The 57,671-nt window shown below is 40.7% G+C and carries 44 protein-coding genes and 1 pseudogene (1 of these 45 only partly in view); 19 read left to right on the plus strand and 26 right to left on the minus strand.

The features are described from left to right. Positions 1-239 precede the first annotated feature (239 nt). From CXF88_RS18575 to CXF88_RS18585, 3 genes are all read right to left on the minus strand, one after another. Positions 240-779: an N-acetyltransferase gene (locus CXF88_RS18575; RefSeq protein ID WP_101088288.1), complete on the minus strand. Its 540-nt coding sequence runs from the start codon at positions 777-779 to the stop codon at positions 240-242. A 396-nt stretch (positions 780-1,175) separates the two neighbouring features. Then, positions 1,176-1,445 carry a hypothetical protein gene (locus CXF88_RS18580; protein WP_011637465.1) on the minus strand — a complete coding sequence of 90 codons (270 nt, stop codon included), beginning with the start codon at positions 1,443-1,445 and terminating at the stop codon, positions 1,176-1,178. Positions 1,446-1,797: 352 nt separating this feature from the next. After that, a complete protein-coding gene (locus tag CXF88_RS18585; RefSeq protein ID WP_101088289.1) occupies positions 1,798-3,492 on the minus strand; it encodes a thiamine pyrophosphate-dependent enzyme in 1,695 nt (564 codons plus the stop codon). Positions 3,493-3,949: 457 nt separating this feature from the next. On the opposite strand from CXF88_RS18585, the gene CXF88_RS18590 reads away from it, so the two are divergent. Next, entirely contained in the window at positions 3,950-4,144 is a 195-nt protein-coding gene (locus CXF88_RS18590) for a DUF2892 domain-containing protein (RefSeq protein ID WP_101088290.1), read from the plus strand. A 230-nt stretch (positions 4,145-4,374) separates the two neighbouring features. Further along, entirely contained in the window at positions 4,375-5,346 is a 972-nt protein-coding gene (locus CXF88_RS18595) for a patatin family protein (RefSeq protein WP_101088291.1), read from the plus strand. Positions 5,347-5,404: 58 nt separating this feature from the next. On the opposite strand, the gene CXF88_RS18600 is transcribed toward CXF88_RS18595, so the two are convergent. The 8 genes from CXF88_RS18600 to CXF88_RS18635 form a co-directional block, all read right to left on the minus strand. Beyond that, positions 5,405-5,623, minus strand: a complete 219-nt coding sequence (locus tag CXF88_RS18600) for a hypothetical protein (RefSeq protein WP_101088292.1) — start codon at positions 5,621-5,623, stop codon at positions 5,405-5,407. 4 nt (positions 5,624-5,627) lie between these two features. Continuing rightward, the gene (gene nhaA, locus CXF88_RS18605) at positions 5,628-6,974 is read right to left on the minus strand and encodes a Na+/H+ antiporter NhaA (protein WP_101088293.1); all 1,347 of its coding nucleotides are present in this window, start codon (positions 6,972-6,974) and stop codon (positions 5,628-5,630) included. Positions 6,975-7,545: 571 nt separating this feature from the next. Further along, on the minus strand, positions 7,546-7,794 hold the full coding sequence (locus tag CXF88_RS18610) for a DUF2171 domain-containing protein (RefSeq protein WP_101088294.1): 249 nt from the start codon (positions 7,792-7,794) through the stop codon (positions 7,546-7,548). A gap of 310 nt (positions 7,795-8,104) precedes the next feature. Then, entirely contained in the window at positions 8,105-11,176 is a 3,072-nt protein-coding gene (locus CXF88_RS18615) for an efflux RND transporter permease subunit (RefSeq protein ID WP_101088295.1), read from the minus strand. Between the two features lie 2 nt (positions 11,177-11,178). Beyond that, on the minus strand, positions 11,179-12,381 hold the full coding sequence (locus CXF88_RS18620) for an efflux RND transporter periplasmic adaptor subunit (RefSeq protein ID WP_242445203.1): 1,203 nt from the start codon (positions 12,379-12,381) through the stop codon (positions 11,179-11,181). A 1-nt stretch (position 12,382) separates the two neighbouring features. Further along, entirely contained in the window at positions 12,383-12,853 is a 471-nt protein-coding gene (locus CXF88_RS18625; protein WP_101088297.1) for a Dps family protein, read from the minus strand. A gap of 675 nt (positions 12,854-13,528) precedes the next feature. Continuing rightward, positions 13,529-17,362 carry a bifunctional proline dehydrogenase/L-glutamate gamma-semialdehyde dehydrogenase PutA gene (gene putA, locus CXF88_RS18630; protein ID WP_101088298.1) on the minus strand — a complete coding sequence of 1,278 codons (3,834 nt, stop codon included), beginning with the start codon at positions 17,360-17,362 and terminating at the stop codon, positions 13,529-13,531. Between the two features lie 514 nt (positions 17,363-17,876). Next, on the minus strand, positions 17,877-18,290 hold the full coding sequence (locus tag CXF88_RS18635; protein ID WP_242445204.1) for a hypothetical protein: 414 nt from the start codon (positions 18,288-18,290) through the stop codon (positions 17,877-17,879). Between the two features lie 352 nt (positions 18,291-18,642). Between CXF88_RS18635 and CXF88_RS22010 the strand changes: the two genes are divergently transcribed. After that, positions 18,643-18,786, plus strand: coding sequence for a hypothetical protein (locus CXF88_RS22010; RefSeq protein WP_197708475.1), 144 nt, complete (start codon positions 18,643-18,645; stop codon positions 18,784-18,786). Beyond that, positions 18,766-19,191: pseudogene (locus tag CXF88_RS18640) on the plus strand (integrase core domain-containing protein); the annotation flags it as partial. The gene CXF88_RS22010 and the pseudogene CXF88_RS18640, both read left to right, overlap by 21 nt. A gap of 299 nt (positions 19,192-19,490) precedes the next feature. Here CXF88_RS18640 and rnk read toward each other — a convergent pair. The 6 genes from rnk to CXF88_RS18670 all read right to left on the minus strand — a co-directional run bounded on the left by rnk (position 19,491) and on the right by CXF88_RS18670 (position 27,572). Further along, complete coding sequence (rnk, locus tag CXF88_RS18645; protein ID WP_101088300.1) at positions 19,491-19,904, minus strand: nucleoside diphosphate kinase regulator; 414 nt, start codon at positions 19,902-19,904, stop codon at positions 19,491-19,493. A 420-nt stretch (positions 19,905-20,324) separates the two neighbouring features. Then, positions 20,325-20,585: a hypothetical protein gene (locus CXF88_RS18650; RefSeq protein WP_101088301.1), complete on the minus strand. Its 261-nt coding sequence runs from the start codon at positions 20,583-20,585 to the stop codon at positions 20,325-20,327. A gap of 1,052 nt (positions 20,586-21,637) precedes the next feature. Then, positions 21,638-22,579, minus strand: coding sequence for an NrfD/PsrC family molybdoenzyme membrane anchor subunit (gene nrfD, locus CXF88_RS18655; protein ID WP_101088302.1), 942 nt, complete (start codon positions 22,577-22,579; stop codon positions 21,638-21,640). After that, a complete protein-coding gene (locus tag CXF88_RS18660) occupies positions 22,576-23,148 on the minus strand; it encodes a 4Fe-4S dicluster domain-containing protein (RefSeq protein ID WP_101088303.1) in 573 nt (190 codons plus the stop codon). The genes nrfD and CXF88_RS18660 overlap by 4 nt, the downstream gene beginning before the upstream one ends. Before the next feature lie 28 nt (positions 23,149-23,176). Further along, positions 23,177-25,459 carry a thiosulfate reductase PhsA gene (gene phsA / locus CXF88_RS18665; RefSeq protein WP_101088304.1) on the minus strand — a complete coding sequence of 761 codons (2,283 nt, stop codon included), beginning with the start codon at positions 25,457-25,459 and terminating at the stop codon, positions 23,177-23,179. A 253-nt stretch (positions 25,460-25,712) separates the two neighbouring features. Continuing rightward, the gene (locus CXF88_RS18670; protein WP_101088305.1) at positions 25,713-27,572 is read right to left on the minus strand and encodes a sensor histidine kinase; all 1,860 of its coding nucleotides are present in this window, start codon (positions 27,570-27,572) and stop codon (positions 25,713-25,715) included. A gap of 202 nt (positions 27,573-27,774) precedes the next feature. On the opposite strand from CXF88_RS18670, the gene CXF88_RS18675 reads away from it, so the two are divergent. Further along, a complete protein-coding gene (locus tag CXF88_RS18675) occupies positions 27,775-28,362 on the plus strand; it encodes a response regulator (RefSeq protein ID WP_101088306.1) in 588 nt (195 codons plus the stop codon). 20 nt (positions 28,363-28,382) lie between these two features. Here the strand turns inward: CXF88_RS18675 and CXF88_RS18680 are convergent, their stop codons facing one another. Both CXF88_RS18680 and CXF88_RS18685 read right to left on the minus strand, forming a co-directional pair. Next, the gene (locus CXF88_RS18680; protein ID WP_101088307.1) at positions 28,383-30,788 is read right to left on the minus strand and encodes an EAL domain-containing protein; all 2,406 of its coding nucleotides are present in this window, start codon (positions 30,786-30,788) and stop codon (positions 28,383-28,385) included. Between the two features lie 3 nt (positions 30,789-30,791). Continuing rightward, positions 30,792-31,835 (minus strand): spermidine/putrescine ABC transporter substrate-binding protein, encoded by a 1,044-nt coding sequence (locus CXF88_RS18685; RefSeq protein ID WP_101088308.1) that lies wholly within the window; start codon positions 31,833-31,835, stop codon positions 30,792-30,794. 506 nt (positions 31,836-32,341) lie between these two features. Here CXF88_RS18685 and CXF88_RS18690 point away from each other — a divergent pair. The 4 genes from CXF88_RS18690 (at position 32,342) to torD (ending at position 36,980) form a co-directional block, all read left to right on the plus strand. Beyond that, on the plus strand, positions 32,342-32,512 hold the full coding sequence (locus CXF88_RS18690; RefSeq protein WP_101088486.1) for a nitrate reductase: 171 nt from the start codon (positions 32,342-32,344) through the stop codon (positions 32,510-32,512). Positions 32,513-32,554: 42 nt separating this feature from the next. Beyond that, complete coding sequence (gene torC / locus CXF88_RS18695) at positions 32,555-33,733, plus strand: pentaheme c-type cytochrome TorC (RefSeq protein WP_101088309.1); 1,179 nt, start codon at positions 32,555-32,557, stop codon at positions 33,731-33,733. A 12-nt stretch (positions 33,734-33,745) separates the two neighbouring features. Continuing rightward, complete coding sequence (gene torA / locus CXF88_RS18700) at positions 33,746-36,238, plus strand: trimethylamine-N-oxide reductase TorA (protein ID WP_101088310.1); 2,493 nt, start codon at positions 33,746-33,748, stop codon at positions 36,236-36,238. An 85-nt stretch (positions 36,239-36,323) separates the two neighbouring features. Then, positions 36,324-36,980, plus strand: coding sequence for a molecular chaperone TorD (gene torD / locus CXF88_RS18705; RefSeq protein ID WP_101088311.1), 657 nt, complete (start codon positions 36,324-36,326; stop codon positions 36,978-36,980). 129 nt (positions 36,981-37,109) lie between these two features. On the opposite strand, the gene torS is transcribed toward torD, so the two are convergent. Then, complete coding sequence (torS, locus tag CXF88_RS18710; RefSeq protein WP_277949096.1) at positions 37,110-40,163, minus strand: TMAO reductase system sensor histidine kinase/response regulator TorS; 3,054 nt, start codon at positions 40,161-40,163, stop codon at positions 37,110-37,112. A gap of 74 nt (positions 40,164-40,237) precedes the next feature. Between torS and torT the strand changes: the two genes are divergently transcribed. Then, positions 40,238-41,311, plus strand: coding sequence for a TMAO reductase system periplasmic protein TorT (gene torT / locus CXF88_RS18715; protein ID WP_101088313.1), 1,074 nt, complete (start codon positions 40,238-40,240; stop codon positions 41,309-41,311). On the opposite strand, the gene torR is transcribed toward torT, so the two are convergent. The 3 genes from torR to CXF88_RS18730 all read right to left on the minus strand — a co-directional run bounded on the left by torR (position 41,301) and on the right by CXF88_RS18730 (position 44,697). Continuing rightward, a complete protein-coding gene (gene torR, locus CXF88_RS18720) occupies positions 41,301-42,026 on the minus strand; it encodes a two-component system response regulator TorR (RefSeq protein ID WP_101088314.1) in 726 nt (241 codons plus the stop codon). The two genes, torT and torR, sit on opposite strands and share 11 nt — an antisense overlap. A 181-nt stretch (positions 42,027-42,207) precedes the next feature. Beyond that, the gene (locus CXF88_RS18725; RefSeq protein ID WP_101088315.1) at positions 42,208-42,957 is read right to left on the minus strand and encodes a TorF family putative porin; all 750 of its coding nucleotides are present in this window, start codon (positions 42,955-42,957) and stop codon (positions 42,208-42,210) included. Between the two features lie 315 nt (positions 42,958-43,272). Beyond that, positions 43,273-44,697 (minus strand): LysM peptidoglycan-binding domain-containing protein, encoded by a 1,425-nt coding sequence (locus tag CXF88_RS18730; protein WP_101088316.1) that lies wholly within the window; start codon positions 44,695-44,697, stop codon positions 43,273-43,275. Between the two features lie 492 nt (positions 44,698-45,189). Here CXF88_RS18730 and CXF88_RS18735 point away from each other — a divergent pair, with 492 nt between their 5' ends. The 4 genes from CXF88_RS18735 to CXF88_RS18750 all read left to right on the plus strand — a co-directional run bounded on the left by CXF88_RS18735 (position 45,190) and on the right by CXF88_RS18750 (position 49,813). After that, positions 45,190-45,996: an alpha/beta hydrolase gene (locus tag CXF88_RS18735; RefSeq protein WP_101088317.1), complete on the plus strand. Its 807-nt coding sequence runs from the start codon at positions 45,190-45,192 to the stop codon at positions 45,994-45,996. After that, on the plus strand, positions 45,993-46,916 hold the full coding sequence (locus tag CXF88_RS18740; RefSeq protein WP_101088318.1) for a sensor domain-containing diguanylate cyclase: 924 nt from the start codon (positions 45,993-45,995) through the stop codon (positions 46,914-46,916). The genes CXF88_RS18735 and CXF88_RS18740 overlap by 4 nt, the downstream gene beginning before the upstream one ends. A 343-nt stretch (positions 46,917-47,259) precedes the next feature. Further along, a complete protein-coding gene (locus CXF88_RS18745; RefSeq protein WP_101088319.1) occupies positions 47,260-48,846 on the plus strand; it encodes a YjjI family glycine radical enzyme in 1,587 nt (528 codons plus the stop codon). Beyond that, complete coding sequence (locus CXF88_RS18750) at positions 48,839-49,813, plus strand: YjjW family glycine radical enzyme activase (RefSeq protein WP_101088320.1); 975 nt, start codon at positions 48,839-48,841, stop codon at positions 49,811-49,813. Before CXF88_RS18745 ends, CXF88_RS18750 begins: the two co-directional genes overlap by 8 nt. Before the next feature lie 184 nt (positions 49,814-49,997). On the opposite strand, the gene CXF88_RS18755 is transcribed toward CXF88_RS18750, so the two are convergent. After that, positions 49,998-50,918 (minus strand): LysR family transcriptional regulator, encoded by a 921-nt coding sequence (locus tag CXF88_RS18755; protein WP_101088321.1) that lies wholly within the window; start codon positions 50,916-50,918, stop codon positions 49,998-50,000. A 508-nt stretch (positions 50,919-51,426) separates the two neighbouring features. Here CXF88_RS18755 and CXF88_RS18760 point away from each other — a divergent pair. Genes CXF88_RS18760 through CXF88_RS18775 form a run of 4 tightly spaced genes read left to right on the plus strand, consistent with a single transcriptional unit; the run spans position 51,427 to position 54,181 of the window. Beyond that, the gene (locus tag CXF88_RS18760; protein WP_101088322.1) at positions 51,427-52,068 is read left to right on the plus strand and encodes a peroxiredoxin; all 642 of its coding nucleotides are present in this window, start codon (positions 51,427-51,429) and stop codon (positions 52,066-52,068) included. A gap of 56 nt (positions 52,069-52,124) precedes the next feature. Continuing rightward, positions 52,125-52,994, plus strand: a complete 870-nt coding sequence (locus tag CXF88_RS18765) for an MBL fold metallo-hydrolase (protein ID WP_101088323.1) — start codon at positions 52,125-52,127, stop codon at positions 52,992-52,994. 14 nt (positions 52,995-53,008) lie between these two features. After that, entirely contained in the window at positions 53,009-53,761 is a 753-nt protein-coding gene (locus tag CXF88_RS18770; RefSeq protein ID WP_101088324.1) for a sulfite exporter TauE/SafE family protein, read from the plus strand. A 15-nt stretch (positions 53,762-53,776) separates the two neighbouring features. Next, a complete protein-coding gene (locus CXF88_RS18775) occupies positions 53,777-54,181 on the plus strand; it encodes a rhodanese-like domain-containing protein (protein ID WP_101088325.1) in 405 nt (134 codons plus the stop codon). A 121-nt stretch (positions 54,182-54,302) separates the two neighbouring features. Here CXF88_RS18775 and CXF88_RS18780 read toward each other — a convergent pair whose 3' ends face one another. Beyond that, a complete protein-coding gene (locus CXF88_RS18780) occupies positions 54,303-55,169 on the minus strand; it encodes an MBL fold metallo-hydrolase (RefSeq protein ID WP_101088326.1) in 867 nt (288 codons plus the stop codon). A 276-nt stretch (positions 55,170-55,445) separates the two neighbouring features. Continuing rightward, a complete protein-coding gene (locus tag CXF88_RS18785; protein ID WP_242445205.1) occupies positions 55,446-56,090 on the minus strand; it encodes a DUF3365 domain-containing protein in 645 nt (214 codons plus the stop codon). Positions 56,091-56,401: 311 nt separating this feature from the next. Here CXF88_RS18785 and CXF88_RS18790 point away from each other — a divergent pair, with 311 nt between their 5' ends. After that, on the plus strand, positions 56,402-57,671 hold the 5' portion of the coding sequence (locus tag CXF88_RS18790; protein WP_101088327.1) for a sigma-54-dependent Fis family transcriptional regulator. 47 nt of this gene lie beyond the right edge of the window; 1,270 of the gene's 1,317 nt are visible here — the first part of the coding sequence; it begins with the start codon at positions 56,402-56,404; the stop codon falls past the right edge of the window.

Here is a 57,671-nt window from a genome sequence, read left to right on the forward strand (position 1 = left end):
CTTAAAAATGTTAAAACGTGATTTTGCGTAAACATTGCGATTGTTTGATGTTGATGAAGAATCTTAAATCGATTAGCCTTACTTTACCGCCCAAACTGATCATGTTTTTCGAGGTTTGGTGCATTTTATTTCGTATAGACAAAGCGTATCTAGACCAAATCGTGTTAGCGCATACGCTCTAACACTCACTATTCGCATTATGATAAGTATGCTTTATATTAACTTGTTAGCTGTTTATTTTAAATTTCACAAGTAACTGCATTCAATGCATTTTGTTCTTGTTTTCTTAGGTAATTTACTACTTTCTCTTCAAACGATATATCGGAATAGAATTGCTTGATTAGGTATATTGAAGGGATATCAGTCCGTTCCATTAATGGGACCGCTCGACCCGTCGCAATGACGTAAACATGAAAATCTTTATAACGTGCCAACATAGGTTCAATAATATTTTTATGCAACGCATTAGCCAACAACGTAGCATAACCTTTATTACGATGCTCTATGACTGTTACAAAATGAATAATACCCAATTCTTTATAGTTCACACCTTGATGACAAGTGACTTTGTCTGCACGGGCTTCAAAGTTTTCAAAAAGACTGTACCCTACCAATTCATCATTTACATAAAGTTTAATTATTTCTGCTTGAGTCCCGTTTTGTAATTCCTCGTGCTTATCTAACCACTCAAAAATGTACCACATTTTCATGTCGGCCTGACCCAAGGCGAGTAATTCATGAGTACACGTTTTGGCATTACAGTGTTCGAATCTAAGCATTAATAACCCATTTGAATCTTCGTAAATTAGTTAACATTGACCTGTGAACTTACTTTTATATAAATAGAGAACAAAATCAGCATAATAAAGACTAAGCTTGCCACTCCTTGTTAAATAGCCGCCCCCAGTGTGAGGATAGTTGTAGTGATCAAACGAATGACGCGGCAAGCTAATATCGCACTAAGCGTATTAACACAGTTGGCTGTACTTTTGATGCACGAACAAAACCAACTGACTTAATCCGTTTAAGGCTCGTTCGTTGTGATTAGGAGATCTAAACAGGCTCCAACACTACTCATCGAAGATGCAAATCCAACATCTTTCTTTAGACTTTTCAATTAGCTCACGATAATGTCACTTATCGGGATTAACAAAACACGAATTTATGAGCTGCTATTAATCTTCCATCCAATCCATATTCGGTAGTGCATTCAAATGCTGGCCATAACGTATTTCATTAAAAGAGCAACCATTTTTCATGACATCGAAAACTTCGATAGCCAACGCGCAAGCCATCATTTGAATAGCTTCGTCACGCGGTGTACCTGTCATGACTAAGCGCATCAAGGTTTCTTTTACCTTTTTGGGCTCACCGTCGGCGATTTGATTTTCGACTACTTCAATCAGTGTTTCTTCGGTCATGTAACTGTCTTGCTGCTTATCCATTATAACGACTCTGTTAAATATTTAACGCCATTATGCCGCAAGCATGGTGCAAGCCATAGAGTAAACTCAGAATTATTCGAGTGTTGCAGGCAATAACGTAACGTTAAGGTAGAGTAAGATTTATCTGTGTTGATAATCTGATTGGATGTTGTACGCTGAAACGAATTTTTTTGAGCTGACAATATCATCGACTAACCCATTTGTGCTCATAAACGTTTTAGCGTTATTCTTAACCATTTCAAGATTGACCTATTTCGGCATATTCACCTTGAGGATGATATATTTCTACTAGCCTGCACCACTCATAAACTGAGGTAATAGCATTTCGGAATCGTTCCCACATGTTTTTAAATCAGTCATTTGAATTTAAAAACTCCTTAGCTTTAGCAATCGAATAATTTACCGCTTGAGCCAATTCGAGCTTTGGCGGCATGACGAGTTCATTAGGATCGATATGGACATCGATCAGACAGGCATTTTTGCTAGCAAATGCTTCTCCCAACGCTTTTACTAGCAGCTCAGGGCGATCTACACTCCAACCTTCACCACCGCATAAGCGAGCAAACTCTGAAAAGTCTGGATTTTTTAATGCTGTTTTATAATTAGGGTAACCGCTGCTTTCTTGCTCTAGTTGAATTAACCCTAGCTTGGCGTTGTTAAAAATAATAACCTTTATGGGTAATGTTAGATTGACTGCAGTAATAAACTCTTGCATTAACATGCTAAAACCACCGTCACCAATAAGGACGACCACCTGCCGCTCAGGAAATTTTAATTGCGCGCCTATCGCACCAGCCATGCTAAATGCCATTGTGGCCAAGTTGCCTGAGAGGGTAAATAATTGTTGTTCAGTAACGGGTAGATGTCGTGCGACCCATGCGGTCACTGTACCCGTGTCACAGAGAAAAATGGCATCTTTGTTCGCAAGCTCGCCGACGGTTCGAGCCAGGCACTGGGGTTTTATTGGCATATCTTGCGAGTTTTCTGCTTCGCTTTGCTCTTCTGACCAACTCCTTTTCTGACGCCGACATTCAGTAAGAAAGTTGTCGTTTTCTTTTTGAGGTAAATCAACGATTAATTGGTCTAGTACTTCACTTACATCTCCGACTATCGATACATCCACAGGGCAACGTCGACCAATATGTCGAATTTCTTTATCCACCTGAATAACTTTGGCTTTTCCTGGATAATATTCTTTGTAGGGAAAATCAGTCCCCAGCATCACAAGTAAATCACAATTATTCATCGCATCAACAGATGGCCGCGTACCAAGTAGGCCAAGCCCTCCTAAGGAATATTCATGCTCATCCGGAAGTAGTACTTTGGCTTTTAGTGTTCTGATAAGTGGGGAGTTGCATTTTTTCAACAAAGTAAGTAACTGTTGACGTGCTGGTATAGCCCCAACACCCGCTAGAACAACAATTTTTTCAGCTTGCTCAATTAAGCTAATTGCACTGTTTAATGTTGATGCTAAAGGTTTAGTTGGTCCCGTTTCAGCGCCCGCTATTGGATGACCCGTAATGTCAGCTTCAACTTGCTCAGTGGCAACATCAGCAGGCAGAGCAATATGAGCAACCCCTTTTTCAATCAGCGCGCTATTACACGCTTGCTGAATAATCTCGGGAACACGATCTGAGGCAAATAAGGTTTGATTAAACACAGCCACATCAGAAAACAGAGCTGATGAATTAATTTCTTGATGCGAGTGATTACCGATTTCACTGCGTGGTAACTGTCCAGTTATTGCAAGAACGGGGGCATGGTCGAGCTTAGCGTCATACAGACCATTGAGCAAATGTATGGCCCCACCTCCAGCAGTACCAACACAAACGGCAAGTTTACCGGTTAATTTTGCTTGGGCTGATGCGGCGAATGCCCCGCTTTCTTCATGGCGAACTTGTATAAATTCGATTTCTCCATGGCGACGTATGGCGTCCATCAAATCATTAATAGCATCTCCTGGAATGCCAAAGACATGACGGACACCATATTGATAAATCGTCTCTACGATATGATCGACAACTTTGCGTTTTTTTATTGCAGCCATAAATATCTCTCTCCGTTTAAAATAAGCTTCACGAAATAAACTTAATCAAGCAAAATTAATAGGTTACTGAATTTAATAGCATTTTATTAATGGTTAACTATTTATTTAAGATCCAATAACACATCATACTGTGCTACGAACTTTGACTCTGTGCGTCACCGTACCCTCTGGCTTTTGCTTTCTCACGAATGTTGACCAGTTAAATACAATTGACCGTTTTTTAAAGTAACGTTATCTCAAATGATAAACCCTAGCAGAAAATAATTTAGCCTATTCGCCATGTCGCTCGATTTAACCATTCTTGAAAATTATCTCGCGTGCGCTGGCGAACAGACGCCGGGAACAGTTACGATTTATGCTTAGAGACATCTAATCGATTCGCGTAAGGCTGGAACGATATTCGATCTTATCTGTAACTTAGCAGAGTGGCCCAGTGACTCGACAAAGGAGAAATACGATGAAGACGAATGAAGGTATGCTCGATCGCTCGCTCCGTGTTACCGCCGGGCTAGTTCTTATTGGACTTGCTGCCACCGACACAATTGGCATATGGGGCTATATTGGCGTTGTGCCGCTGCTTACAGGAGCGGTAGGCTTGTGTCCTCTATATTCGCTCCTAGGCATAAACTCCTGTTCGGTGAGTAAGCGCTGAATCTAATCCACAGCGAATGCCCTGCTATCGTGAAACACTATAGTTAAACACCATGTCAAGATCCTAACAGGACTCGCGTTCATGGTACGACTCTTCTGTTCGCGCGGTTAAGTTAGCGATCTCGGAATTGTACTGCTTAAACACCCGAGCTCATTGTTACTGCCAACAGATATCTAATCGCAAGTTCTACGATGTTATTTTATTCAGCATTTTTTATAAAAAGGCCTGCTATGAAAGTCATTGCATCACCCCCCCCAATTAATCCTTGTGAAGAGTCATGTGTTAAAATGGCACTTATTGCAGAAGGTGGTGGGCAACGAGGAATATTCACAGCCGGTGTATTAGATGCGTGGTTAGAGAATGATTTTGATCCTTTCGATTTATTTATAGGGGCGTCTGCAGGCTCACAAAATATTACAAGCTTTTTATCTCGTCAGAAAGGTTATGCCAAGAGATTAATTGGTGAATTAACACGTCGTAATAATTTTTACAAACTAGGCCGTGGATTAGCAGGTGGCAATGCTATTGATTTGGATTGGTACTTTGATAAAACTATTCAAGGTAATTTTGCATTAGACTTTACGACAGCAACTAAATCATTGGGTCAACGAGAATTATTGTTCAGCGCAACGAATTCACGCGATAGACAAGGCTATTTCTTAAGCCCAAACGGTCATACAAGTCACTGGCGCCAATTACTTAAAGCCTCGAGTGCATTTCCTTTTTTGTATAAACAAGGGGTTAAACTCACACCTAGGCAGGCCTTTAGCTCAACAAATAAGGCCAAAGCAAACGTTGATGACCATAAAACAGACATCTACCTTGACGGTGGACTTGCTGAGCCTTTACCTGTGCGAGAATCCTATCGCCGTGGTGCTAAAAAAATTGTGGTTATTCGAACGGTGAATGCCGACTGTCATACTCAGGCTGCTTGGGTACGTAAACTTAAGTCATGGATTTACGTGTCTGGGTATTGCCCAAAAATGATTGATTATTTGGTACAGCATGAGCAAGCTTATCAAAAAGAACTCGCCTTTATCACTAACCCTCCTGAAGATGTCGAAATTATTCAAATTTTTGCGGAAGACAATCTTCAAAGTAAATTGTTAGGGAGTACTGATATGGATTTACAACATGATTATCTTGCCGGTATCACTGCGGGTAATGCTTTTTTGGAGACTCAAAAACGTTTTATGCTGTAAACACTTTACATAATCTAAGCATAATCTAAGCATAATCTAAGCATAATCTAAGCATAATCTAAGCATAATCTAAGCATAATAAAATTAATTTATACCTGTTTTGTAAACCAGTAGAATGAATATTACTAGGCAATAAAAAACATTTTTTAATGCCATAACCCCGATGCATTAAACTAAAAGTATTAACCCGCTCAAGTACCACATAATACTCTTCTATTAACGTAAACGATGCTGCAATATCGGTAACATTCATGTTAACCGACTTATGATGTCTCATTGAGTCATTCTTTTCGTTTGTTTGAACCAATGAATCTAAGATATAACGCACCCAAAAATGCAGACATAACCGATGCGACCAAGATGGATGTTTTTGCGTTATGGAGATGTTCGGGTTGCCCGTCAAACCCCAGTGTCGCAATAAATGTGGACATGGTGAAGCCTATCCCGGCTATCAGTGAAGCACCAATAATGTGTTGAATATTAACTCCCTTGGGTAATTTACCTATTTTGTAGTGCAGGCCCAACCAGCACGCGCCGGAAATGCCAATAAATTTACCGACTACAAGGCCAAAAATAATCCCTAATCCAACTGGGTATTGGAGGCTGTCGATAAACGAACTAAAACTAAACACTACGCCAGCATTAGTCAACGCAAACAGCGGTAAGATGAAGAGTGCTACAGGTAGATGCAGTACATCTTCCCAACGACGCAGGGGAGTGCCAGCATGTTCTGCTAAATCGCGCACTTCCAGTACCTGTTTATGGTCCTCCTGACTACCAAGAACGTCCACCTCTTCTATTTCTTGCTGAAGAGAGCTGATTGTTGTTTTAGCCTTATCAAGCGACTTTGCCGACGCCAACTTCGGCCGTGCTGGCACCGTCAATGCGATTGCAACGCCAGCAACAGTGGCATGAACACCAGACATGAGCATCATCCACCAGGTTGCAATACCGATGATAATATAGAAAATTGGCTGTCTTACGCCCGCGTAGTTAGCTACTGCCAAAAAAGTAATAAGTAAACATGCGCTAAACAGATAGATTACGGATATTTCCTGGGTATAAAATAGTGCAATAACGAGTATCGCCCCAACATCATCAACGATGGCGAGCCCAACTATGAAAGCCAAAAGACTGGCTGGTATGTATTTTCGCACTATGGTAAGTACACCTAGCGCAAACGCGGTGTCGGTTGCCATTGGGATACCCCAACCGATCTGTGAATCAAGTCCCCAATTGAACAAGGTATAGATCGTAGCCGGTAAAATCATTCCGCCTATGGCACAAATAATCAACATGCGCCGATTTTCAGGTTTAGCGAGGTCTCCGGCTAGCACCTCGCGTTTGATTTCAAGTCCAATCAATAAGAAAAATATCACCATTAAACCATCATTAATAATGTGTTTAAGTGAAGATCGTAACTCAACATCACCCAAAAATATTCCAATCGGGGTGTGCACAAGATCTAAGTAGGTAGAAGAATAGGCTGAATTTGCCCACCATAGGGCCAAGATTGTCGATAACAGAAGAAACAGACTGGAGGTAGTCTGCGCTCGAATAAAACCCGAAAATGGTTCGTGCATATATTCCAAACCACGCTGCAATATATTTTTAGATTCGTTTGCCATATTAATCACCTGTCATCATCTCGCCTAAGAAGTATGTTTATCTTCTGAGTAGAAAATATTTTTAGGCTTTAGGAGTTCGAACAAATACTATAAATTGCGTTTGTTCGATTGTTTTATAACTACTTTATTGAACAAAAACGCTTTACGGAAAAAACTGCATGACCCTGAACTCATAGAGCCTGCATACATGAAAACGCGTTATGGAGCCTTAGCTACATTGCTGTAAACGTAGGGCTGCGCCTATCAATGTTGTTAAGCAGTATATTGAGCAGCAAAATAGACCACATTAAACCGTGTTGCTGTTTTCGCCATACTTATTGGCCATAGCGGGGAATGTTGTCGCGGAGATCAGCCATTATCATGTTAGTTGCTGAATGCGAAACTCATTACGCAAGTCTCCTGCCATTTTGAACGGCGCGAAAGCTAAAACTTGAACACTGTTTTTGATGTCTATCATTTTCGCGTGAATTGTTGGGGAAAAGTAAAGGCGGGATATAAAACCGTGGTTCCCGCTCAAGTATTAAGATGGCATGAGTACAATGCCACCTTTGTTTTGCGCTACAACACGACTTTAGTGTCCTGTACCTGTTGGCGGAGTTTGAGACCATTCCTGCATAGCCTGGTCTCCTGGACGATCAACTTTCACTTTATCGCCCTCAGTTGAGGTTACCCAGCTTAATGGAATGTAATGGTGTTGACCGCCCTTGTCTTTTTTAAGCTTGAGGGTATCAGTGCCCTCCATATGATCTACAGTAGCAAATTGACCATCTTCGGAGCAGACAACAGGCATATCAGGTTTAATTTGGTTGGTTTGAATCATAGTTTCCCCTCAGAGCTCAGTACAAGCCCTTCTATTTATAAATGAGCAATCAGTCATCTGACAAGCTTCAGAAAGCGGAATTGTCTTGGACTTTAACTGAAGTTATTGGTTACTTAATGTTCCCAATCGCACAGTAAAATCATACCCATAAAACTAAATGCAGTCTGTTCGGCAACGAACAGACTGCATTTCCAAGTCCTCTTTTACAATGTTTTCAATCAATAAGATTAGCCAAATCTTGGGTGACTGCGACAATCAATCAAAACTGAATGCTACGAAAATATGAGTACGACAATCACATGTTCGTTGTTTAAGTCGGAGTTTGATCAGCGGTATTACCCTGCCCCTCAAGATCTGAAGTATCAATCTTCTTTGCCAGGACGATATAGAAAGCAGGCAACACATACATAGTTAACAAAGTACCGATACCGAGTCCTGTAGCAATGGTTATACCAATCGCAAAGCGCGACTCTGCTCCGGGGCCCGCTGCAATTAACAGCGGGATCATGGCGACGATAAGCGCCAGCGAAGTCATGATAATAGGGCGAAGTCGAATCGCTGCGGCTTCGATTACCGCGTCGCGCTTGTTGCGTCCCCTTTCCTGAAGTGTGTTGGCAAATTCCACGATAAGAATACCGTTCTTCGCGACCACGCCAATCAATGTTATCAGACCAACCTGTGTGTAGATGTTCATCGACGCAAAACCAAGCATAATGAAGGCCATTGCCCCTGCAATTGACATCGGCACCGATATTAAAATGATAAGAGGATCACGCCAGCTCTCAAATTGCGCAGCAAGCACCAGATAGATAACGAGTAGCGATAAAAAGATAGTCACGATTAACGCACTGCCAGAATTTTCGAACTGTCTAGACTCGCCCTTAAAATCATAGCTGAAACCCCGAGGTAGGATATCGACCGCCTTGGTTTTCATGAAACTGATGGCATCTCCCATCGACACTGATGGCGCTGGAATGCCTTCGATCGTGACCGAATTCAGCTGATTGAATTGTGTTCTGGATGAGGGTTCTACATCATGCTCGAAGCTAACGACCGAGCCGAGCGGAACTAAATCGCCAGAGTCGGCGCGGATGAAATAATCGTTGAGCGCCGTTGCTGTTTGGCGCGCGTAGCGCTCAACCTGGGGAATAACCTCATACGAGCGCCCCTCCATGTTGAAACGACTGATAAACCCGCCGCCAAGCATCCCGCCAAGCGCCTGACCAATTTCCTGCATCGACAAACCGAGATCGGCTACGCGTTCGCGGTCGACCTTTACTCGGGTGACGGGCTTATCGATGTCGATCGATTTCTGCACGAATGTGAAGTTGCCACTCTGCATGGCAGCCCCTACGAATTCATCTGCTATTTGATCGAGTTGAGTAAAATCACTGCCCGAAGTTAGCACAAACTGAAAGGGTAGACCGCCACTCGAGCCAGGCAAGGATGGAATTGGGAATAAAGCTGTTTTCAAACCAGTAATCCCTGCCACAGAAGCCTGCAGTTGAGGCATGATATCAAACTGCGATATATCTCGTTCGCTCCAAGGCTTCATTTTGAAACCGCCAAACACCGCATTGGGACTCGTCATACCAACCAGCATGAACGTCTCGTCGTAGCCTGGTACCTGCTCGAAGGCTGTCTGCATTTCTGTGCCATACTTCTGCAGGTATTCGAGTGTGGCTGTCTGCGGTCCTTTACCCTGAAACAAAATGATGCCACGGTCCTCAGTCGGTGCAAGCTCTTTCTGGCTTAGCATCATCATAAAAAAGATCGACACTAGTACGACTACCGCAAACATAATTACAGGTGAGACGGCCTTGACCATGATAGCCAGCGAGCGCTGATAAGTATTGGCGAGTCGGTCGAACAAACTTTCAATTGCACTCTCGAAGCGGGTCGACTGTCCATGTGGTTTGAGAACCTTACTGGCCAGCATAGGCGATAACGTCAAGGCAATGATGCCTGAAATGACGACGGCACCAGCAAGCGTGAAAGCAAACTCGGTAAAAAGCGAACCAACCAGCCCACCCATGAAACCAATAGGCGCGTAGACTGCAACCAAAGTTATCGTCATGGCGATAACTGGATTAGCCATTTCTCGAGCACCGATCAACGCCGCTTCCTTCTTTGATTTACCATCAACGATATGCCGGTGTATGTTCTCGACTATGATAATAGCATCGTCGACGACCAAGCCTATTGCCAGCACAAGTGAGAGCAGCGTAAGCAAATTGAGCGAGAAACCCAGCACCAGCATGATGAAGGCTCCACCGATGAGCGAGAGCGGTACCGCTATTGAGGGAATGATTGCCGCTCGCAGAGATCCTAGGCATAGAAATACGATGACAAGAACGATACCCACAGCCTCGATAAGCGTCTTGATTACCTCATTAATTGAATCATCAATAAATTCTGATGCATCATAGGGGAGTTCGACCTGCAGATCCGAGGGCAGCTGAGACTTTATATCCGGCAGGAGTTCTTTAACACGTTCTGCCACAGACAGTGGATTAGAACCCGGAGATAGATTAATGGCTACGTAAGTTGAAGGTTTACCCTTATAGAGTGCTATGTTCTCGTAGGTCTGTGATCCGAGCTCTACCCTGGCGATATCCTTGAGACGAACGATACTATCTTCGGTCGATTTAATTATCAGATTCTCGAACTGTTTGGTGTTTGCAACGTCAGTATTCGTAGTGAGATTGATCTTGATGAATTCATCTTTGGTTTGTCCAACTGCAGAAATATAGTTGTTCTGACGCAGGGTTTGAGCAATATCTGTCGAGGTGAGATTAACCGCTGCAAGTCTTTGAGGATCGAGCCAGACTCTCAGCGCAAAGCGACGCCCCAGCAGTTCGGCCTTGGCTACACCGGATAGGGCTTGTAGTTTTGGCTGTACTTCTCGGGCTAGATAATCTGAGATCTGTGGGACTTTCATGGTATCGCTAAAGAAAGCGATGTACATGAGCGCACGACCTTCTCCCGTCGTCGAGTTGATAACAGGGTCCTGAGCCTCGTCAGGTAACTCGTTACGCTGACTGGCAACTTTAGATTGAATCTCCGCAAGTGCGTCATTAGCATCGTAGTTGAGTTCCATCTGTGCTTCGATGGTTGAAAAACCTTGTATGCTCGATGAACTCAGAAAGTCTATGCCCTTTGCTTCGGCAATAGCCTGCTGCAAAGGTTGGGTAATGAATCCCTGGATCAATTCACTGCTGGCACCTGGATATGCAGTAGTAACGGTGACTTTAGTGTTTTCCAATACAGGGTATTCGCGGATCTCCATCTCCATAATAGAGCGAATCCCAACCAGTAATATTAGTAGACTAACAACAATGGACAGCACTGGCCGTTGTATAAAAATGTCTGTAAAACGCATGTTTATTTAACTCCTGTACTGTCTGCAATCTTGTCATCTTGCTTTATTTTCACTCGCTGACCAGCCCTCAAGCGCAGCAAACCAGAGGCAATGATACGTTCACCGGGTTCTAACCCTTTGTTAATTTCAGTCATGCCATCCCGTGTAACGCCGGTTTCCAATGTCCGCTGCTCAGTGACCAGCTGGCCTTTTTCATTTTTAGTTAATGCATAGGCGAAATCTCCGTAGGTGTTGAAAGACAGTGCTATGTTTGGAATTGCAATGACCTGCCTTTCACCCTCTGCCATGGTTCTAATGGTAGCGAACATACCCGGTTTGAGGCTTTGTTGGGGGTTTAGAAGTTGGGCGCGCAGCTTAACGGTGCGTGTCTCTGGCGTGATAGAGCTATTAATTGCGGTAATTGTTCCCTTGAATACCTCTGAGCCAGTTGCCGCCACAGTGACTTCAACGAGATCACCAATATCAACGCTGGCCAGTTCCTGTTCAGACAGAGTATATTCGACCAGAATTGGATTAAGCATATTGATTTCAACGACAGGTGTACCCACAGATAAATATTCACCTATATCCGCTAGACGTAGCCCTACTATGCCGTCGAAGGGAGCCGTGAGTATTTTTTTACCAAACTGAGCCTCGGCTTCTTTTACTCGTGCTCTGGCTACATCTAGCGCAGCCTTTGTTTCATCTAAGGCGAACTGTGACACAGCCCGTTTGGAAATCAAGTCTGAGTTATGTTGAAATGCTTTCGAAGCAAGCTGTGCCTCAGCTAGACGTGTTGTAAGAGCGGCTTGCTCTATATCGCTGTTTAGGCGGATCAGGATATCGCCTTTTTTGACGAATTGACCCGATTTGAACAAAACTTTTGTCACTACACCGGGCAATTCATTGGCTATCATGACGCCGTTGATAGCTCTGATGCCACCGATTGATTGGATACTCGGTTGCCAAGATACTCTAGCGACCTCTGTAGTTTCAACGACGGTTGCGGGGCGTTGCTGAGAGAATTTGGCCTGCATTTGGTTAATTTGATAGAACTTATAGCCGAAGATGCTGCCGATGACGACAAGGAGCAGAACGATAGCAATTGCGAAGCGTGAGAAAGTGCCCATCCAATCTGTATCCTTTTTAGTTAATATATAATAAGTAAATAACGTTAATAAATTCGCCCATTTAATTTCAAAAGCTCGGAAGTTTGAAACGCTCAACCTACTTATTGGAAGCTCTCAACATCCACGATGTTTTTTCATGTACTCGCATTCGATCGGAGACAAGAGATACCGTTGATTCATCGTCTAATTGATGAGCCACTTTTAAAACATCACGAGCGGTCTGTATAATTTTTTCGTGACCAACGAGTAATACTTCAATCATTTCAGTTGCATGCGGAACACCGTCTACCTCATCGATTGAGCTTAACTTGGAAAATTCTTTATAAGTGCCTGGCGCAGCAACATCGAGAGTTCGAACACGTTCGGCTATATCGTCTACAGCAATGGCCAATTCCATATACTGCTCTTCAAACATCAAGTGCAGCTCCCTAAACCTCACCCCAGTCACATTCCAGTGAAAGTTATGCGTCTGTAAATAAAGCGTATAAGTATCGGCTAATAACTTCTTTAACCCTTCAGCGATTTCGCTTCTTTCTTTTTTATCAATGCCAATATTAATGTTGCTCATATTAAATTTCCTTTTAGTTTATTAATGGATATATTCATACTGATTTTTCTGCATGCTGAATTAAAAAATTTAAAATCCAGCTAGCACTTATTCCTTACATGTATTAATTTTTATATTGTATAGCGTAGGTGATTGATCGTTGTCCCAGTAATAAAGCTCAACGTCGTTCCTTAAACCAAGACGAAATGACATGGTCGAGTATTAATATTCTTTACTGAAATAAAAGCAGAGTAAGAAAAGTATTTTCCCGTAACACCAAGCAACACTTTACTCCATTACGGACTTAAGCTCTGTGCGATATCGAACCAACAATAATGGCTAGTGGATTAACATGAGGAATGGAGATATTGAATAAAGATTTATTAATCGCAATAAGAATAGATTCATCACCGTAACCTACTGCGAATAGACCTTAGCTGGGTGGTCGCTTAATCCTGTTGGCTTGGTCGTTCACTCATTTAATCAGGCTTAATTTTTTGCCAAAATGAAATGTAAAAAACAATATAAACCCCATCAAGTTAGCTTCGCACCGAAAGTATTATCTGTTGTCACTCATTAGCACTTTTATCAGTTATGACAAATAAACCGAAACATTAGGGGAATAAATCATCAACTTTTCAGTTGATGATTTATAAATATTTTGAATTTTTGTTTAAACATAACATTCAAAAATAGTTAGTTCTCTTCATCTAAAGTCATCAGCGACGTGTTACCACCAGATGCGGTAGTATCAATGCTAACGGCTTTTTCTGTTAATAAACGTTGAATGAGATTATCAAAATATTCTGAACTGATCATTGGTAAAATTGCCCCTTGACGTTCGGCTAATCTGTCACTGATATAATTTTTTCGGCCGCAGTGACTATCAACAACGACTCCTGATAACGCAGGATGCGCCAACAAAGTGGTTAAATGACATAAGCGGGTAATTTGAAACACATTCTCATCTGCGCTTGTTGTAACGAACTTATCTCTAATGGCTAACGCTTGATCATAAAATAAATCAGAAACGACCGAGATAACGGTATTTCCGGTTGTCAAAGCCGTTACAATTGAGAGTATCCAAAAGTGAAAAGTCACATTTTCATCAGCAAAGCAGATGATATTACCGCGATTTTCCAAATAGAGTATATTAGACTCACCTGTTGGACCTGGAAGCGTTGTTGGCTTTTGCAGATGCTTTTCAACACACACTAATTGTGAATTAGCCGCTGTCAAAGTACTATTTAAGTCATCGGCTAAATCATCAACAATATCGATATCAGCCATTTCGGCTAACATTTGACTCACAAAAGAAATACGCTGATCTAACTCGGTCAAGCGCCAGGTTTTTTCTGCTATATCCGCCCTATCCATCATTAATTCTGCTTCTGCTTTCGATCTCGAATCGCTCACTAAAGCATCAACTTGCGATGGTAATAAGTTAAATTTATCGGCATCGGGAGTGGCTTTCTCTTTCACTAGACGTGTTAAATAATATGGCCCACCCGCTTTTGGCCCTGTACCTGAAAGACCACGCCCCCCAAAAGGTTGCACCCCCACAATAGCGCCAATCATATTGCGATTTACATATACATTACCTGCACGCGATAGTGTCGCCAAATGAAAAGCTCGCTGTTCAATCCGCGTATGAATACCCATCGTTAAACCGAAACCGGTGCCATTAATATCATCAATGACTTTTTCTATTTCATCGCCTTTAAAACGAATAATATGGACACAGGGACCAAATACTTCATGCTTGAGCACACTAATATTGTCTATTTCATAAAGTCGCGGCGCAAAAAAGAAATGTTCGTTTTGTGCTATTTCATTTGTCTCGTTCGATATCGCGCATTGGTACAATAATTGACCATGAGTTTTCATATAGTCACTGTGAGCATTGAGTGAATCTAGCGCTTTTTGATCAATGACGGGACCTACATCAGTGCTGAGTTTTTCTGGATTACCCACATGTAATTCTGCTAATGCGCCTTTAAGCATTGTAATAACAGTATCGGCAATATCTTCTTGCAAAAATAATACCCTGAGCGCAGAACAACGCTGACCTGCAGACTGAAATCCTGAAGAAATAACATCATCAACCACTTGCTCAGGCAAAGCTGTGGAGTCAACTATCATACAGTTTTGACCGCCTGTTTCAGCAATAAAAGGGACTTTTGCGCCGTCTCTATCAGCCAACGTTTGCGAAATAATAGTCGCTGTTTTAATCGAACCCGTAAAAATAACCGTTTGAATATGTGCATTAGGAATAATAATACTGCCCACTTCACTGCCCTTGGCAATAACCGCTTGTACAACGCCATGAGGTAATCCAGCAGACGTCATTAGTTCAATAGCGCGCAATGCAATTAAACTTGTTTGCTCGGCTGGTTTTGCCAGCACCGTATTACCCGTAGAAATGGCAGCTGTCACTTGCCCTATAAATATCGCTAACGGGAAGTTCCAAGGGCTGATACATAACACCACACCACGGGCTTCTAAACGATCATCTTCTGCAAGCTCAATCGCTTGTTGTGCATAATAACGACAAAAATCAACAGCCTCTCTGACTTCATCTATACCATCTTGAGTCGTTTTTCCCGCTTCTTTGATGCATAAGGCAATGAGCTCGTCCCTATGATGTTCAAGAATATCGGCGATACTGCATAATAAGGCTGCGCGTTCAGATACAGGCTTTTGTGACCATGAGGCAAATGCAGTTTGAGCCGTATCGATCATCGCGAGCATGTCATCTTTGCTATGATGGCGCTGGAAACCAATGATTTCACTTTGCTTTGCTGGGTTTCTAATGGCTACAGCCCCTTCTGGCGTATCACTTTCAGAAAACTGGTTATTTTTAACCCAATTATCTAGTGATGTTTTTAGCGGGGTTACCATATTTATGTCGGTTAAATCTAAGCCCTTGGAATTATCTCGACCAACACCATTTTCATCATGGTACAAGGCAATAGGTTTGATAATCTGGCCGTTATATTTGTCTGTTAAGCGATGCATTTTTTTAACCGGGTCTTCAAGTAAAGATTCGACCGGTTGAGACTCATCAATAATGGCATTAACAAAAGAAGAATTAGCGCCATTTTCTAACAAACGACGGACTAAATAGGCTAGTAGCTCTTTATGAGGACCAACCGGTGCATAGACCCGACATTGAACATTTTCACTGGCAACAACTTGATCATATAAAGAACCACCCATGCCATATAGACATTGAAATTCAAAACTTGTTTTGTCATTGCCCGCCAGTTCAAGAATAGTCGTCACTGTGTAAGCATTATGTGTCGCAAACTGTGGATAGAGAGTATCTCTATATTCTAATAATTTTTTTGCACAGGCGAGGTAAGAAACGTCAGTGGAAGCCTTGCGAGTGAATACCGGAAAATGCTCATAGCCACCTTTTTGAGTGTTTTTAATCTGAGTATCCCAATAAGCACCTTTAACTAAACGCACCATCATTTTTCGGCCAACACGAACGGTTAACTCATGTAACCAATCAATGATAAAAATAGCCCGTTTTTGATAAGCTTGCAGAGCCATCGAAAAGCCATTCCAACCCGCTAATTCGTCATCACTAAATACCGCCTCAATAACATCAAGGGATAAATCTAATCGCTCAGATTCTTCCGCATCAACCGTTAAACCAATATTGTATTTTTTAGCTTGCAAACAAAGCGCTGTAAGTTTGGGAACAGCTTCAGTCATTACCCGTTGTCTTTGCGCAAATTCGTAACGAGGATGAATAGCAGAAAGCTTAACTGAGATACCAGGAACTCTACGAGGATCGTTCTTACCTGACGCGAGTGAAACCGCGCCAATAGCATCTATGGCAACTTGATAAGCTTTAAAATATTTATCAGCATCACCCATGGTGCGCGCACCCTCACCTAGCATATCGTAAGAATATACGAAGCCTTGCCGATCTTGTTTGGTAGCATGCTCTGTTGCAGCTTGAATCGTTTCGCCCATAACAAACTGCTCACCCATAATTTGCATGGCATAGTTCATTGCTTTACGAATGACAGGCTCACCTAAACGACCAATAATCTTTTTCAATAAATCAAAACTATCTTTTTCGCGTTCATCAGCATAATCAACCATAGTGCCGGTAACTAATAACCCCCACGATGAGGCATTAACAAACAGTGAATCACTGCTGCCCAAATGACTTCGCCACTCACCTTGAGAAATTTTGTCGCTAATGAGGGCATCTTGAGTGTGCTTATCTGGTACACGTAATAAGGCCTCAGCCAAACACATCAACACCACACCTTCTTCACTGGATAATGTGTATTCTGCGAGTAAGGCATCTACAGCACCGTTACCTGATTCGTCTCTACGTATTTTTAATGATATTTTACGTGCCTTTTCCCACGCTCTGCTGGCAGCTTCACCGTTAACGTCTGCTAACGGTAAAATATGCTCTACCGCAACACTTTCATCAATACGATAGAACTCGCGAATTTTCTGACGAATAGGAGAGTCCGTAATGTTCGAATTATTAAAAAGCATGTGCTTCACCTCAGCATGAATAAATTGTATTTTGCAATGACTGGAGACATTTGATATCTAAGAGATACCTAAGATTTGATAACTAACGAGTAAATTATACTGCTCTTTAGTTTTAGACTCTGTGCGTTAGCGTACTTTCTATAAAACACGGTTAACAGTGGTTCCAACTCTTAACATTAACTCATACTTTCAAAGACTTATCAGGATATATGCCGTTGATAAACTATCGTTTGGTTTTGCCAATATCGCTGAGTTTAAGTGGAGTGTTACCTACGTTGAGGTAATACAACCCATAAATTCGGCCTAGATTTGTTGAAAGGTTGCATTATCTGTATATGGCTTGATATGAATTGGCCGTTGTCACCAACTTTAACGTTATTTTGGTAGTTAAAATAACGCATAAAGTTAGTCATTAAAAAGGCTCTGCTTACCACAGGAGTGCATTCTGAAAAGTTTCTAGAACTAAATCACTCAGTATGACGTTATGTGATTTTTTGTTTGTGAGACATTTATGCTACAAATCGTCAATTTGTTTCATGTTACGTGCCAGTAATCGCCCCTCGGCCTCTTGAACCGACAATATATTATCAAGAAATTCCGTCACCGAAGGTGCACAGCTGCATTTTTGCAGATACTCAAATAGTCCGACGATATTTTTATGATATTCAAGAGTGACAATTGCTATTTCATCCGTATCCATCTTCTCAAACGGATGCTCACCTTCAGTGTGAATAGAAATAGTGAATTTTTCGTAGTAATGCCGACTATACGTGTTGAGTGCACTGCTATTACCATTGTCTTCAAACTTTTTCATTACCTGCGCCATTTTTTTTTCGTGCTCTGAAATGTACTTAAGCAGCAAACCAACTCTTACACTATCGCTTTTTTGTGCACAATTGGCGGCAAAATAATGCAGTTCTTGGTGCATGTTTTTAGTCCATTGCATAACATCGTGAAGTGTTTCTATTTGCATATTATCCTCAAAATTAAAGCTTTTAGGTCACTCTGGGTGGAAAGTGAATCGCCTGCCTAGCATAAAAATAAAAAAATGGTAAAAAAATATCACCATCTGCGGCTTGAATTTCAATCGCTTTTAACTCATCTAGTCTATGCAACACTATGTATTTACTACATAATTAAAAATTAGCAACCACGATTTAACTCATGATGTTGATGGTCATAATACGTGTATTTTACTTTTCACTCTGTTCGTTGCCGCACTGAACTTGACATAAATATCTGTCTAATCAAGATATTTACAAACCTTACTGAGAAGAAGTATGACCAATATAGGGCAATTAGAATTATCGGCTCATCGTGGCGATATCCTCAAAGAGGTCAACAGGCTCATTGAAAATATCGTGCTATTTTTTAGATGGAACGTATCTGAAATAGATAAACGCTGGGCAGAAAAATGCTTATAGAAAGACGTTGTGTTGCACTCTGATAATGGTGATCCCATGAAAAACCTGACGATGCGAGCGAGGATGTAAAATTTAGTGGGTGTGACCAAATGAAGTCGTCCAAGGATGAATAATGATAATCCGTACTCAGAATCTACTGTTTAGAACGGTAAAGTATCATCCGCGTTGGCCTAGTGAAGTTTTTATATCGTTAGATGAAGCGCGTACATGAGTAAATGAATTTGTTTATGGGTAAGACAACGGAACATCGCCATAGCAGGATTAAGTTTGTGACACCAAATCAGAGACATGATGGTCTTGATGTAGGGATACTGGCGAAGCGAAAAGTGTGCTATCAGACAATAGAAATGAACATCTAGAGCAATGAACAAAAAGAACAGAAAGAACAGAAACTATCAGCCATAGGCTGTGGAGTTAATTTAAGAGTAACACAAAGAAGCTGTTTAACCATTTAAGCGACAACTGACATGAAAAAAACCGCTTAGATAAACCTGTACACCAGTATTCTACGACGCAGTACCAGTATGTTGATTCTAGGTGCCATCTATAATTATCGTTGAATCAAACCGCTAGCGAAGTTAGTTATTTAGTTATTGTTTAATAACCTTAAACCAGATGTAACGAGGATTTACTACATTCTTTTATATAGAGTGTCTTCATTGATCTGGTGTAATTTATTTTCAAGCTATTGAATAAATGATGTATCAACGATGGTATTCACCAGCCCTTTCTGGTTGATAAAAAATTTCATTAATGGTTATTTTTATTAACCCACCACCGGGCTTTGGCCATTCAATTTGATCTCCCTGAGCCAACCCAAGTAACGCGCTCCCAACTGGCGCCAGAATAGAGATTTTATCGCCATTCAAATCAAGATCTCTGGGATAAACAAGCGTCATTAAAAACTCATCTCGAGACGACTCGACAGTAAATTTAACCGTTGAGTTCATGGTGACAATTGTAGTGGGTATTTCTGTTGGATCCACGATTGTTGCTCGAGCGAGTTCCTCTTCAAGCTCACTTATACCTACCATTTTCTTTGTAGGTAAGGACTCGATGAGTTTAAATAGTCTCTGCGCATCAAGTGATGAGATCGTTATTTCAGGTCTGTTATTCATTTTTTCCTCAAAAATTCTAATAATTCATGCTTTAAGTATTTTACCTAACGATCAAACTTTGAATAATAGAAGGTTTAATGAGGTAAAATAACATTATTAATGTAGTGATATTAATTTTAAAAATCACACACGCGATTACAAATATTATCTCTAGTTTATTAAAAATAACTTAATATCTGAGTATCTGTGCCTAAAAACAGGTGAAATACAAGCCATTACAAAGTGAATATCCACGACTATATTTACAACCAATAAATATATTACTCTAAAGGTGAATTTATAAGACAAAAACACATAAAATTAACAAAAAACTAATAAGATGTACAGTGCCTTAAACGACGAAAGTATTACAGCGAACATTAATTTTTTAATCTGATATTTTTATTATATTCAAAGTTTAATGAATGCTTATGATCAAGCCTATTTAGATATTAATGCATTAAACATGATCTCTTGAGCCTTCTCTTGTATAGAATTGAGTAACAATTTCTCTGATTTCACCTGAACTTTTTGCCCATTAATTATTATAAATTCATCCAAATAGTTAACTAACTGTTTAACAATACCAATATAATTTTCAGGTATCCTTATAGCCACTTTTTTGGGTCGCTTAGCTGTTTGTGCTCTAGTGCCACCTACTCCAACTTGATGTGACTTAATCTCACCATTATTTGCTGTCATTTCTAGACTCCTTCACTATCTTTTTATAGAGAAAGTTAACATCATTATCCATTTTAAAAATCACTACTATAAAATAAATTAATGAACAATAACAAATAGTTACCAAAACCTAACTGTCTATAACGTTAATGTAAAAAGATTCTGTATGTTAAAAAAATAAAATAGGCTGAACATAAAAATCATCTTCAGCCTATTTATAAAAACATTCTACGTTATTGTTCCTCGCCCCCCAAAAAGCTGTTATTACTGACATTTATGTACAAAGTGTTCAGTTAATTAAAGGAGGTAAAGTATTTCGTATCCAGTTTACTAGCCTTTTTTCTTTCTAATCTTGGCTACCTCTGTAACATTTGATTCTTTTTTTAACTTACGCTTTTCTTTTAGCGACAACAATGGTTTTTTCATTTCATGCTTAGACATATCATTACCTTATAAATAAAAAATTAATAACGTTTATTTAATGCAATAAACTCATTTTTGAATAAATAATCCACCGCCCTCCGCTTAGAACTTTTTGGGTTTATTTTTATAGTATTAAAATTAAATTAATTGCAGAATTTTAAAAAAAATAATTATTTACATATAGATAAAGCAAAGATTGGGTTACTCCTATTGATTAAAAATAGTTTAACGAAATCTAAGCCTCAACATATAAATGCAAGCTGTTTTTTAAATGTTAATTTTAATTGTATATTCTGTAAAAACAGATGGGCGCAATGATACGCCCGCTTAATCGGGGAATTTTAGGGCGAAGCTCCCTAAAAAAATAATTGAATAAAATGTGAATATTGATGTTTTCATAAAGCCAATATAGCAGCTTAAATAATAACTTCAAGTATACGTTAGCGGTAAATCTGAATAATCTACGATTATCGTTTCTAATTTATGGATTTAATTGTGAATACGGTCGACTTTAGTGTTTTGTCTAAAGTTAATTGACCAATATTGACTGTTGTTACAACCTAATACTGCAGCCTATTGCGTAGTTTTTGCCCTCCAATCAACCTATGTCTACTGGAGGGCAAAAGATGACTTATCTACTTATTTCTTGGTTAACTTATATAACTTTGTCCAGCATAGATGATGAAGTGTCGTAATGCTAAAACACCCGTCAAACTGCAGCAGGCAACTGATATCATGATGGCTTTAGTGTGACGAGCATTGGCAGGTAAAAACATCGACAGAATGGGAACGATAAACCCGATTCCGACTACGCCTATCCAAAACACGCTAGCCCAAATGTCGGTACTTAATGATGCTAATGCTTCAGCAGCTGCGCCTCCTGTGAAATAAAGAGTACTAAACAGCATCACTAAAAACATCATTTCTGACACGATTACCGGTAAATCCAGGCTGTGCATTTTTGCCACATCGTTATCATGGGGGCTGCTATTAAAACAGGTTAACGCAACGATTAAGTTACCCGCCGCTCCCGCTGATAAACCAGATGCTAAAAACAATGCCGGTAATACTGCAGTATTGAGCATTGGGTAGGCATTCATGGCCGAGATTAAAAAGCCAGTATACGCACCAACACCGATAGCAAGTACAAACAGTAGGATTTCGATGACTTTACGCATTGGTAATAGCATGCGCCCTATTGGGGCTAAAAATCCTAACTTCCACTTTGGTAAATCATCTCGCAATACAATCAATGCATAAGCAATACCTAACGGTGAATAAGCCAATAAGGCCAACACACCAATCGCCATTACAGATGTAAAATTATAATTGACTAAGATGAGCCAGAAATGAAATGGCTTGGTTAAATCAAACACTAAACAGGCCAAGCCTAAGCTTATGGCTACTGGCCCGATAATGGCAGAGGCTTTTAATATCGAAGTTTCAATATTGCCCCCTTTACTATACCAACGCATACCAATACCAATGAGTACGCTACCTGCCGATAAACCGGCCATAAATAAATAAACGGCGATAACCCAGTTCCATGTCACTGGATCATATTGCGCCATGTCGCCCCATATATTGTTCATGACTCTATCCCTCCTCGTTTAGTCGGAACACGGTACACTCGTGGTTTGGTACCTAAATGCGTTTTGTCTTGATAGGTTATTTTTGTATTCAGTAATTGAGCAACCTCACTTTTACTGTCGTTAACATCGCCAAAATACAATGCATCTGTTGGGCATGCTGTAACACAAGCGGGTTGTTCACCTCTGGCTAGGCGCGTGTCTTTACAGAAATTACATTTGTCTGCTGCCTTGGTTATGGGATTCATAAAGCGCACTTTGTATGGACATGCCGCGACACAATACATACAGCCAACGCACTTATCGTTATGAATAGACACTAAGCCATTTTCGTCTATGTAAGCGGCACCTGTAGGGCAAACACTGACACAAGGTGCGTCTTCACATTGCTGACAGGACACACGGTGATATTTAAAATGTAAGTTTGGTGCTTCACCAAAAGGACCTTCCACTCTAACTTGTAGGCGTGTTACCCCTTCAGGGACTTCGTTTTCACTACGACAAGCTATATTGCAAGCTTGGCAGCCGATGCATTTGTTTTCATCATGCACCATGACATATCGTTTGCTCATAGGAGACTCCAAATCAATTAGTTACCGGCTAAATTTTTACCAACTTTACACCTGTGGTGTGTAAATTCATGCCACAGATGGGGGCGATGACATTAGGAAGTAGGTTGCCGCAATGGATACCTTTTCCTGTGGCTCGCACCAGTTCTTTATTTTTGGAGCCAAAGCCCATGTATGCAAACACAGTATCTTGACGAATCCCCGGGGTGACTAAGGCGGTTCCTTCCTCACTGCCCACACTGCTGGTTAATCTAATCGCATCACCGCTATGGATATCGAGTCGCCCAGCCGTTATTGGATGGATCCAAATCGCATTTTTCGACATAAGATTGGCTAGCATTGGAATATTATGGGTGGCGCCATTGGTGTGTACCGCGACCTTCCCTTGTATAAAGTACAACTCATCGGCTTGCTTTAGTTGTACATCGCGATGCTTAATCACACCTCGTCCTGGTGCCATGCCTTCTATTTTGGGTGAGGTTAACTCAATCTTGCCGCTGGGTGTTTTAAAGCTCATTGAGCTGGCATAAGTACCGTCTGCATCAACACTTTTGGCATTGGGATAAGCCTTAACGAATTCGGTAACCATTTCTGGTTCACGCAACATCAATGGCTTACCGTAGCTGACGTAACCCATTTTTTTGATGTGTTCCAACAAGCTGTGATCGCGATTCAACTGCATTAATTGCAACGTTTCTATATTGTCCCAAGGGTAAAATTGTTCAAGCCCCAAAGCTTGGCCTAATTCTTTAAATATTTGCCAGCTTGGGCGAGTATTACCAATGGTTTCAACCACACGTTGACGAACATAATAGGCCGGATTTTTACCTGATTTATCTTGTATCTCTTCATCGCGTTCAAGATAAGTCGATTCTGGCAAAATATAATCTGCGTATGCTGCGGTTTCACTGATATACAGGTCACATGACACCACTAAATCTAGCTTTTTAAGCGATTGTTCTACTTTGGCTCGGTCTGTAAGGGTTTGCATTGGGTTAGTACGACTCATTACCCATGCTTTTAATTGATAAGGTTTGGCGTCTAATGTTGCATCTAAAATGGTTTGATAAATGCCACCATTTGACCACATCATTGCATACTGCTTTTCAACCTGGTCAATGCGGATTGCCGTTGGCTTAGGCATGCCTTTAACACCCGGTTTGGCTAGCGCTGGGGCCACATTTTCACCGGCAAGTTTATTATAGCCAGGTGCTTTCTGGCCCATGTAAATGCCCCCTTTTCGTTCGATGTTGCCAATCAATATGTTGGCTGCATATAACGCACGGCGCATATCGAACTCTTCAGGGGTAAATGTAGCGCGATGGCCAAAATCAACAACGGCGTGTGGAGCGTGGCTTGCGTATTCATGTGCAATACGTCGAATGGCACTGGCAGACACGTCTGAAATAGTTTCGGCCCATTCTGGGGTATATTTTTGTACTTCAGCGGCGAACTCATCAAAACCAACAACATATTTTTCAATGAAGTCATGGTCATATAAATTGTCATTAATCAACACATGACATAACGCTAACGCGACCGCGACGTCGGTACCCGGACGTATTGCATGCCACTCATCAGCCTTATCTGCCACAATCGAGAATCTAGGTTCAAATACAACTAACTTGGCTCCTCTATCCATTTGAGCTTGCATCAAGCCTCTTGTTTCAGACATGTTGATGCCTTCATACAAGTTATGCCCAAAGTTGATGATGTATTTGGCATTGCTCAAATCACGCTTCATTTTGGTGCCAAATATTGCCTTAGCAGCAACTACATAACTGCCCGGGCACGTTGAGGCATGAGTAAATGTATTGGGCGATCCAAAAGCCTCAGCAAGATGAAATATATGATCTGAAAGTGAACCAGACTTTGATGAGAACGCTATGGTTTCGGCACCATATTGTTGTTTTATTTGGTTCATTTTAGCGGCAATTTCTTTATAAGCATCAGCCCATGAAATCTCTGCCCATTCACCTGCGCCGCGTTCACCCACACGCTTTAGTGGATTAACGATACGCTGTGGATCGTAAAGTAAGCTATGGCCAGCTCCACCTCGAGCGCAGACTTTGCCACCAAACGATTTAGCTTCTTTATTACCCGTAATAAATACGTTTTTGCCATCTACAATGCGCGCCTTAATAGGACACCGCGTTGAACACATTTCACAAATACTGGCAACTTCAGAAGCAACACCTTTTAAGGGTGATTTTTCTAATGCAGCTAGCGAACCAGGAAGCATGCTTGCTAAAGCACATGTGGCGCCACTGGCACCCGCTCCCTTTAAAAAATGACGTCGATTTAACTCAATCATGATTGCCCCCCTTCATCTTCAACGAAGCACGAAGTTTTTCTCTGTTTACTTATTGTTAATGGTACTAACCAAACCCAAACTGTAGTCAGCATCATCGCTAACACCATTGTTATTCCATAAGTAAACTAAGGGTATTGTGGTAAACCACATTGAGGGGCGTGATTTGATTGATGTCACGGTTTAACATCTCAATAAAATGAGATAAACCGAAAAAGACAGGTTGGAATAAAAGTTACCAGGGGTATTTGATTGATTAATCGGGCATAGCATTTAATGGGATAACAATGAGAACCCGACATCCATATCGCCAAGGTGAGCTCGGGTCATCTTTACATTTTGATAAGTTAATCTGGCCACCAAAAAGAGCAATAACATCACTGCAAATGGCCAACCCTAGCCCTAATCCATTGGCTTTGGTAGAAAAGAAACTTGTTTTAAAATCATCGTTGGCACAGGTTAACCCAATACCATTATCATAAATTTTCAGCTGTAAACTTTGATCAACAATGTGTAAATCTATCAGTATTCGTTTGCGGCTATGAAGCGGGAATTCTTTTTCAGACACCGCATCAATGGCGTTTTTCAACACATTAATCAACACCTGACAAAAACCAACTTTATCGCCTTGCAGCTTAATTTCAGTGGTAGTCAATTGAGTTTTGATGTTGATTTTTTCTTTTTCGAATTCATGTTCGAGTAAGTCTAGGCAAACCATTAATTGTTCTTGTGCATCAAACTCAGTACTTGCAGTACCTTTTCGTTGCAACAATTCTCTGATCCTATGAACAATTTCTCCGGCACGCATTGACTGCTGGTGTATTTTTTCAAGTAATTGGTATTGTACTGAGTTTGTACCAATATTTTTTGCCTGCTCAATCATCCCGCCTTCACTATATTGCGTGATGGCCGCAATGGGTTGGTTGAGCTCGTGAGCTAAACCTGCTCCTATTTCACCTAATATTGCTGCGCTTTGCATGCGCTCAAGCTGCAATGCTTTATTTTTCAATTGGCGCTCTGTATTGATTAAGAACTCGCTCTTTTGTCTAAATTTATATTCCAGCCAAAGATGGTAAATGGTCGCGATAACAAATAGACCCAATAAACTAAAGCCCCATTTTTGATTGAGCTTTATCCATTGCCACACTTGAAGATGCACAGGGCTATCATCCGCATTTAAGTTTAGGTCATTAAACAATTTAACCACTTGAAACTGGCTAATGGGGGCAGCCCATCCCCGGTTCTGTCCTATAATTGACGCCGGGTCATCCATACTTATCGACAGTAATGCTCGGGTTATCCCCGTTCTCACCATTAACGGCACCGCATCCGACGATGCAAACGACCAATTAGGGTATAAAGGGGTGCTGACGGCACATTCATAATCGGCAGGAGTGACATCATTTATTACCCGATAATCGCTAGCCTTGATATAACCCTCAGCTACCATTTGTTCTAAAGTACAAAATGGCGTAATGGCTATATCTGCTGTGCCATCGCGGACTTGATAAATAAGCGGTTCAAGCGGAAAACCGAGAAACGTCACTTTGGAAAAGAAGTTACTGGTCGAATAATCCATCGAATGGATAAGCCCTATCGCGGCTTGGTACCCTCCTAATGCATTAGGATCACTGGCCACCACGGAATGGCCAGCAAGATCGTCTACGCTGAGCAAATGACTGTCTTTACGGACGATAATAGTCGCACCTATCGCAAAAGTGCTGCCATTATGTTGATTGCTCTTCATGGTGGCTAACCAGGAAATGGGATAGTCGCCACTCATATTAAAGTAGTGGCCAGGATTGGTGACAACAAACTGTATGTCGCCGCTGATTAGCTTTTTATTCATGTTGTTGAAGTCTAACGGCACAACCTCAAAGCTGGCATTGGCAACATTTTGGCTTAAATAGTCCATTAATGGCTGCCAGCGTTCAATACTTTTAGCCACACCATAATTGGCAAGCACTGCAACTCGGTAATGTACTTCAGCATGAGCTTGAGTCGTAATGGGTTTTTCAATGACCGCATCTGGTGTGACAGGCTGCGCACTTGCTTGAGTTAAATATCCAGCAAGAATTAATGAAAGTGCTCCAATCAGCAAAGTTTCAATTCGCATCCGTAACCTTTTAGCCATCTGACAACATTTAGTTAATCGGTACTTAGTTAATAAACAAAGTAATCCGTTTTTATGCAACAAACTCAGTGTAGTGCAACTTAATTAACAAAACAGATACGCACAGCACAAAAGCAACCGAACAACTTGATCCACAACCAACAATGATTACACTGTATTAACATTTAATAAATCGATACTACATATGATTAAAGATATTTATATGGTGGATGATGACCTAGCAATTCTTGATTCTATGCAATTTATGCTATTGCAATATGAATACAACTTACAGGTTTTCAATAGTGCCATTTCGTTTATTAACACCATTGATACTACCCAACCAGGTTGTCTTATCGTGGACAGCAAAATGCCAGAAATTACTGGCCAAGAACTACAACAAAAATTAATTGCCGCTAACAGTCCACTAGGTATCATCTTTTTAACGGGTCACGGTGATCTGCCGATGGCGGTAAATGCATTTAGACAAGGTGCTTGTGATTTTTTTCAAAAACCCGTTAACGGGAAAGAACTGGTTGTTGCTATAGAAAAAGCTTTTACGTGTAGCCATAAAATGTTTGAATCTATTCTGCTAAAACAACGATATAACACCTTAACAGAACGTGAAATCCAAGTATTACATCTATTAATAGAAGGCAAAACCAACAAACAAATGGCCGACAAATTATACCTTTCTCTGCGCACGATTGAGGTACATCGTTCTAAAATCATTAAGAAACTAGCCGTACATAATGCTGCTGAATTGGCTAAATTTAGCCCTTTATTAGCCTAGTTTTCAATCACAAAAAATAGTTAGCGACTTTTATTCGTGGTTAAATAACTTACATTTGTTTTATTCACTAAGGCTTGAGCTTGGCTCCAATCTAATGGTTTTGACAAATAAAAACCTTGGACAGTATTGCAGCCTAAATTTTTGACATGATTTAATTCTTGTTCGCTTTGCACCCCTTCTATGACAACATCTAACCCATGGATATTGGCAAGGTCGTAAATAATATCAATCAGCGGTTTATTGCCCATTTGAACATCTCTCATTTGCAGTAGGAATGAGCGATCTATTTTTAATGAGTCCAATCTAAAATGATTTAAATGGCTAAAGGCTGAATAATTTATCCCAAAGTTATCAATGGCAATTTTTATCCCCAATGCTTTTAGCCTAGTGAGATTAACTAATACTTTTTTATCTTTCGTAAGCAGCGGAGCTTCTGCTATTTCGAATATAATTTTATAAGGCGGTGTTTCATATTGATCCATTAAAGACGAAACTTCGGCTACGAAACCATCATTAAACAGCTCTCGAGATGAAATGTTGATAGCAAGTGTACCGTCAAACCCTTGCATACTTCGCAGATTTGCTAACTTACTCAATGCTTCATTGATGACCCATAAATCAATTTTTGTAATCAGATCACTTTGCTCTGCTATCGAAATAAACTTATCAGGGCCAATGCCTTTCTTCTCTAACTCTGGGGCCCTTAGCAACACCTCAAAACCTTTCACTTCAAGTGTTTCAGTATCGTAGTATGGTAAATAAACCAGATACAAGGAATTTTCACGTAACGCTTTTGATACCTCAGAATCAATATATTTCTGCTCTTTTAATTGATTATCTAACGAGTCGTCATAAGTACAATAACTATTTTTCCCTGCTTTTTTTGCAGCATACATGGCACTATCAGCTTGCTGTAAAAATGTATCCGCTTTAAGTTTGTTACCAAACTGGAATGCTATGCCAATACTGGCATGGACATCATAAGTTTTACCGTCAACCTCAAATTCCAAATCAAAAAGCCCTACAATGCGTTGAGCTATCGCTTCTAGCTCTTCCACATTAGGCAGTCCTTCAAGCAATACCACAAACTCGTCACCACCTAAACGCGCGATACATTGATATTGTTGTTGTTTTAATGCACGGCTAGTTTTTCTTAATGAGTTTGTCAACCTGTTAGCAAAGTTGACCAAAACACGATCGCCGGCCTCGTGGCCAAAATTATCATTAACGTATTTAAAATTATCTAAATCGATAAACAACAAACCTAACGTGCTAGTCTCAGCCTCAGACGAGTCGAGTTTATGATCTAGTTCTCGGTTGAAGTATGCTCTATTAGCAAGGCTGGTTAACTCATCATTGTTGGCTAACTGCTGAATACGTTCAATTAATGCAAGATAACTATTATTGAGTTCTGCAACTTCATCGTTAGTATTTAACAGAATAAGTGAATCACTATTACCTTTCTTAACGCCATTAACACCTTCTGCCAATTCAGTGATTGGGCGAATGATTTGTTTATAGATCAACAAATGTAGAATAAAGTAACAAAATAAAGATAATGCCAGGGCGCCTAATCCAATTTTGATTTTTAGATTCATTAATGATGAGTTAAAAAATGCTTTTTTTAGACTGATGTTCACAATTCCATCAAATACTTTTACCGTAAAATGATATGAATCTACGCCTTCAATCTGTTGCACAACAATATCATTATTAAGCGCTTTCTCTGTTAAAGGAAGTGTAAACATTTTAACCGAAAGGTATTCCTGATACTGACTAATCTCTTGATTAAAAATACTTTTAAGATAATTCGGTTTTAACCTAGTTTGAATGACGACTAAATCGTTGGTGTAATTATATAAAGGTTGTGACACTAAAAGATAAGGAGAAAAAATACGAAATAACTGGATCTCATCATGCTCAGTGTCTGTGGCGGTAATTTGGTAGTAGTGAGCATATATCCGTTGACGATTTTTTTTTGCTATAGCGTCATTGATTTTGTTTATCAAAAAATGAGTTGAATCTGTCACTGAAGCATCCACAAAAGGATCTTCAAAATTGATGTAACTGATAGGCTTTTCACGTAAGTTAAAAATAGCAATGTCTTGAATAATCTTACTGTCACTCGATTTAATCAACCGGTCTAAAAACTGCGCACTTACTCTAATATCAATTTCATCTGCTTTAGCATTGTGAAATAAATCAGCCGCTTCTTTACTTTGCAGTTGAGAATTAATCATGCTCTCAACCGCAATAACCTCTGCAGCACCACGGCTTGCTATGCGCTCAAATTGATATGAGAAAGCACTCAGAGCAGCATCAACAATATTATTTTTAGCTGATTGATAAAAGAAAAAAGAAAATGTAAAAAATACTACCGCGATAGCGGGCAGTAAAATCAAATTAATCCGTTTTCTTAGCTTCATGAGTTATTTATCTTTTAGCAAGTTATTCATCCGCTGACGCAATAACATTGATTCATTACTAATAGGCTGATAAAAACTACTCCGCGCTTGGATCTCTGGAGAAATAAACAAATCAGGATTCGATAAGTAGCTTTCACTTCCTAACGCAACAGCAGCATCATTGGTCGTAGAAAATAAAATTTCTTCTACCACCCTAATCGCTACTTGTGGATCATTAATATAATTCAAAAACGATAAGGTTGCTTGTGTCGCATTTTTTTCAAACGGGATAGCTAAGCAATCAACCCAAAACAGTGTACCTTCATCTGGAACAACATACTTCCAATCATCTTGACCACTATTTTTAGTTATTATTGCAATATCGCCACCATAAACCATAGCCAAACTGGCTTGGCTTTTTTCTTGATGAATGGCTGTGTGCGTTAATAGATATTGATATCCTAATAAATAAGGCTCTTGTTGCTTTAATGTGTCGAACGCAACTTTTAAGTCGTCTTTATTTTCAGAAAACGGAGGTAAATTATTGGCAATCAAAGCAATGGCGGCGGTATCAAGATTATCTTTTATCATTAATACCCTATTTTGGTGCTCTACGGGTGGTTTAAAAAGCTGAGTCCAGGAAGTAATAGGTGTTTTGCTGACACTTTCCCGATAGGCAATGCCAATAGTTCCTTTCGCGTAAGGCACACCAACATCGCCACATGCCTGACGCCATTTAGGATTATGGTTCACTATGGTTGGCAGAGATTTTTCGGAAAACCGATACATAGGTTGTTTTTTTGAATTAATGCCCAGCATTAAACTATCAATCAACACAATATTAAAATTTTTAGCTTTCTCACTGAGTAGCAATGCATCTCGATCTGGTTCGCTGTCATAATAGGTCAAGGTTACTTTGTGACCCGTTTTTTGTTCAAATTCAGCGAGAACATCATCAGAAAAATAATCTTCCCAAGTATAAATATTAATATTCTCAGCGCATACTGCACTAGAGAAAATCATAAATATTGATGTTATGAGTAGTTTACTAATACTTGATAGACTCATTTATTTCTCTTTAGTCCGTTTATCTAAGTGTTTAAGTTCAGCTGTTTATTGCATAGAGAGGGTATTAAATGCTAACAGCATCATCTTACTTAATACCGATTAAATTAATACTGCACATTTAACAATATAAGACCATGATCATATATTGATGATTACAAAAACATTAACTTTCATATTGTAGCGAAAATGTATCAGAATTGCTCTGTTAATCCCTGAAAAATGTTGATGATACATAGTATTCATAAACATAAAGCTGAGTAAATAATAATCGATTTATGAATCAACGCTACTGAAACAACGATATGTGCCCCTCGATTGATAACCCTCTTAAGTTGATTTTATAAAGCCGTTCACTGTTAATCCTCACAGCAAGCTACCCCTCAATCAGTCTGTTCATAATCTTTCATATATTGTCTACGTTCATTCATCCACGGTCTGAGTGCCATTAACAATTGTTATCTAATATAGCTGTCATCAGCAAAGGTAATTTTTTAAGTGAGCAAGCTATGACAACAAAAAACGTAGTAGACCCCAAAAGTAATGTTAAGTCTAAGGAGCTGAAAGCTCTTGGATTTATCATTTTTTTATTTTTTCCCATTATCACCGTAACCAGCATTAGTGCGTACGGTTTTGTCATTTGGATGATCCAAGCATTTGGTGGCGTTGTTGCGCACTAATCCTCAAACAAATTATGAGTCAATCTTATAAAGGATGCTGTTATGAAATGGTTTATTAATACCTGGCGGACGCTAAATCAGCCTGCCAAATATCTTACTTTAGGCACAATTAGCCTATCAGCTTTTTTAATGGGGATTATATTCTGGGGTGGTTTCAATACCGCACTGGAAATGACCAACACTGAAGAGTTCTGTATTAGCTGTCACAGTATGGAAAGCAAGCCCTACCAAGAGCTACAGCAAACTGTGCATTGGTCTAATCACTCTGGCGTTCGGGCCACTTGCCCTGATTGTCACGTGCCGCATAACTGGAGTCGTAAAATTGGTCGCAAGATTGAAGCATCACATGATATGTGGGGCTGGTTGATGCAAACCGTTAATACTGAGGAAAAATTTGAATCAAAACGTCTAGAGATGGCTAGCCGTGAGTGGAAACGCTTCGACCGTGATAACTCTTTAGCGTGTAAAAACTGCCATAACTATGACTCGATGAAATGGGATGACATGTCAAAGTTGGCGCAAAAACAAATGAAGCGTGCAGCAGAGATAGACCAGAGCTGTGTTGATTGCCATAAAGGTATTGCTCACAATCTTCCTGACATGGGCACTTCCCGTGCACCAGAACTCATTGCACAAGTCGGATCTGGCGAAACCGGTCTTGTGGTTGGTGCTCAGTATTTTACCGCCTTGACTAAACCCCTTTATTTTAATCAAAAAACAGATGTTGAAGCTGGCACGTTAAACATTGCCACTAAAGTGACGGTACTTGAAATCAATGGCAGTCGTGTACTAGTTGGTATTAATGGTTGGCGTAAAAAAATTGGTGCTGGTCGTGTTATCTATTTCGATTTTGGTCTTAACATTCTGTCAGCTCAGTTATCAAAAGATGCTGCGTTAGAAGAAGGCGTAATGAATGTTTTTGAACAGAAAGAAGACCCTATGACCGGATTAACATGGCAGCGTGTTGAAGCCAAAATTTGGACAGATGCTGACTACCTAATTAACGATTTACAGCCACTTTGGGATTATGCCCGCACCACTTATACCAGCAGTTGTAGCGTGTGTCATACCCAACCAGCAGAAGCACACTTTGACGCTAACAGTTGGCCTGGAATGTTTAAAGGCATGATTGCATTCGTCAACATGGACCAAGACACTCAAGCGCTTGTACAAAAGTACTTACAAGAGCATTCATCTACTTTCAATAAGTCGGCGCATTAATAGGACATCATCATGAACAGAAGACATTTTCTTAAAGGCTTAGTGGCGACTTCTTATGTTGGACTAAGCAGTACATCAGTGTTAGCGCCATTCAATGCCCTTGCAGCTGCAAGCACTAAAGCAAGTGACGACTGGTTAACTACCGGTTCGCACTTTGGTGCATTCAAAATGAAACGTAAGAATGGCGTGATTGACCAGGTGATTCCATTTGAGTTGGACAAATACCCTACCGATATGATCAATGGCGTTAAAGGCTTAGTCTACAACCCATCACGGGTTCGCTACCCTATGGTACGCTTAGACTTTTTATTGAAAGGTCATAAAAGCGACACCAGTCAACGCGGTGATTTTCGCTTTGTCCGTGTCACTTGGGACAAAGCATTGACCCTGTTTAAAGATTCACTTGATGAGGTGCAAACTCAATATGGCCCATCAGGACTGCACGCGGGTCAAACTGGCTGGCGCGCCACTGGACAACTGCATTCAAGTACCAGTCACATGCAACGCGCTGTTGGTATGCACGGTAATTTTGTCAAAAAAATTGGTGACTACTCAACGGGTGCTGGCCAGACTATTTTGCCTTATATTTTAGGTTCTACTGAAGTTTATGCCCAAGGTACTTCATGGCCGTTAATCCTTGAGCAATCTAAAACCATCATTTTGTGGTCAAATGATCCCTATAAAAACCTGCAAGTGGGTTGGAATGCCGAAACCCATGAATCGTTCGCTTATCTAGCGGAGCTTAAAGAAAAAGTAAAACAAGGTAAGATCCGAGTGATCAGTATCGACCCTGTAGTCACTAAAACCCAAAAATACTTAGGCTGTGAGCAACTTTACGTCAACCCACAAACTGACGTTGCGTTAATGCTGGGTATTGCCCATGAAATGATCACCAGTAAGTTACACGATGAAAAATTTATTGAGGGCTACAGCTTAGGGTTTGACAGATTCGTGCCTTATATTTTAGGCGAGTCAGATAGCGTAGCTAAAACACCAGAGTGGGCCAGTAAAATTACTGGTGTTAGCCCTGAAATTATACGTGATTTAGCTAAAGTGATGACCAAAGGTCGTACTCAAATCATGATGGGTTGGTGTATTCAACGTCAACAACACGGTGAACAACCTTATTGGATGGCAGCTGTACTTGCTACTATGATTGGCCAAATTGGTTTACCTGGTGGTGGTATCAGCTATGGCCATCATTACTCAAGTATTGGCGTTCCTTCATCGGGCGCAGCTGCACCGGGCGCGTTTCCTCGTAATCTTGATGAAGGCCAAAAGCCATTATTCGACAGTAATGATTTTAAAGGCGCGAGTAGCACCATTCCGATTGCACGTTGGATTGATGCCATTTTAGAACCGGGTAAAACCATCGATGCCAACGGGGCTAAGGTCACTTATCCTGATATTAAGATGATGGTATTTTCAGGTAATAATCCATGGAGTCATCACCAAGATAGAAATAAGATGAAGCAAGCATTTCAAAAGCTTGAATGTGTGGTCACTGTCGACATTAACTGGACAGCAACGTGCCGTTTCTCTGACATCGTTTTACCCGCTTGTACTACATTTGAACGTAATGACATTGACGTTTATGGCAGCTACGCTAACCGTGGTGTTTTAGCGATGCAAAAAATGGTTGAACCATTATTTGATAGCTTGTCTGATTTTGATATCTTTACCCGCTTTGCCAAAATAATGGGTAAAGAGACAGAATATACCCGTGGCATGTCTGAATTTGACTGGATTAAGAAACTTTATAACGACTGTAAAGCCGATAATGCCGGTAAGTTCGATATGCCAAATTTCGACACGTTCTGGAAACAAGGTTATGTACATTTTGGTGAAGGCCAACCATGGACTCGCCATGCCGACTTTAGGGATGATCCTGAAATGAATCCATTGGGTACACCATCGGGCTTGATTGAAATTTTCAGCCGTAAAATCGCCCAATTCAATTACGATGACTGTCCTGGCCATCCTACTTGGATAGAAAAGTCAGAGCGCAGCCATGGTGGTCCTGGTTCAGATAAATACCCAATGTGGATGCAATCTTGCCACCCAGATAAACGCTTACATTCACAAATGTGTGAGTCGCAGCAATATCGGGAAACCTATACGGTACAAGGTCGTGAACCCGTGTACTTGAATCCTACCGATGCAAAACAGCGCGGCATTAAAGATGGCGATGTTGTTCGTGTGTTTAACGACCGAGGTCAACTGTTAGCGGGTGCAGTGGTATCCGACAGCTTCCCTAGTGGGGTTATCCGAATTCATGAAGGGGCTTGGTATGGCCCAGTCGGTAAAGATGGGTCTAAAGAAGGCGGTAGTGAAATTGGGGCGTTGTGCAGCTATGGTGACCCAAATACGTTAACGCAAGATATTGGTACATCAAAGCTTGCCCAGGCTTGCTCCGCATACACTTGCTTGGTCGATTTCGAAAAGTATCAAGGTAAGTTACCTGACGTCAGTTCTTTTAGTGGCCCAATAGAAACGCAGCTATAACGTGTAAGCATTATCACTGTGCGCCAAGCGATTTAATTCTTGGCGCTTAAGTTAACGGCCATAATAGGCTCAGGAGATAACATAGATGAATGACAAGATATTGTATAACACGCCAATGAACCAGGGTCGTTCGATGGTGTATAAGCTGCTCTCATCACTGTTTGCAAAAGAGCTAGATCAACAGCTATTACAAGAGCTCACAGCAAGTCAGGCTCAGGCATTCTTTGCTCAATTGGCCAGTGACCCGTTATTGAGTCAAGACATTGAAACCATAAACTCAGTGCTTAATTCAACCCTTAACAGCGTCAATACTGATCATGCTTTATTAGAGCTTGCTGCCGATTATTGTGGCCTATTTTTAGTAGGTACAAAGCATAGCGCCAGCCCTTATGCCAGTTTATATCTTAACGATAATGCAGTTGCCAAGGACGATGTACTCTTATTTGGTGAACAGCATCAGCAAATGCAAACATATCTAAAACAAAGCCAATTAACGGTTCAAAGTGAATTTTCTGAACCGTCTGATCATATTGCCGTTATTTTGGCTTATGTCGCTCACCAAGCGTGTGCTTGTGACGATAGCACTCAGCTCAGCTTTATTAGACAATATCTCCACGCTTGGTTACCCCATTTTGTAGATAGGCTTACCTCTGTGGATACCGGTAAGTTTTATTCAGCCATTGCTCACCTCACTCTGGCTTGGGTTGAAAGCGATTGTGAAGGACTAAAAGGTGCTCAGTAACAGGATATCTATATAATTAACCCCCATATAAAAACACCGAGTAAGCTCGGTGTTTTTATATGTAATGTTTGAGATCAGGATAAATAGAGTGAGGGTTATACACACTCAACTATATTTTATATCACTAATTTACAACAACTTAGATAGAAATTTCAACTCAAGTGCGTTAATTGATGCTTGCAATACTTGCTTAAGCAACAAATATGAATCATCACTAATGCCATCTTTTTCTAATTGTTTGCACAACTGACTCAACTGAATAAAGCCAATACTGGCACTACTGCCTTTAAGTGCGTGTAACGCTTTTGGCCTATCTGTAGGTAAAGCTGCCAGTGCATTGATGTGTTGTGTACTACTGACTTTAAATAACGCTAACATCTCTTTAACAGCTTCTGTACCAAGATATTGTAAGTCTTCATTAATTTGCTTTTCATCGAGTAAAGGCTGATTGTCTTCATTACAAACTGAAAATTTTTGATCTATGGTCGTTTGTGTAAAGCCTTCGTGTTTATCCATCTTGATTAACTTATTCGTGTTGTCGCTGTTGATTGCTGACTTGTCACTCGCATCACCAATCCAATTGGCTAAAAACTTCATATTAAGCGGTTTGGCTAATACGTCATCGAAGCCTGCTGTTTGATACTCGTTTATGTCATCATGTTGAATTTGTGCCGTAAATGCGGCTATGCTGATGTCTTTTTGGGCTGCGTTAGCAATACGCTTCAACTCAAGTAATAACTCAATACCAGAGCCATCGCCTAATTGAATATCAAGCATAATGCCGTCAAACTTCAACGCACTATCGACGTTAAACAACGCTCTTGCTTGAGCACAACTATCAGCCAGTACGGAATGATGTCCAAGATGTGCTAAAAACCCTTGGGCCACCATGGAATTGACTTTGTTGTCTTCGATAACGAGTACACATTTAGAATCAACTTTAGGTAACTCTGTACTGATAACCTCATACGTTTGTTCACAAATGTGTAATGGTAAACTAAAACCAAAGCTGGAACCCTCACCCACTTTACTACTCACCCGAATAGAATCATTGGCAGTGTTAGCCTCATTCATTAACGAGACTAATTCTTTACAAATAGCGAGCCCGAGTCCTGTGCCTCTCGTTCTGCCTTGATTAGGCTGTACACCATAGGCGATAAACAATTGATCCATGGCCTTTTCACTGATACCAACGCCAGTATCTGCCACTTCAAAGGTTAATCGTTTCTCGACCACATTTACCCGTAATGTAACCTCTCCTGCTGGAGTGAATTTAATGGCATTGCCGAGCAAATTAAACAACACTTGGCGCAATTTTGGGCTATCTACCATTATCCATTTAGGTAAATCACCGCAAACTAAATATAACGAGATACCTGACAATCCCGCACCAGCCAACATGATTGCCATCACTTCATCGAGCAGCTCATTAAGCGCAACAGCCCGTGGTTCGTTAGTTAATTTACCTTGCTCCAAACGGGAAAAGTCCAAAATATCATTAAGTACATTTTGCAGTAAGGTGCCGCTGTATTGCGATAATGCCAACATTTGTTTTTGTGCTGGAGGTAATGGCGAGTGACTCAGTAAAGTCAGGGTGCCTAAAAGACCATTTAGCGGAGTACGGATCTCATGGCTCATGGTCGCTAAAAATAGCGATTTTGCCTTGTTAGCTTGTTCTGCCATCACTCTAGCCGTCGAATGCCCTTTTGCTTCAGCGTCTAGTTGACGGTTGGTTTCAGCCAGTTCGAGTGTACGTGCCTGCACGGTACTTTCAAGTGAGGCTTTATGGGCAAATAATTCTGATGCCGTTTGTTGTAATTCAGATTGCAGAGCTTGATTGTGCGCGGTTTTTTGTTTAAAAGCTTCAATGGCAGAAGCCATCGCGGTGAGTTCATCGTCTCCGTGAGGATCCAGAAGCACTTCGGTATTGCCCTGACTTAATTGAGATAATGCAGCAGTTGCTTCACTTAGGCGTAAAGCGATGCCTTTATAAATAACCCGATAAACCACCAACAGCATAATGATTAACATCAAAATACCTGTCGCCCACAGCCCTGACTTAGCCCACAGTAATTGCTGTAAAAAATTACTTCGGGCATGTTCTGCCTGTAGCTGTTGTGCTTTCATTGCACTATCGACTGACTTATTCAGTTGGCCTAATTTATCCGTCAGCGTTAACAGTTGCGCATTTTGTTTTGTTAGCAATTGCGCATATTGCTGCTGCAAACTTAAGCCAACATTCACCTCCCTTAACATTATCAATTGGTGCTCAAGCTCTGTTGCCCTAACCGGATCTCGAATTAAGCCTTTAAGTAATTCTAGAGGCATTAAATCAATTTGCCCACTCGTTCCTGAACCTGTGTAAGGGCTCGGTATTTCGTTGCCGCTTTGTGAGTTATCGCGAGTAGAATTAATGGTATAAGTCGTTGGAGACAGTACTCGAGCCATACTGTTGAGTACGTTATTTAATCCGAGTTGTTGGTCTGGAGACTGTAATAACTGCCCTACTAACTCAATGTGATGGATCAATCCCAAAGCTCGATTTAAACGTTCACGGACATCCAAGTCTTGCTCTATGATGGAGTCCAAAAGTTTGGCACTTTGTTCAGCGCCAACCACTTGAGGGTAAGCTAAACTCAACTTGGCCAGAATGGTTGAATCGACCACTGCTTGTTCTGCTTCAAGTAAAACACCACTGTTACTGGCCGCTTCCGCCAGTGCGGCTCCTTTATTAATCAATTGCGCCGCCAACACTAAACGTTTACCCACTTGGCGGCCGAATACCGATAAGTCATGGATAATTTCGCCAGCTAATAAAGCTAAATGCTGATCTTTATTAACACCATGATTTTGTAGATTTAACGAATTGAGTCGTTCAATAGCAGAAAGCAAATTAGTGCTTTCCAGTGATAACTTACGCCCAAGGAAAGCGCGTTGAGCCTCTTCTTCCACTCGTTCAAGCGCTTGGGCATTGTCGAGCAAGCCATTAGAAGACTGCATCAATTGCCTTGCAGCCTCAGATGCAGGTAACGCCTCTTCATATAGATACTGGTCAGCCAGCTTTACCCAATAAAGCGAAATGCTGCCAAGGCTAACTAACATTAACAATAACAATCCGAGCAGACAGAATGCCAACATAAGGCGACCCACTAAGCTCTTGCCTGATAGTGATAAAGTGCTCACAGTCATTCCTTAAAATGTTATAATTACGAAAATTTTTTAGTGTTCTGTTTAGAAACCTTAATCGAGACAATATAATGCGCCGACTTATTTATTTGCTCATAGCTTGCTTAGGGACAATACCATTACTTGCTGAAGCAACATCCGATTCTAGCTGGACATTACAGCAGCGCACGCCCTTTAATGCCAAAATTCAAACAGTAAAATCAATACAATATAATCAACTGACCTCGGCCAAAAAGGCTTGGCGAATCTGTGCCTTAGTACCTCACCTTAAAGACGCTTATTGGATCGGCATTGATTATGGTTTGGTGTCAAAAGCCAGCCAATTAGGCATTAATTTAGAATTATTTGAAGCTGGTAGCTATTACAGAAAAGAGCAACAACTAAAACAACTTGAATACTGCCTTAATCAACCGTTCGATGCCATCTTACTCGGTGCTGTGGCCCCCAATTTACTTGATCAATATCCGGGGCTAATTAATAAACCCATCATAGCGTTAGTGAATAGACTCGATAACCCCATTATAACAACTCGTGTAGGCGTCAATTGGTATCAAATGGGCTGGAAAGCTGGCCACTTTATCGCCAAAGCTGTAAAAAATTTACCGCCATCGTCTCCAGTAACACTCGCTCTACTCACCGGCCCAGAAAGTGTTGGCGGCAGCGATTGGGTTGAGCTCGGTATTCAAGATGCTATTGCCGATAGTCCTATTGTGGTTTCGTCAATTCGTCATACCGATAATAATCGTGACCTTTATCGTGACCAACTTCATAATCTACTTAATGATCATGTTCCTAGTTATATTCTAGGCAGTGCCGTTGCTATTGAAGCAGCAATAGGAACATTGCAACATAAACGATTAGCTGGCCAAGTAAAACTTGTGAGCAGCTATTTATCGCCAGCGACCTTGCGCGGACTTTATCGCAATAAAGTGGCTTTCAGTAGTGATGATCAAGTGGTGTTACAAGGTAAATTGGCAATAGATATTGCGGTAAAACTACTGGAGGGGGCACACTCATTTGGGGATATTGGCCCACAAATACAGGCGTTAGAACAAGGAGCTGTGCAACTCAATTTGTTTAACAACAGCTTAGCCCCTGCAGACTTTTACCCTATTTATCGTGTGACGACAAAAACTAATCTTTAACCTTTGTCGCAAACAAATAGCCTTCTCCGTGAACCGTTACAAACAGGTCTGCCTGTAGTTTATTTCGTAAACGGCGAATAATGACATCAATGGTTCTATCATTTACATCTTCATTACGATGACTTGTTTGCTGCATTAGCCGCTCACGTGATAGTACTTGCTGTGGATGCAATGCAAAGGCGGTAAGTAATTCGAACTCTGCTTTAGTCAGCTTTATCACCTCGTCACCACGACTCAGTTTTCGGCTGTTTAACTCAAGAGTATATTTATCGAACGCAATGATATCGTCACACTGTTCAAATTGTTCTACAACTTCTTGTTGTGCTTTTTTAACTAATGAAATTCGCCACAACAAATTTTTAACTCTTACCAATAGTTCTCTTAATTCAAATGGCTTAGTCACATAATCATCAGCACCCATCTCAAGGCCAACGATTTTATCAATGGTTTCATCACGACCAGTGACTAATATAATGCCAACGTCCGAACGACTTCTTAGTTCACGCGCCAAGCTCAAACCATCGGTACCGGGTAAGTTAATATCTAACATCACCAAATCGATATGTTGATTTGTAAACTGTTGCCACATCTGTTCGCCGTCTCCAGCTTCAAGTACACGATAACCTTCACGCTCAAAATAACCTTTTAATCGAGCGCGGATCACGGCTTCATCGTCAACGACGAGTACCGTATTTGTTAAACCAGTATGTGCCATCATCCTATCCAGATAGTGTTGCTAATAATGGCCGTTATTATTCATAACTTTTCATATTTGCCTATAAAGATTTGTCAGGAATGAGTGACAGCTAGCAAAATAGTTTATAAAAAAGGACCTGAGTCACACAATGGGAATGCGTAGAATCAGGTCCAATAATAAAAAAGATTATATTATCGATTTAGAAACTTTTGCTGATGCCAACAACCACTCGGTCATCAAAGATTTTTGTTTGAGTGCCATAGACCTTATGATCGCTATCCATGGTACTGCCATGATAACGAACATCAAAATTGATTCCGGCATAGGCTTTACTCACACCCAAATTCCAGTGCCCCCAACCTTCTGCACCATGACCATCTAAATCTTGGTAGCCGATACTTGCTGATACGTATAAACCATTGTCAAACTGATAGCTCGGATGAACGGCATAGTTAACACCTTGCCAGCCCTCTACACCAAACCAATCATCGATTGTTGGAGTCACTTCTAACTGCACATTTGCATGACCAAATTGCTTACCGACTTTAATCCACAGTTCGGTATAATTTGAATATGAGGCACCTGGATACAGGTAAGAAAAAACCATGACGTCGTAACTGATACCACTATTGCCAAACTCGCCTGCTTTACCAATATAAGGTGCAGTAACAATTTCTAAATTGGGGTCTGCAAATTTGATATTGGATGCAAATACACCAGCATACCAACCCAGATCATTGCCCCAACCTAGGGTACCTTGTACCACTGGTACTTCTGCATCCATTGTTTCTGATTCGCCACGGAAAACATAATCTGAAGCAAAGGTTAATTTACCACTTATGGCTCCACCGAAGACATCATCGTCTGCAGCGTTGGCAAAAGAGGTCGCCGATAAAAGTAGACTGCCTAACAAAATTGACTGAGCTAATTGAGTTTTTCTAATGTTCATATTCATCACCCTAAAATATATGTTCTTATTGATAGAGTGACTATATTCAAAACTTGTGAATAGCTATTGAGCTGGATATGAACTGATCGGAAACAAATATGAAAAAATATGAACACTAAGATTTAACATGACCTCAAGCATTGTGTATCGCTCTATTAAACATGAATGATCGATTTTTATAATCAAAAGTGTCTATATGCACAGCTGGATTTCGATGTGCTTCACTAGGTTAAATCGGTAAATACTCAGATTTATGTAACGCTCAACTTTTACAATATTTGAGCTATTGTGCTTATGAGTTTTTAAACAACAGGCTTACAACTGGCTCTGCTGTTGTTTGAAGGGTTGATGATAAAACTGCAGGGTTTTACCTACTGTTAATTTATCTTTGTCTGTCATTTTGTTCCAAGCGATAATTTGGTCCACACTGACCTTATACACTTTGGCAATACTCCACAGTGTGTCGCCATATTTTACCGTGTGATCGCTTTGAACTGTTGACTGATTAGATGTTGTAATAATCCTTGGCTGTTTGCTTGGTGCAGCTTGCTTTGGTGTAGAGACTTGGGCGTTTTGTGTTGTAGCCAGTTCGACTAAGGGTGTCATGCCCGATGCAGCTTGTGGCATATACAAAAATTGACCCGCAACGATCTTATCGCCATTAATGTCATTCATCGCTTTTATTTCTGACACCGTTGTAAGGTGACGTTTTGCAATGACACTAATATTATCGCCAGCTCTAATCTGATATTTAAACCATTTTACTCTAGCGCTAATATCAGTATCCGCAAGAGCTTGTTTAAACTCACTGACTTTACTCACTGGCACTATCAACTGATGCGGTCCATCGGGTGATGTTGCCCAGCGATTAAACCCTGGATTCAATTTTTGTAACCGAGCAATGGATATATTGGCTAGATCGGCAGCAACTGCGATGTCAATTTGGCTTCCGACATCAATTACTTCAACTAGTGGTTTATTAGGAATGGATTTAAGACTGATGCCGTAGCTTTCAGAATGTTTAATCACATCTGCTATTGCCAGCAATTGTGGTACGTATTGCCGAGTTTCCTTAGGTAATGGTAAAGACCAAAAGTCGGTGCTCAGCCCTCTTGCTTCATTATATCTAATAGCCTCACGTAAACGACCTTCACCAGCATTGTATGCGGCTAGTGCATATAACCAGTTGTCGGTTTTTTTATACAAGTATTCGAGCATATCTAATGCAGCGGTGGTTGCAGCAGGCACATCTTTTCTGCCGTCATACCACCAATTCATCTCTAGTCCAAAATGGCTGGCCATGGGTGAGGTAAATTGCCACAGGCCTGATGCGTCGGCACTGGAATAAGCAAAAGGATTAAACGAACTTTCTACTATAGGGAGTAAGGCCAGTTCGATAGGTAAATCTCGATGTTCAAACTCTTGGACGATTAAATATAAAAACGGCTTGGCGCGCTGTGAAATCTGCTCGAGATGCTGTGGATTATTAATATACCAATCACGATATTGGTTAACTAATTGTTGATCTGGAATGGGCATATCCATTGAATATCGAATGCGTTCCCATACATCACCGCTGTCTTGATAATTGCGCCGAGCTAACAACTTAGGAACCTTTAATGATGTTGGTTTATTCACACCACCAAGACTTTTTTCTGCTTTGACATCTTCTACAACAACAGTTTGGCAACCACTCAACAGGATAAAACCTGCCGCAATAAGGAAGATTGATGCTCTCAATTAAAGGTGTTCCTCAGATAGTACGCCGTTATTTTCTTGTTATAGCGTGAGTTTTTAAAGCAAAAGTCGTACATTGTAATTTAGTTTTATTGTTCTATCCATCTGTTTAAAAACGTCTGTTTAATCAACTCACGGTGCTAACTGCTTTTATTAAACCGTTATCAGACGACCCTAGCTAACGCTATGCCCTTTTAGGGATATATAGGTATAGTAGTGTTCATTGTGTATACTTCAACCGTGACGTTAACATTCTTGTAACTAATGGGATTCAATCAGGTTTGCCTACATAAGATATTATGTTCTCTTGGTTGTGATTCATAACGAGCTGGTTAATAATTTATGTTTACCTAAAAAACTATGATCAGGCGATTAAAAAGTTCATTTTGATTTTCATAGTGTTGGTATTTTACTTTTACCCGTTAAACTTCTACTGTTTAGCCAATAAATCCAGCAGGTAGTCATCATTGGTCACCTGGTAAAAATGGAAAAATCATGTCTCATTCAAATGCTGTTCTTGTTAGAAATAATGTTAAATTAATCGGTAATGGTAGCAAAACCTTAGTTCTCGCACATGGGTTTGGTTGCGATCAAAATATGTGGCGTTTTGTAACCCCTGAACTGATGAAGCATTTTACTATTGTGCTATTTGATTATGTTGGTTCAGGTGCTTCTGATATCTCTCAATACAGTAGAAAACGTTATGGTCAACTTGAAGGATATGCAGAAGACATCATCGAAGTATGTGACGCTTTGCACTTAACTGACGCTATTTTCATAGGGCATTCCGTGAGCGGTATTATTGGTGCGATTGCTGCAATTCAAAAACCTGAGCTATTTTCTAAGCTGGTAATGGTATGTCCTTCACCCTGTTTTTTAAATTTTCCTCCTGAATATTTTGGCGGTTTCGATAAAGAAGACTTACTCGAATTGTTAAATCTAATGGACAAAAATTATATTGGCTGGGCTAATTATTTAGCTCCGTTAGTAATGGGAACAACCAATTCTGATGAGCTAATTGGTGAATTATCAGGCAGTTTTTGTTCTACCGACCCGGTTATTGCGAAGAACTTTGCTGAAGCGACTTTTTTATCTGATTATCGTTATCTACTAAAAGAGATTAAACAACCGTGTTTAATTTTACAAAGTGAAAATGATGCCCTGGCAGCAACATCTGTTGGTGAGTTTATTGCGAGCGAAATACCCCATAGCGAACTTAACATTATCGCTGCTCATGGTCATTGCTTGCATATGACTCATCCTGAAGAAATTTTAAAATCGATAATGAAATTCGCAAAATGATCACGACAAAAAATAGTAAAATCGAAAGTAATAAAACATTTGAGCACTCCCCAGATAGTTTCCAGTGTGGTGCGTTAGTCACCAATGCAGCCAACATTATTATTTATGTAAACTCATACTTTACCGACGAACTATTGTGGAATCCAGAGCAACTGATAGGCAAAAATGCGGATATTATCTTTACCCAATCTTCCCGCATATTTTTTCAAAGTTATTTAATTCCAACACTTTTACACGAACAAATTTGTGAAGAAATGCAGTTGATTATTTTTAATGCTGACGGGCTACGAATTCCGATAACAGTGAATGCTCGTTTAAGCGATGACGGCTGTATTTATTGGAGTTTTTTCAATGCCTCCAAGAGAGACCAACTTTATGATGAGTTAATAAAAACAAGAAAAAAACTTGAAGAGCAAGCTGAAAAATTAAAATTGCTTGCATCAACTGACGAGTTAACGCAGCTATTAAATAGAAGAGAAATGAAATATCGTTGTACGTTAGCGCTTGAACAGGCTGCTAGATCTCATCAATCTGTTAGTTTATTAGTGTTAGATGTCGATCATTTTAAAATTATTAATGACAGTTTTGGTCATTTAGAGGGTGATCGAGTACTGAAAGAACTCGGGCATATTTTGAAGGGCTTTTGTCGACAAACCGATCTTGTCTCTCGCTTTGGCGGCGAAGAATTTTTGATATTGCTACCAGACTCCAACAAAAGTGATACTTTATTATTTTGTAACCGGCTCCAAGATAGCATCACGCAAATTAAAGTGGGTGACGGCGTGCTAACCGTCAGTATTGGGGTCAGTATTTGTGATGATAAAACACTGTTTACAGATTTATTTACTCAAGCGGATAAGGCTATGTATAAAGCCAAAGCACTTGGAAGAAATAGAACTGAAGTTTATTGTTTGGATTAAGCCTGTTAGTTTTGCTACAAAGCCAGTAACACCCTACTTAAAAAGCGTTCGTTACACTACCCCAACAATTTCAAGTTTGCCCGCTCAGCGCCCAGCAACGTAATAACTTAGTAATGTAATAATCTAATAACGTTCCTCTTTATCGATTACGATTTTTCTGCCACTCTTTGTTTATAAGGGTCATTACTCACTAGTCAATATGTTCTGTCATTTGGGATGTGATCTTCATCATCGGATTTCGATTTTATCAATGCCAACGTCGGCTATTTTCACTGTTTAAACATCCTGCCTTTGAGTAGATTAGTTGTTATCAAGCATTAGTCTATAAGAAGTGAGTTTCACCATGACATTACAAGATAACATTGAGAAAATTGAGAAAATTGAGAAAATTGTCACCCACCCTCACCTTTCTCCTAAGCAAAAATCCAACTATTTAGCATTAGAAGCTGAAAACAGTCTGCCTTATGTGGCGGTGTCTGAACGGATAAATAATGCCATGAAACAAGGTATTATCTGCGATATGTTTGAAGGTCATGCGCCATTCAAACCGCGTTATGTGTTGCCAGATTATGCCAAATACCTGCAGCAAGGATCTGAGTATTTGGAGCTGTCGCCCGCCGAAGACTTTGATGACGCCTTAAATGCATTAACCATTCTTTATTTTCATGTGCCATCGGTGACCAATATCCCAGTTTACTTAGGCCAATTAGATGCGTTATTAATGCCTTTTACCAAAGGGCTTGATGCTGAAGCTATCTATCTCAAACTCAAGCGGTTTTGGATATTACTCGACCGCACGTTACCCGATGCATTTATGCATGTGAATATTGGCCCAACTGATAACATTATTTGCCGAACCATTTTGCGTATAGATGCAGAATTACAACAAATTGCCCCCAACCTAACCTTCATGTATGACCCTGCCGTAACGCCAGATGATTTATTATTTCAGGCCACCAGCAATATTTGTCAATGCGGTAAACCTCACATTGCCAACTATCCGCTACATGCCGACGCCTTCGATACTCGTGGTTTTGGGATTGTCAGTTGTTATAACGCATTACCGTTAGCTGGCGGCGCCAATACCTTGGTGCGGGTTAACCTCAAAGAAGTCGCTCTAAACGCTAACAGTATTGATGATTTTTTTGCCCAAACTCTGCCATATTACAGCCAACTAGCATTCGAGCTTATTGAAGCGCGTTCGGCATTTTTACACCAACAATCTCATTTCTTTGACAGTTTTTTAGTTAAGGAACAGTTGATCGATGAATCTCGTTTTGCACCTATGTTCGGTATTTATGGTATGGCTGAAGCGGTCAATATTTTACAAGCCTTATTACCTAGTGCTGCTGAGGTTTCAACTACCAACGTCGCAAGTAAACCCAATACAGGCTACGGCCATAACCTTGATGCTAATGAACTTGGACTCAGAATATCTGCAGCTTTAGACAACATAGTAAAGTCGACCCCGGTCACTTACGGTTATAACGGTCGCGCGTTATTGCATTCTCAAAGTGGCATTAGTTTGGATAAAAATGTCACCCCTGGCGTGCGTATTCCCTATGGCTCAGAACCAGACCCTATTAGTCATATTCAAGCACTAGCTAAACATCATCAATATTATACTGCCGGAATCAGCGATATTCTAACCATAGATGAAACCGTTAAAGCGAATCCTCAAGCGATGTTCCAACTCTGTAAAGGCGCCCTTAGTTCAGGTTTTAGAGAGTTTAGTGCCAATGTTGCTAATAACGATTTAGTCCGTGTTACTGGTTATATGGTTAAACGCTCGGACATTGAAACTTTTAAGCAATGCGGTTCACGCACCAACACCACAGGGTTAGCTGCTGAAGCCGCAATCAATACGGGGATACTTCAACGCCAAGCTCGGGTAATTGCTCACGAACAAGCTCCTTTTATTCATGAGTAAACATGCCGTTGTCAGTCAAATATTGCCATTTTCCTGTGTCGACGGGCCTGGCAGTCGTTTGGTGATATTTTTGCAAGGCTGCAACTATCAATGCAAAAATTGTCATAATCCTCACACCATCAGTTTGTGTGATGCTTGTGGTGACTGCATTGATAGTTGCCCTGAACAGGCACTTAGTCTTATTCATTCACAAGCTATGCCGTTACCCCAAATGCGGTCACAAGAAATGTGGTTACACGGAACTCTAATACCAGTTAATCATTCGCCAAGTAGTTCTCCATGTAGTTCTCCAAGTAAGCCCCATATTGTCTGGGACAGCACCAAATGCAGCCAATGCGATACTTGCCTTGCGGTATGCCCTAGACAATCGACGCCTAAAACGTCTCATTACACCGTTGAACAAATGCTAGAGGTTATCTACGGACAACGTCATTTTATCAATGGCATTACACTCAGTGGCGGCGAAGCGAGCTTACAATTGCCTTTTATTATTGAGCTTTTTAGTGCGATAAAGTCCTCAGAACATTTATCGCATCTAAGTTGTATGCTCGACACCAATGGCAGCTTGAGCTCAACAGGTTGGCATAAGCTACTGCCATTTTTAGATGGCGCAATGGTTGATTTAAAAGCATGGCAACAAGATACCCATCATTACATCACAGGGCGTGATAACCAGCCGGTATTTACGTCAATCGAGTTACTGACTCAGCACAATAAATTGTATGAAGTAAGACTGTTACACATTCCCGGCATCACGGATTATGAGCATGATGTTGACGCCCTGGGCGGGTATTTATCCAACCTCCCCACAGAGACTCGGGTGAAGTTAAATGCGTTTCATCATCATGGTGTTAAAGGCATAGGCTCTACATGGCCACAATGTACTCAAGCGGATATAGCACGTTTAGCAAATCAACTTACTCAGCGAGGAGTAACCAATATCGTCTTACCGTCGCTGTATATCTAATCGCTATATATCTAATCGCTATATTTAGCACCTATATTTAGCGTCTATAGGTAAGTTCTACATGTCACATCTATAGGTAACTGAGGTTGAATAAATGGCTAACACGGCTTTGCTGCAACTTAATACCAAATCAATTCATTGATAAAGTACCATTTAATCAATACTTAAAATCGTATTGATGCGCTTAACGACTGCACAGCAATATTTGTTCATACAGCCAACGATGAGCAGGATCGTTCATACTTTGCCGATGCCACACAAGGCTATAAGCAACTTTGCCATAATCGATCGGTAACGGTTTAATCAGTAATCCTTGGGCTTGCTTGGCTATTGAGGCCCAGTGGCGCGAACAGGTAAATAGCAGTTCACTGTGATGGCACATTAACGCTGCGCTGCCAAAGTCAGGTACCGAAATCGGTATCGCCCGTTTTTTAGATTGTTGTGCCAGTAAAATATCAAAAAATGGTGTGCTCAAATCAGTATCTGTTATGCCGATGTGGCTGAAATTTAAGTAGTCATCAAGGCTAATAGTCTGCTGTGACGCCAGTGGATGGCTAGCACTCATTAGGCAGACCATTTCATCGTTGATTAAGGTTTCCCAGACTAAGTCTTCATCGACATTGGTTGGTTGGCTTAAGTCATGTGGCAAAAGAATAAAATCCAACGAGCCTTTTACTAAGCCGTCAAAGCCGATGTTGTCTTTATTGTAAATATCGATACGGATATTGGGCGCCAGGTTGAGAATATGAGCCGTTAATGTGGCGGCTAACAACTCAAATGTGCTTTCGCGCATCGCCAGTGAAAAGCTACCTTGATAATGTTGTGGCTTGAACACATCCTGGTTCATGATCTGATTCATATCATTAATCATCTGCTTCACACTTGGGCCTAGTCGTCGTGCTAATGCAGTGGCGATGAGTGAATTGCCATGACGATAGAATAATTCATCATGCAAACTTTCTCTTAGCTGACTTAAGGTTTTACTCACCGACGATGGGCTTAGACATAACCGTTCAGCACAGGCTGTGACACTGAGGGTATCAAGCATCACATGCAAAGTGATCAAGTGTTTCATACTGATACGTGAAAGCTTGGCCAATTCCATTTACGAATTACTCTTTATAAGTCATGTATTTGTTTACGAAAATATAAACCTAAATGATATTACGGTATAGGCTTCACAAGCATAATCAAGACCCGCTTCACATTGCTATCGGTTAAATAAATGTTTATTCCGCTATCAGCTCTATTTCTAATCCATATAATGCGGCTTTATGCACAGACTTGTTAATTACTCACTTCAGAAACCTTACTGCTAACACCAGTATCGCTTGATCGGTTGTGCTATTGCGACAATTAACGTGGTCATTTTTGTCTTTTGTGCCATTTATGACACGAGTTAAACACAACTTATTGTGTGGCTAATGTAAAAATCATCTAACAACTAATCACATCTAAATTTTTAATTAATAAAATCAGATACTTATTTTTATTTATGTTATTTATTATCATCTAACCGATATTGGCCTAGCAATTGCTATTACTAAGTATGTTTGCAATCTACTTTACAGATTAGAGTTGCATTAACTTAACCATTTTTTTGGAGTAATAACATGACTGATTCTATTGTTTCTTTTCCGCAATTAAACCGACCCGCTCCGGCCTTTAATACCAAGACAACACATGGCATGCGCTCACTTACTGACTATAAAGGTAAGTGGCTAGTGTTGTTCTCCCATCCTGCGGATTTTACCCCTGTGTGTACGACTGAGTTTATTGGGTTTGCTCAACGTGCAGAAGAATTTGCCAAGCTTAATACTGAGTTACTCGGTTTATCCATCGACAGTGTTCATTCCCATATCGCTTGGGTACGTAACATTGAAGAAAACTTTGGCGTTGAAATAACCTTCCCGATTATTTCCGACTTATCAATGGAAGTGGCTAAAGCCTACGGCATGATCCAACCCGGTGCGAGTGACACAGCTGCCGTTCGCGCAACCTTTATTATCGATCCCGAAGGTGTATTGCGTGCCATGGTGTATTACCCAATGAGTAATGGTCGTTCTATAGATGAATTTGTTCGATTAGTAAAAGCACTGCAAACCAGTGATGCCAATGGCGTTGCTACCCCAGAAAACTGGCAACCTGGCGATGACGTTATTGTGCCACCACCAGCAACAACTGCTGACGCTAAAGCACGATTATCCCAGGGTTATGATTATGTAGATTGGTATTTTAGTAAGAAGTCGCTTTAACCCGTGGCAAGCACTGGGACGCTTAGTCCCTGTGCACTATTTAACAGGAGCTTGTGATGATTTCAACCTTTAGTGTCCATGAATTTTTAGATGAAGACAGTGAAACATTCACTTATGTTGTTGCTGATAATACCACATCGTTTGCTGTCATTATTGACCCGGTTTTAGACTTTGATTATAAATCAGGTCGAACAGGCACACGAAATGCTAATCGGGTTTTACATTGGATTGAACGCCAAGCGTTAACCGTCAAATGGATACTTGAAACCCATGCTCATGCCGATCATTTATCTGCTGCCAGTTATTTACGTGACCAAATTGGTGGCCAAATGGGTATTGGCGAGCACATCACCGAAGTCCAGCAGACTTTTAAAAAGGTATTTAACCTAGACGCTAGCTTTTTGCCTAACGGCAGTCAATTTGACCATCTATTTAAACATAATGAGCTGTTACAAGTCGGTAATATGACCATTCGTGTTATGCACACACCGGGTCACACTCCGGCTGATCTTGCTTACATTGTGAATGATCAAGCCGCCTTTGTTGGAGACACCATTTTTATGCCTGATGTGGGTACCGCCAGATGTGATTTCCCCGGTGGGGATGCCAATACTTTGTACGATTCCATTCAGGCATTATTTACTCTCCCAGATACAACAGATATCTACGTGTGTCATGACTACCCTACTGAGGGGCGCGGGCATCAATTTAAAACTCAAGTCATCCAACAGAAACAACACAATATTCATGTGAATGACACTATGACCAAATCTGCTTTTGTGACGCTTCGTCAACAACGAGACGCCACATTGCCGATGCCTAGGCTGATATTGCCATCGATTCAAATCAATATTCGCGCAGGCCAAATGCCTGCACCTGAAGACAACGGCACTGTGTATTTAAAAATCCCGATTAACCAGCTTTAAACTTAAGAGTAACCATGATGATACAAGCAATCATTGGCGCATTATTAATTGGTTTAGTGCTGAGTGTATTAGGGTCTGGTGGCTCCATCCTTACTGTTCCGGTGTTGCTTTACCTTATTGGAATGCAACCCCAATTAGCTATCGCTTCGTCATTGTGCATTGTGGGTGCTATCAGTTTAATCAGCAGCATAGGCTTTATTAAGCATAAAAAAGTCTCTTGGCCTCATGTGTTTTTATTTGGTTTACCTGGCATGGTAGGCACCTATTTAGGCGCATGGCTCAGCAGCTTCTTTAACAGTGACATACAACTTACTGTGTTTGTCATTTTGATGCTCATTGGCGCGGTGATGATGTGGCGAAATCAATCTAGCCGCTACCAAGCTGGCAAACTAAATATCGCTAAAATCTTGTCGCAAGGATTAGCGGTTGGGGTTGTCACCGGTTTTGTGGGTGTGGGTGGTGGCTTCTTAATTGTACCTGCACTGGTGTTACTTGGCGGCATTGAAATGTCGTTGGCCATTGGTACCAGCTTACTGATTATTTCAATGAACTCACTGGTCGGTTTTGCTAAATATTACTCATTACTTTCAAGTAAAGGGTTTGAGTTCGATGGGTCGATTATTGCCATCATGATTGCAGGCGGACTTGTCGGCAGTATTGCCGGCCAATGGATAAATCAATATTTACCCAAAGCGATTTTACAAAAAATATTTGCCGTGTTTTTAGTGCTAATGGCGCTATTCATTTTAACTAAATCCATTATTTAACATCACGAGGTACACATGAAAACTGCCCAGGAATACATAAGTGAGATTAAAACCCACATTATTGAAGTGAGTACCCAAGAATTACTGACGGCAATGCTTAACCCTGATGTGATCATCATCGATGTTCGTGAGCATGATGAGTTTACGACGGGCCATATAGAAGGTGCGGTGAATTTTCCACGTGGAGTATTAGAGATGAAAATACATGAGCATCCTTTAGTGAGTCATCACTGCGAGTGGGTATTGGCGTTAAATGAACTAGCTGACAAAGACATATACCTTATTTGTCGAACCGGTGGCCGTTCTGCACTGGCGGCAGCATCATTACAGGATATGGGGTTTAGCAAACCTCTGTCTGTTGCCGGTGGCATGATGCAATGGCAACAAGATGGCTTTCCATTGGTGCCTCATAAAATATAAATTACGCAAACATGAGCCAACATTATGTGGTTCATGGCTTATTTTTTAGTGATGGGAGATGCTGTTAATGGCTAACCGTGCTAATGGTTGATTGTGCTAATGGTTGATTGTGTATTCATTTTTAGAGCCGATTTAGCGGTATTTTAAGGTAGTAGTTACCCTTACAGTCAGCTAATGGCATGTTACCCGCACGAATATTCATTTGTATGGCGGCTAATAATAGTTGCTGTATGTCAGGGCCAATATGGCGTTGTTGATGCCGTTTAATAAACTCTGCTAGGGTGACATTCCCCCCTACCACACTGTTATAGCGTTTTTGGGCAATCACCGATGTTTCTAACCCATTATCTGTACGTTTCTGTGCATGTGGATCATGGCCAACAAACACCCTAGTGCAATTAGATAATGCCAATATTCGCTGAATTGAATGGTACAAGGTTATTGCGCTGCTATTGGGGAAGTCAGTATTAACGGTACCTAACTCCGGCGTTGACAAGGTGTCGCCTACAAACACAACATCTTCAATGAGATAACTGACGCAGGTTGGTGTATGACCCGGTGTATGCATAATGTGAATATCTAAATGACCCAGTTTAATGAGTTCTTCATCCACAAATAATTGTTCAAATTGTTCGCCATTACATTTAAAACTATCATCAAGATTCAGTAATCGCTTAAAGGTATGTTGAACTTTGGTGATGTGCTCGCCAATTCCGGTCATCCCTCCGCGTTTTTTCTTGATATAACAGGCCGCAGAAATATGGTCGCTATGGGCATGGGTTTCTAAAATCCATTCAACTTCCAATCCATGTTCATCGATATGCTCAATGATGCTATCAGCAAAACTCGTGCTTATGGTGCCAGACGCCATGTCAAAATCTAAAACAGGATCAATAATCGCACATTGACGGGTAGCAATATCGGTCACCACATACGTAAGAGTATGGCTAGCTTGATGATAAAAAGGATCGATTCGAATTCTACTCATGACACATTAACTCCCAACACAATACACTGGTATTTGTCAGATAAAGCCTCAGATTAATATTGGTAATATTCTCAACATCATTGAGTCAATGACTGAGGAGGGTTAATCACTACAGCATGATGTTAAATTAAACTATCAATGTAAACTGCGGATTAAGTCGCAACAAACAGCGAATTAATAAGCATTATTTGATTTAAGATCCGAAGAATAAGGCTTAATGATAAAGCCCTATTCCCGTGGTAGTTTGTTAATTACTTTTTCGACTTTGGCTTTCGACTATTGCTTAGCAGTAACCGATGGAGTAGATTTTTTGATATCCTTTTTCAGTGAAAATGCGCCACGAATATCACCAAGGGCAAAGTTAACCGCTTTATCATCTGGATAGGTTTTGCTCAGCAATGCACTCATTTCCGGTTCAATATTACTGCCATGGCAACCTAAACATAATTGTTGCGCTGGTATGGCCTTCATATAACGAAACTGAGTGTTGCCATCATTGACGATAAACTCACTCGCCACGATTGGCTTATCTGCAGGTTGTTGTCCTGAGGCATTCACCAGCTCAAATTGTTGTAATTGCGATAACTCCCATTCATCTGGCGTATTGTCTGAATTACGTACACGTAAACTGGTTCGAGTCAGTGTCCAGCCATCTTTCGAGTTTTCAGCGGCAATGGCAGGTGCAACCGATTTACACACCGACACCGCATTGATTAAGCCACCTTGTTTAATTGCGGCCTGTAACTGACCTTTTAACGCTTGGCTAAAATCGGCAATGCGTTGGTTGGCCTGTTGTTCAAGTACCTGCTGTTGCGTTAGTGATTCAGCATGGCAAAGGCTGCTCATGCTAGCAATCACTAATAACGCACTGATGTTACGTGCATTTAAAACCGTTTTTTTGTGCTTTGATGTTAATTTCATTATTTGTCATCCTCGTCTTCAAGTCGGGTCATTCCCATTAACTTCAGGGCATAATTTTCGTACATGGGTTCACTACTGCTAGGGCACCGTTCGGTCGTAAGCGATATAACACAATCAATACAAAGCTTGTGCCATATCACACTAGTTAGGTTTAATCGCTTAAAATCATTAGCTTAAACATTATTGAAATTGACAGGATGCCCATGCTAGGTTGTTGAGTGACAAATATGACATCGTAATGACATTTATCGTGCTATTAATGTCATTATAAAGGTTGGCCGATTAATATGAATCGCAAGCGAGAGTAATCAATGAATAACACCACCGTTGTACAATCTATGATAAACGCTATTGATAAACCGGCGATTTTTATTACTCCCGATTATGTGATCCATGCGGTTAATCAAGCCTATATCGAAACCTATGATGACGACGTTATTTTAGGCCAAAGTAAATGCCATCAAATCTCTCATAATAGTGACCAACCTTGCGATAAACACGGTGAGGAATGCCCGTTATTACAATGCCAGAGTACTAACCGAGCTGCCAGTGCCGTGCATATTCACAGCACGGTGCAAGGTAAGTCTTACTGCGACATTTTAATGAAACCTATAAAAGATAATAGTGGCATGGTATTGGGGTATCTAGAGATTTTAGATGCCATAGATTACGCATCGACAGAATCAAAAAAAGGCACCATGATCGGTCAGTCTGCGCCATTTAAGCAGATGCTCAACAGGATTAATCGAGCCTCTCAATCCAATATCGCGGTTCTGTTACAAGGTGAAACTGGTTCAGGCAAAGAGTTAGTTGCTAAAGCGGTACATCAGGCCAGCAACCGAAATGATAAACCGTTTGTGGTGATTGAATGCACTGGGCTAAGTGAAAATCTGTTCGAAAGTGAATTATTTGGCTATGAAAAAGGTGCATTTACAGGGGCGACAAGCAGCAAAAAAGGCTTGATTGAAATAGCGCACGGTGGAACGGTGTTTTTTGATGAAATTGGTGATGTACCGATGAACATGCAAGTAAAGTTACTTAGGTTACTTGAAACCCAGTGTTATCGTGCCGTCGGCGGATTAAAACAGAAACGTTCTGACTTTAGGCTAGTCAGTGCCAGCCATAAGAATTTACTCGATTTGGTTGAAAAAGGTGAATTTAGGCGCGACCTGTATTACCGCATTGCAGGATTTCCGATTTACTTACCGTCGTTACGTGAGCGTTATGATGACATTCCGACGCTGGTGAATCACTTTATAAAATATTCTGATTACAAACATAAAAAGTTTTCGATCAATGCATTAACTCTTTTGGGTCGTTATGCATTTCCGGGAAATATTCGCGAATTGAAAAATATTATTGAGCAATCGGCACTTATCGCCAATGAGGATGTTATACACAGCAGTGATTTACCTGAAAGCGTTCAACCTAGCCACACATCTAAGGATGAAACAATTGCCGTAAAACTTAACACCGAACTGATGACGTTAGATGACATGGAATGTGCGTACCTTTCGCAGGTATGTGAGCAATATGCAGGATCGCCAGCCGAATTAGCGATAACGCTTAATATTAGTGTGC

The sequence above is a fragment of the Shewanella sp. ALD9 genome, assembly GCF_002836315.1.
In the GTDB taxonomy this organism is placed as follows: domain Bacteria; phylum Pseudomonadota; class Gammaproteobacteria; order Enterobacterales; family Shewanellaceae; genus Shewanella.

What these genes read in the sequence shown, in the direction of transcription:
- CXF88_RS18575 (WP_101088288.1), bottom strand. Translation starts at nt 779, where the DNA reads ATGCTTAGATTCGAACACTGTAATGCCAAAACGTGTACTCATGAATTA.
- CXF88_RS18580 (WP_011637465.1), bottom strand. Translation starts at nt 1,445, where the DNA reads ATGGATAAGCAGCAAGACAGTTACATGACCGAAGAAACACTGATTGAA.
- CXF88_RS18585 (WP_101088289.1), bottom strand. Translation starts at nt 3,492, where the DNA reads ATGGCTGCAATAAAAAAACGCAAAGTTGTCGATCATATCGTAGAGACG.
- CXF88_RS18590 (WP_101088290.1), top strand. Translation starts at nt 3,950, where the DNA reads ATGAAGACGAATGAAGGTATGCTCGATCGCTCGCTCCGTGTTACCGCC.
- CXF88_RS18595 (WP_101088291.1), top strand. Translation starts at nt 4,375, where the DNA reads ATGAAAGTCATTGCATCACCCCCCCCAATTAATCCTTGTGAAGAGTCA.
- CXF88_RS18600 (WP_101088292.1), bottom strand. Translation starts at nt 5,623, where the DNA reads ATGAGACATCATAAGTCGGTTAACATGAATGTTACCGATATTGCAGCA.
- nhaA (WP_101088293.1), bottom strand. Translation starts at nt 6,974, where the DNA reads ATGGCAAACGAATCTAAAAATATATTGCAGCGTGGTTTGGAATATATG.
- CXF88_RS18610 (WP_101088294.1), bottom strand. Translation starts at nt 7,794, where the DNA reads ATGATTCAAACCAACCAAATTAAACCTGATATGCCTGTTGTCTGCTCC.
- CXF88_RS18615 (WP_101088295.1), bottom strand. Translation starts at nt 11,176, where the DNA reads ATGCGTTTTACAGACATTTTTATACAACGGCCAGTGCTGTCCATTGTT.
- CXF88_RS18625 (WP_101088297.1), bottom strand. Translation starts at nt 12,853, where the DNA reads ATGAGCAACATTAATATTGGCATTGATAAAAAAGAAAGAAGCGAAATC.
- putA (WP_101088298.1), bottom strand. Translation starts at nt 17,362, where the DNA reads ATGCTTTTTAATAATTCGAACATTACGGACTCTCCTATTCGTCAGAAA.
- CXF88_RS18635 (WP_242445204.1), bottom strand. Translation starts at nt 18,290, where the DNA reads ATGCACCAAGAACTGCATTATTTTGCCGCCAATTGTGCACAAAAAAGC.
- CXF88_RS22010 (WP_197708475.1), top strand. Translation starts at nt 18,643, where the DNA reads ATGACCAATATAGGGCAATTAGAATTATCGGCTCATCGTGGCGATATC.
- rnk (WP_101088300.1), bottom strand. Translation starts at nt 19,904, where the DNA reads ATGAATAACAGACCTGAAATAACGATCTCATCACTTGATGCGCAGAGA.
- CXF88_RS18650 (WP_101088301.1), bottom strand. Translation starts at nt 20,585, where the DNA reads ATGACAGCAAATAATGGTGAGATTAAGTCACATCAAGTTGGAGTAGGT.
- nrfD (WP_101088302.1), bottom strand. Translation starts at nt 22,579, where the DNA reads ATGAACAATATATGGGGCGACATGGCGCAATATGATCCAGTGACATGG.
- CXF88_RS18660 (WP_101088303.1), bottom strand. Translation starts at nt 23,148, where the DNA reads ATGAGCAAACGATATGTCATGGTGCATGATGAAAACAAATGCATCGGC.
- phsA (WP_101088304.1), bottom strand. Translation starts at nt 25,459, where the DNA reads ATGATTGAGTTAAATCGACGTCATTTTTTAAAGGGAGCGGGTGCCAGT.
- CXF88_RS18670 (WP_101088305.1), bottom strand. Translation starts at nt 27,572, where the DNA reads ATGCGAATTGAAACTTTGCTGATTGGAGCACTTTCATTAATTCTTGCT.
- CXF88_RS18675 (WP_101088306.1), top strand. Translation starts at nt 27,775, where the DNA reads ATGATTAAAGATATTTATATGGTGGATGATGACCTAGCAATTCTTGAT.
- CXF88_RS18680 (WP_101088307.1), bottom strand. Translation starts at nt 30,788, where the DNA reads ATGAAGCTAAGAAAACGGATTAATTTGATTTTACTGCCCGCTATCGCG.
- CXF88_RS18685 (WP_101088308.1), bottom strand. Translation starts at nt 31,835, where the DNA reads ATGAGTCTATCAAGTATTAGTAAACTACTCATAACATCAATATTTATG.
- CXF88_RS18690 (WP_101088486.1), top strand. Translation starts at nt 32,342, where the DNA reads ATGACAACAAAAAACGTAGTAGACCCCAAAAGTAATGTTAAGTCTAAG.
- torC (WP_101088309.1), top strand. Translation starts at nt 32,555, where the DNA reads ATGAAATGGTTTATTAATACCTGGCGGACGCTAAATCAGCCTGCCAAA.
- torA (WP_101088310.1), top strand. Translation starts at nt 33,746, where the DNA reads ATGAACAGAAGACATTTTCTTAAAGGCTTAGTGGCGACTTCTTATGTT.
- torD (WP_101088311.1), top strand. Translation starts at nt 36,324, where the DNA reads ATGAATGACAAGATATTGTATAACACGCCAATGAACCAGGGTCGTTCG.
- torT (WP_101088313.1), top strand. Translation starts at nt 40,238, where the DNA reads ATGCGCCGACTTATTTATTTGCTCATAGCTTGCTTAGGGACAATACCA.
- torR (WP_101088314.1), bottom strand. Translation starts at nt 42,026, where the DNA reads ATGGCACATACTGGTTTAACAAATACGGTACTCGTCGTTGACGATGAA.
- CXF88_RS18725 (WP_101088315.1), bottom strand. Translation starts at nt 42,957, where the DNA reads ATGAACATTAGAAAAACTCAATTAGCTCAGTCAATTTTGTTAGGCAGT.
- CXF88_RS18735 (WP_101088317.1), top strand. Translation starts at nt 45,190, where the DNA reads ATGTCTCATTCAAATGCTGTTCTTGTTAGAAATAATGTTAAATTAATC.
- CXF88_RS18740 (WP_101088318.1), top strand. Translation starts at nt 45,993, where the DNA reads ATGATCACGACAAAAAATAGTAAAATCGAAAGTAATAAAACATTTGAG.
- CXF88_RS18745 (WP_101088319.1), top strand. Translation starts at nt 47,260, where the DNA reads ATGACATTACAAGATAACATTGAGAAAATTGAGAAAATTGAGAAAATT.
- CXF88_RS18750 (WP_101088320.1), top strand. Translation starts at nt 48,839, where the DNA reads ATGAGTAAACATGCCGTTGTCAGTCAAATATTGCCATTTTCCTGTGTC.
- CXF88_RS18755 (WP_101088321.1), bottom strand. Translation starts at nt 50,918, where the DNA reads ATGGAATTGGCCAAGCTTTCACGTATCAGTATGAAACACTTGATCACT.
- CXF88_RS18760 (WP_101088322.1), top strand. Translation starts at nt 51,427, where the DNA reads ATGACTGATTCTATTGTTTCTTTTCCGCAATTAAACCGACCCGCTCCG.
- CXF88_RS18765 (WP_101088323.1), top strand. Translation starts at nt 52,125, where the DNA reads ATGATTTCAACCTTTAGTGTCCATGAATTTTTAGATGAAGACAGTGAA.
- CXF88_RS18770 (WP_101088324.1), top strand. Translation starts at nt 53,009, where the DNA reads ATGATGATACAAGCAATCATTGGCGCATTATTAATTGGTTTAGTGCTG.
- CXF88_RS18775 (WP_101088325.1), top strand. Translation starts at nt 53,777, where the DNA reads ATGAAAACTGCCCAGGAATACATAAGTGAGATTAAAACCCACATTATT.
- CXF88_RS18780 (WP_101088326.1), bottom strand. Translation starts at nt 55,169, where the DNA reads ATGAGTAGAATTCGAATCGATCCTTTTTATCATCAAGCTAGCCATACT.
- CXF88_RS18785 (WP_242445205.1), bottom strand. Translation starts at nt 56,090, where the DNA reads ATGAAATTAACATCAAAGCACAAAAAAACGGTTTTAAATGCACGTAAC.